This window comes from Sphingobium sp. TomTYG74 (genome assembly GCF_055393875.1).
This window is the reverse complement of record NZ_AP027341.1, coordinates 1,737,622-1,792,369: the sequence shown is the minus strand read 5'-3', so window position 1 is coordinate 1,792,369 and position 54,748 is coordinate 1,737,622. Positions and strand designations below refer to the sequence as shown.

The following is a 54,748-nucleotide window of genomic DNA, read 5'->3' as shown; positions in this document are numbered from 1 at the left end:
GACACGACGGCAGGCGATATTGAGGAACTGCTGAACGGCGACCTTGTGCGAGCCTACGAAGTGACGGTTCGCCCTGATTGGAAGAATCGCGTCGGCGATTTCCGTAAGAAGATGGATGGCGTGGGCCTTCGCAAATACACAATCATTGCGTCGAATGTGAACCGTGACGAAGACCTTGCCGAACCTGCCGACATGATCCGCTTCCTTGCGCCCTATGGTCGCGACATCGCGGTCGTGGACATTCAAGATTTTGTAAATGTTTTCGCGATGGAATTGCACGCCGACGAACTGCGCCGTGCCGTGACGCAAACCTATAGCTATCTGACTACACCCAGCCTCTGCGGGCGCGCCGATATTGTTGATAAATTCAACGCGGTGGTCGAAGGTTGGCTGGACGACGCGACCTAAAACCTACCAATGTCCCATCAAGGCCGACGGGGTTGGAAGGCCCCTCCAAAAATAGGAAAAATAGGAAACCCCCGAAAACGCGTTCAATTCGCCATTTCATTCATGACTTTGACCGGCGGCACGATCGTCACCGTCTCAAACCGCTCCTTCCGCCGCACTCCGTTCAGCGGCGGCGGAACATTAACCTGCTCCGTCGGCACCCGCTGCCGCATGCATTCTCCCTTGTTCTCCCGCGCCGTTTGCCCGCAATTCCACAAGGCCCGCTGCAATCCCGTCCCGCTACTGTGAATATAGGCAAAGCTCATGCTTTCCATCTGATCCCCCGACAGCGGAAACCCACTCGGAGCGCTCCCCGCCCGCCAGGCCATGATCCGACACTCCGGCCGCCCAGCACAGAAAGTCTGCGCCATCACCGGCCAGTTGTCGGGCACCGTCCCCTTGCCAAGTTCCACCAGAAAGCTACGCGCTCCCGGCGCGATCGCGATCAACCTTACGCCGCCCATTATCCGGCCCAGCGAGTCCGCGCCGATCGCTTCCTGCGGTTTGGCCGTCAAAGCCGCCAGACTGCTTCCACCCGGCGCCAGAACGCCCAACCCCTCGCTGTTCCCGTCCTGATGCGCCATCGACAGGCGGGCGATCCGCGCAATCACCGGCTCCACACTATCCCGCGCCAACCGGAAAGCGGGCGGCGTTCCCCACCATCCCCGCCAGCGGAAGAAAAGGTGCGTCCCCACCGCCGTGATCTTGTCCAGGCTCCCGCTCCAATAGGGGACAACCCAATCCGTATGATAATGGGTGGCATAGCCGACCGGCTTGAACACCTTGCCCGCCAGCGCAGCCTTCGCGATCTGTCGCGCTCTGTTCCAGGCATCTTCGCCCGGCGCCCGCGCCAGCGCGCCATCGCAGGTAAAAGTGAACTGACAACCGGTCGATCGTTCCTGCCCCTGAAACACGACGCCGCACACCGTCTTGGGAAAAGCGGGATGCCGAACCCGGTTCAGCACCACCTGCGCTACCGCGCGTTCGCCCACCGCGTCGTCGCCCGCCTCGTAAAGCTGCGCGGCCGCCAGGCAGTCCGTGGCCCGCGCCAGGTCGCTTTCCGATCCAGTGAATACAAATGGCCGCGCTGCCGGGTTGGGGAGCCGGGAGAAAGGCACGGCCCCGTTGAACGCCCGCGCCTGATCACGATCCAAGGTGTAAAGCTCCACCGGCTGCACAACGGGCGTCGCTGTGGTCGGCCGCTTCATTAGCGCGCGCTGCACCAGTGCCGACCGTGCCGCACCGGCAGCAGGCGCACGTGCATCCCACCGCGCCACCAGCGCAGGCAAACCGGCAAACAGCAGGAGCCAGATCAGCCACATCGCGCGATGTGGCTGGCTGCTGGTGGAAGCGTCGATCATCCCCGATCCTGCGCCGTCCTATTCGGGCAGGAAATCAGGCACCGACAGATAGCGTTCGCCAGTGTCATAGTTGAAGCCCAGAACGCGGCTGCCGGGTGGAAGGTCCTTCAGCTTCTGCGCGATTGCGGCCAGGGTTGCGCCGGACGAGATGCCCACAAGCATACCCTCCTCCCGTGCCGCACGGCGGGCATATTCCTTGGCATCGGCCGGATCGACCTGGATCACGCCGTCCAGCAACTGTGTGTGCAGGTTTGCGGGGATGAAGCCAGCGCCGATACCCTGGATCGGGTGGGGACCTGGTTGTCCACCGCTGATGACTGGCGAAAGGGTAGGCTCAACCGCATAGACCTTCAGGTTGGGCCACAGCTTTTTGAGTACCTCGGCAACACCCGTGATGTGACCGCCCGTGCCGACCCCGGTAATCAAAACGTCAAGCGGGCTGTCCGCGAAGTCAGTCGCGATCTCCTGCGCCGTCGTGCGAACATGCACGTCGATATTCGCGGCATTTTCAAACTGTTGCGGCATCCAGGAATTGGGCGTTTGCTCGATCAGCTCCAGCGCGCGTTCAATCGCGCCCTTCATGCCCTTTTCGCGCGGGGTCAGGTCAAAAGACGCGCCATAAGCCAGCATCAACCGGCGCCGCTCCACCGACATGCTCTCCGGCATGACGAGGATGAGCTTGTACCCCTTCACCGCCGCGACCATGGCCAGGCCAACGCCCGTATTGCCAGAAGTAGGCTCGATGATCGTTCCGCCGGGTTTCAGATCGCCCGACTCCTCAGCGGCCTCGATCATCGCAAGCGCGATACGGTCCTTGATCGATCCGCCCGGGTTGGCGCGTTCCGATTTGATCCAGACCTCGGTGCCCGCAGGCCCGTCTGCGAACAGACGGCTCACCTGAATATGCGGCGTGTTGCCGATGGTTTCGAGAATATTGGCAGCTTTCATTTGGCCTTCTCCTGGCTGATCTCGGCCTCCCTTAAGTCGGGTGGGTCAAAGGTACGTGCAAGGCGCAACTCGGGAAAGAGCCGCGCCCATAAAATTGTGATGACTATAGCGCCTATCCCGCCGCCAATCACGGCCGCAACGGGACCAACCAGCGCGGCGAGGAAGCCTGACTCCGCTTCACCCAATTCGTTCGAAGCCGAGATTGTGAGTTGTGAAAGGCTGGATACTCTGCCCCGCATCGCATCAGGTGTGTGAAGCTGGATCAGCGACTGGCGCACGTAAACAGAGACCATGTCCGCAGCGCCTAACATCACCAGCGCGCCGATGCCGATCTCCATCGCAATATTGCGGGGAATGAAGGCTGTGGCGCCGAACAGGATCGTGGACAGCCCGAAAATCATGACGGCGCCCAGCATCTTCAATCCCACCTCCGACCGCATCGGCCGGAAGGAGAAGAAAAGGGCAACGATGGCCGCTCCGATGGCGGGAGACGCGGCCAGATGCCCCAGTCCCGCCGATCCAACCTTCAATATGTCGCGTGCGTAGACTGGCAGAAGCGCCGTCGCTCCGGCCAGCAGCACCGCGAACAGGTCCAGAGTGATGGTGGCCAGCACGAGCCGGTTCGAGCGCACATAAGTCCACCCGTCAAGCATCTGCCGAACCGGGTGACGGCTTGTGTCGCGCGGTGGCTGTTTGACGGGACCGATCAGCAACATGCCCCAAAGGGCGATCGCGAACAGTAGCGATGTAAGAGCATAAGCGCCCCAAGGCGTCATGGCGTAGACATAACCACCCAAGGCGGGACCGATGATCATCCCTGCCTGCCATGCAACGCTGGACAGTGCGATCGCATTTGGCAGCACGTCGCGCGGCACCAGGTTGGGCGCCAATGCGCTGTAGGCAGGCCCATTGAATGCGCGCGTAATCCCCACCACGCCGGCGATGCCGAAAATCAGGGGCAGGCTCACCCACCCTTCATAGGTTGCAAAAGCCAGTAGCCCCGACGCCGCCATGAGCAGTGCCAAGGTCAGGCGCGCAATGGCGCGGCGGTCGAAATGATCGGCGACCCAACCCGTAAGCGGGGTCAGAAAGAACAGAGGCACGAACTGCGCTAACCCAATCAGGCCGAGCTGAGCGGCGGCGCCAGACGTGCTCATGCTTTCGCGTGCGATATTGTAGGCCTGCCACCCAAGAACGGTCATCATGCCATATTGGGCCAGTACGCCCGCCAGCCGCCCCAGCAGGTAGGCGCGGAAATCGCCGAAGCGTAGTGGGTGGCGGGAGTCGGCGGGAGCCTTCATGTGACTTCCTTATCGGCTGCGCCGTGATACGCAATTCCATTGGTAGAGAATGGCAAAGGCAGTTTTTGCAACAGAAAAACTCTCGCTTTCGTCCCCCCTCGATATTTTAGCGATCGGGGTTCAGCAGGATCCCACTCACCGATCCGTTGCGAACCGAGCAGACAAAGGGAACAGACCGCTGTGCGTCGGCCGGGCCAACCACTCCTTCGACCTCCCATCCGGTCGACATGGATCTCGCTTCCACGCGACCCAATATGCGTGCGCCCGGACCTGCTTCCTGACGGGCCTTGGCCGAGCACGCATTGCGCGCGGCGGCGGTGCTACGGATAGAGCCATATACAGGAGAGGCATAAGGCTGCCGCTTCGCGTCGCGTTCCTCCTGCCGGTCACGAACGATATCACTGACAATCGCCGCATCGGCCGCACGGTGCAGATCGCGATAATCCTGCGCATGGGCAGGCAAGGCACTTGCCAGGCTGATGGCGCAGATCGCCATGCTTCCGATATGCATATTATACCTCCTCTGCGACCGGCTCTTATTTGAACAGGCTGCCCAATATGCCGCGCACAAGTTGTCCCGCCAAGCCGCCTGACGAGGAACGGCGGCTGGTTCCTCCAAATACGGCCCGGCCGAGCTCATTGGCAACCTGCCGCCCAACCGAAGACGCGGCCGAACGGGTGGCTGACTGAACGGCTCGGTCGAGGGCGGAAGGCTTGGCCGCCTCACGCGCGGCGGCCGCGTCGCGTTTTGCCTGCTCCTTGAGTTCTGCTTCGCGCTGTTTAGCCTCCAATTTTGCCTGCGTAGCGGCGGCCTTGTCCGCTTCGGCCTGCGCCTTGGCCGCCTGCGAGGCAGCCGCCGCAGCTTGACCGCGGGCGGCCAATATCTCCTCGGCGGACTCGCGATCGATCACGTCATCATATTTGCCCGCACATGGGGAGATGGATTGGATAATCGCCCGCTCCTTTGCATCGACTGGTCCTAGACGTGATCTGGGCGGAGCGATCAGGGTGCGTTGGACGATGCCGGGCGAGCCATCCTCTTGAAGCAGCGAGACCAGCGCTTCGCCGACTTTCAATTCTGTGATCGCACTTTCAACGTTCAGGTCCGGATTGACGCGGAATGTCTCGGCTGCGGCCTTTATGGCCTTTTGATCACGCGGTGTGAACGCGCGCAGTGCATGCTGAACGCGGTTGCCGAGTTGTCCCGCCACGTCTTCCGGAATGTCGATCGGGTTCTGGGTCACGAAATAGACGCCCACGCCCTTGGAACGGATCAGCCGGACGACCTGCTCGATCTTGTCCGTCAGAGCCTTGGGGGCGTCGTCAAAAAGCAAATGCGCTTCGTCAAAGAAGAAGACCAGAACAGGCTTTTCCGGGTCTCCGACCTCGGGAAGCGTCTCGAAAAGTTCACTCAGGAGCCAGAGCAGGAAGGTCGCGTAGAGCTTGGGGCTCTGCATCAGTTTGTCGGCAGCCAGAATGTTGACATAGCCGCGCCCTTGATCATCCACTTTCAGGAAGTCGTGAATGTCGAATGCCGGTTCCCCAAAAAAATGCCCGCCGCCCTGGCTGTCCAGTTGCAGCAACTGGCGTTGGATGGTGCCGACGCTCGCCTTGGTCACATTGCCATAGCGGCTGGACAGTTCGTCGGCATTTTCCGCACAATAGGCCAGCATGGCCTGGAGATCGCCGAGATCAAGCAGCAGCAGTCCTTGGTCATCGGCATATCTGAAGGCAATGGAGAGTACGCCTTCCTGGGTTTCGTTCAGTCCCATGAGCCGGGCCAGCAACAGCGGACCCATTTCGCTGACGGTCGTGCGGATCGGATGGCCCTGCTCGCCATACAGGTCCCAGAAGATCGCTGGATTGTCGGCATAGCTGTAATTTTCGAGGCCAATCTCCTTGGCGCGAGCCACCAGCTTGTCGGCATTTTTCGCGGTCGGCGAACCGGCCATCGCGATACCCGACAGATCACCCTTCACGTCGGCAAGAAACACCGGGACACCCAGTGCGGAAAAGCTTTCGGCGATACCCTGCAGCGTTACCGTTTTGCCAGTTCCGGTAGCGCCTGCAATCAGTCCATGACGATTGGCACGACGCAGGTTGAGTGTCTGTGGAATGCCGCCATCCTTGTCCGCCGCGCCAAGGCCGATGAAAATGCCGTCGCTCATGCGTCATGCTCCCCAAAAGCGTCGGGCCGCGCCCGTCGGAAGTGCTGTCTTGCCACCTTAAGGGCGAGACAGGACTTCCGGCAAGCGCGACCCGCCATGATCCGTCCGATGCGCTATTGTCGGGTTATTTGTCCCGCAGGCGCACAGGCAAGAATACGGCAGGCTGGCCGCGACGTAGAACCTGCAACAGGATGGCATTGCGTCCTTGCGAAGACACCTGACGCACGGCTGCGTCCAGCTCTGCCTGGCTAGCCACCGGCCGGTTGTTGGCGGTGATGATCACATCGCCCCGGCGCAGGCCCTTTGCTCCTGCGTCAGTCGAAGAATCCACCGCCGTGATCACGATTCCACGCGTATCCGCCGCGATGCCCAACTGGCGAACGATGTTGGGCGTTAGGGGAATGGCCGAAATGCCCAGCGACTGCTGCGTGGCTTGCCCGCCGCTGGATTGGTCATCCTGCTGTTGATTGAAGTCATCATCCTGCTGCTGGGCAAAGCTGTTGAGTTCATCCTCTGACGGACGCTGGCCGACGATGGCGGTTACGGTCTGACGTTGACCATTGCGGAGCAGAACGATCGGGACGCGGGAGCCGATCGGTTGCGATGCAACGATGGACGACAGGTTCTGGTCCGGCGTCACTTCCTGACCGGCCACGCTAACGATGACGTCGCCCGCCTTGATACCGGCGCGGTCGGCGCCCTTGCCGGGCTCGACACCTTGGACGAATTCGCCGCGATTTTTCTTAAGGCCCAGGGAATCGGCGAGGTCTTCGCCCAGCGGACTGATCTGGATACCCAGATAGCCACGCTTGACGCTTTGCCCTCTCCGCAGCGTGTCAACAATCGGCGCGGCCTGTTCGGACGGAATGGCAAAGCCGATACCCACGTTGCCGCCAGAGGGCGAAAGGATCTGGCTGTTGATACCGATCACATTGCCACGCATGTCGAACATCGGGCCACCACTATTGCCCTGATTGATCGATGCATCGGTCTGGATGAACTTGTCATAGGTGCCGCCGGTGCCGCGATGGACCGCAGAGATGATCCCCGCAGTGACGGTGCCGGACAAGGCGAACGGGTTGCCGATGGCGATGACCCAATCACCGACGCGCGCTTTCGTACTGTCGCCGAACTTGACGAAGGGCAGGGCCTTTTTCGGCTCAATCTTCAGCACCGCGATGTCGGTTGCCGGGTCACGGCCGATCAGCTTCGCCGAATATTCCTCGCGATTGGTGAGGGTAACTGTGATCGCATCCACCGACGCGCCTTCGGCGCCCGCGGACACGACGTGATTGTTGGTGACGATATAGCCGTCGGCCGAGATGATGAAACCCGAACCGAGAGATTGGGCCTGACGGGTCTGCGGCTTGCCGCCCTGGCCCTGGCCGAACAGATCGCCAAAGGGGGTGCCAGCGAATGGGTTTTGAACCTGGACGCGCTGTCGGGTGGAAATATTGACCACGGCGGGCTGTAACTTTTCGACCATGTCGGCCAGGCTTGCAGGAGCACCTGCTGGCGCGGCGGCCTGCATGCCCTCATTTTGCGCGACTTGCGCGCCTACATTCGGGCTGGAAGTTACGGCGATGGCGGTGCCACCAAGCAGCAGGGCGCCGGTAAGGGCATAAGCGTAACGCACTCGTGACGGTCCTCTCGTGAACTTTGGCGAAGGAAGGGCGGGACTCTGCGAGAGTCGGATGCGCCGCCCAGCCTTAACCCTCATTGAATGAAGCTGGTTCCGAAATGATCTACAACCCTCTTCGGTATTTCACGGTTATCGATCCTTGCCTTGAAACTGTTTCAGGAACTCATTGTCGCGCGACAGCACCATCGTCGTCGAGCCCGGTCGATCGGGCGCAAAGGTCAGCCTGTAGGCCTGCATGGCGCGATAGAAATCATAGAATTGCGGGTCCTTGCCAAAGCTTTCCGAATAAATGCGCGCCGCGTTCGCATCGGCTTCGGCGCGGATGATCTGCGCCTGCTTCGCGCCCTGAGCCCTGATCGTCAGCGCTTCCTGCTCACGGGCGGTTCGCATCCGGGTGAAAGCACTTTCCAGCGGAGCGCCGTCGGGCAGGTCTGCGCGCTTGATCCGCACATCGACGATCTGCGCCCCATATTGACGTGCTACGCGATTGAGACCGGCCTCAATATTGTCCATGACCTGACCGCGCTCGGGCGACAGCAACGCAGCGAAGGGACGTTTGCCAAGCTCGTTCCGCAACGCAGAACCCAGGATCGGCCTCAGGGCATCGGAAACGCGCTCCTCATTCCCTGCCGCAATATACATGCGCAACGGATCGACAATTCGATAACGCGCGAAGGCGTCGACCTGCAAGCGCAGCTGATCGGTCGACAGCACCTGCTGCCTTTCCATTTCCACTGACAGCACGCGCTTGTCGATCCAGACGATCTGATCGATGAACGGCCAGCGCAATATGACGCCCGCACCGGTCTTGCCGAACTCTTCGTTGGCACGATAGCGGTTCACGATCTTCTTCGGATCGCCAAAGCGTACGATCACGCCCTGCTTTGTTTCGGGCACGATGGCAACGGTGCTGCCGATGAGCAGCAACAGAGCTATGACGGATAGCGCCAGGGCGACGGGATGGCGAATAAGCGTCGGCATTATTGGCCTCCCTCCGCAGCGGCGGAGCCGGAAGAAGCGGACGCTCCCTGCGCGCGCCGCTTCAATTCCGGTAGCGGCAGGAACGGGGTGACATTGCCGCTTTCGACGATCGTCTTATCGACGTTGGACAGGACGCCCTCCATGGTTTCGTAATACATGCGGCGGCGCGTCACGTCGGGTGACAGCTTATATTGCTCATACACCTTGTCGAATGCCGCAGCCTCACCTTGAGCCTTGGCGGTAACCTGCTGCGCGGCAGCACGGGCTTCGTTCAGATAGGTCTGGGCCGTCTGCTGCGCCGCAGAAACTGCCTTGAACGCGTCATTGACCGCAGTAGGCGGATCGGCTTGCTTGATCGCGACGCCCTGCACACGGATGCCGGACCTGTATCCGTCCAATATCGCCTGCATCCGCTGTTCGACCTGCTGCTCGATTTCAGTGCGCCCGGCACCCAACGCGTCGTCCAGGCTGGCGCTGGCGACAACTGATCGCATGGCGCTTTCGGCGACTTCCCTAACCGTTGCATCGGGGTCGGATAGCTGGAACAGATAAAGCTCAGGGCTGCGGATATTCCAACGAACCGAGTAAGCAAGGTCGATGATATTCTGGTCACCGGTCAGTACCAGATTTTCGCTCTGGGCACTGGGTGAACCGATATCGATGGCCCGGATTTCCTCCACATCGACCGTGGTCACATTCTCGAAGGGCGCAGGCAGCGTCAGGCTGATCCCCGGCGACAACGTCCGGCTATATTTGCCGAGCAGGGTCACGACGCCGCGCTCCTGCGGGCCGACCCGGTGAAAGCAAGTGAGTACGAGCCACAGCAAGATGAGTATGCCGACGGCAGCGGGCCAAAGCGTCTTCCCGGTTGGTCGAGGGGGGAGGTTGCCAAACCCGCCGCCACCGCCCTGGCCGAAGCTTTCCCGGCTGCGGCGCAGCAGTTCCTCAATCGCGGATGGCCCTTTGCCGCCCGAATTCCTCCCCGGTTGCGTCCAGGGATTCCGGGGGCCGCCATCGCTTCCCTTGCCCGGACCTTCATCGCCGCCCGTGCCGTCGCTTTTGCCGCCCCAAGGGCCTTGGACCATTGCGCTAGCGATGCCAGGCATCCACCCGAAAAATCTCTTCATTCCGTCTCTATAGGAAGGCTGGGTCGCGAAAAACAGTGCCCTTCGCAACGATTATTGCCTAGGAGGCGCTGTCATGACCGATCTTGAGAGTTTCGCCGCCCGCCTGAAGACCTTGACCGACGGCCGCGCCAGCACGCCCCGGATCAAGGATGGAGTCATGAGTCTCGCGCTGGATGTTGGCGGCCTTTCCCCGGAACGTCGGGATGCTGTCGCCGCGGCGATCAGGGAAGGGGGCCTGTCGGTGACAGGGGTGGAGGATGTTCGGATCGCCATGACTGCCGAACGAAAGCCTCTCCGCATCATTGCCGTTGCATCCGGCAAGGGCGGAGTGGGCAAATCCACCCTCTCGGCAAATCTTGCCGTGGGTCTCAAGCGGTTGGGCTTTGCCGTAGGTTTGGTGGATGCCGACATTTATGGGCCGTCGCAGGCGAGACTGATGGCCAGTGAAGATAAAAAACCCCAGGCACGCGACAAACATCTGATCCCGGTGGAAAGTCCTTTAGGCATTCCGATGCTGTCGATGGCGCATCTGGTCGATCCGGGCAAAGCGTTGGCTTGGCGCGGGCCTATGGCGGGTAATGCGCTTGCGCAGCTGATCGATGCCGATTGGGGTGAGACCGAGGTGCTGGTCGTGGACATGCCGCCTGGAACCGGGGATGTGCAACTTTCGATGGTGCAAAAGCATAAGCCTGCGGGCGCTGTGATCGTATCGACGCCTCAGGATCTGGCTTTGATCGATGCCACGCGCGCGGTCAGCCTTTTCGAGCAGACGCAGGTGCCGTTGATTGGGCTGGTGGAGAATATGGCCGGGTATAGCTGTCCGCATTGCGGAGAGATATCCGATCCTTTCGGCGCCGGTGGGGCGGAAGCGGCTGGCTCAGCCATGGGCATGCCTTTCCTCGGGCGTATTCCCTTGGCGATAGACATTCGGCGCCGGTCGGATGCGGGGGACCCTCCAGCAGCGGCGGATGATGCCTCTGGCGAGGCTTTCCTTGCCATTGCGAGCAAAGTGGCGGCCTGGTTGCGGGGCTAAAACGGCGTTTGGAACGGTTTCATCGCATCCCGCGTCTTTAGGATGGCCGGAAAGGAAACAAGGACATGCCGCTGACGCTGCCGCAGGAAATCGCCGACCTTTTAAGGGAGACGCGGACCATCGCTTTGATTGGCATTTCCGATCGGCCCGGCCGTCCGAGCTACGGCGTCATGAAATTCCTGCAGGACCATGGTTATCGCGTGTTGCCAGTCAATCCGCAGATTGCGGGAGAGCATGTGCATGGGGAGTTCGTCTGGGCACGCCTAGCCGACATCGGCGTTCCAATCGACATGGTGGATATCTTCCGTCGTAGTGAAGCAGCGGGGGAGGCTGTGGACGATGCGATCGCCGCAGGTGCCAAGGCGGTGTGGATGCAGTTGGGGGTAATCGATGAGGCGGCCGCTCGGCGCGCGGAGGCTGCCGGATTGAAGGTCGTCATGGATCGCTGCCCCGCCATCGACATTCCCCGTTTCAATATCCCGCAGGTCCACGCGTTTTAGCGCTTTCCAGCTGCCGCAAGCCTCTTTATCAACGTCCTCATGACGCGCGCACTGCGGAGGCAGGCAAATCATAAAGGCACGGCAAGGGGGCTTGATCGGCGTACGCTTTTGGTGGGCGCCGGGGCATCTGCTGGCCTCCTGCTGGCCTGGGGCGCATGGCCGCGCAGCTACCGCCCAAATCTGAATACAGCGCCCGGCGAAACCGTCTTCAATGCCTTTCTGAAGATCGATAGGGCGGGCAGGATCCTCGTCGTCGTGCCCCAAGCCGAGACGGGGCAGGGTGTGACCACACTGCTGCCACAGATACTAGCGGATGAACTGGGTGCGGACTGGCGCACCGTGGGTGTGCAAAGCGCGCCCATCAGTCCGCTCTATGCAAACACGTTGTTAGCCAGCGAGTGGCTTGCGAGCGACTGGTCGAGGCTGGCGGGTGGCGCCGGCAATTGGGCGATCGAGCAATATGCGACGCGGCGTGCTTTGATGCTGACTGGCGCGGGGACTTCCGTGCCAATGTTCCACAGGGCCTATAAGGAAGCGGGTGCCGCCGCGCGCGTGCTCTTGTGTCAGGCCGCCGCGGCGCGCTGGGACGTGTCATGGGAAAGTTGCGACATTCAGAATGGCATCATTTCTGATGGCGGCCAGCGCACGTTAAAGATCGGCGAGGTAGCGGCGGAAGCAGCAGAATTCGAGTTGCCCGAGATATTGCCGTTCCGCCAAGATCAGGTTGATCGGCTCTTCGGACAGGATTTGCCGCGCCTCGACACTCCTTCGAAGATGGACGGCAGCCATAACTTTGCTGCTGATGTCAGGCTTCCTGACATGGTTTTCGCTTCCATCCGGCAGGGGCCGATAGGCGATGCCGTACTCACACGGGTGAACGAGCAGGCCGCAAAGTCCGTCACCGGCTTTATCAAACTGGTGCGCACCGACCGATGGGTGGCCGCCGTCGCAACCAACTGGTGGGCCGCCAACAAGGCGCTTGATCTAAGCGATCCGGTTTTTGAGTTGTCGAGCGCGCCAGTCAGCAGCGCCAGCATTGATGCTTCGCTCGAAGACGCCTTTTCGGATTCGGATGGTCGGCGGCTGTATTCGCGCGGCGATCTCAAACCGCTTTTCGACAACGCCACCATCCTCGCCAGCGAGTTTACCGTTGCTCCGGGGCTGCATCTGGCGCTGGAGCCTCCGTGCGCGACCGCGCGTGTGACCGACGGCCACGCCGAGATATGGATGCCTGCGCAAGCACCTGAACTCGCGCGTAGCGCGATAGCGGATGCTCTCGATCTGGCTGAGCAACAGGTGGTGCTATACCCCCTGCATGCCGGGGGCTCTTTCGGCCGGAAGATGGATTTTGAGGTAGGCGTCCAGGCTGCGTCCATAGCTAAAGACGTGGGGCGGCCCGTCCAACTACTCTGGTCAAGACTGGAAGATGTGATCCAGGATCGTCCCAGTGCTCCCGCTCATGCCCGTATGGCGGCAAAGCTCGGCCGCAACGGCGCGATTGAAGGATGGCTGGCGAAAGTGGCGGCTCCTTGTGCCATGACCCAGACGTGGAAACGGATTGCCGATCGCAAATTACCGCATGAAGCGAGCCGTGATACTGCCAACGCTTCCAGCCGTCTCGCTGTGGCGGGGATGGAACTGCCATATGCGTTGCCGAATTGGGCGGTCGATCATTTCCCGGCCGATGTTGGATTGCCGCTGGGCTTTGCACGCGGCAATGCTCATCTTCATGGCGCCTTTTTTACGGAAAGCTTCATTGATGAACTGGCTCATCTGGCCGGGATGGAGGCGCTCTCTTTCCGCATTCAGATGCTGGGTGGCAACCCGCGACTGGCTCACTGCCTGACGACCGTCGGATCGATGGGGGGATGGCAGGGAGGGATCGAAGGTAGCGGTCAAGGTCTGGCGGCGCATGTCATAGATGGCGCTTATGTCGCCGTCATGGTTGAGGCAGCGATCGAGGGTGGTCGGCTCAAGGTCGGGCGGATCATTGCTGCGGTAGATGGCGGGGAGCAGGTCAATCCGGACATTGCACGTCAACAAGTGGAAAGCGGAATCATTTATGGCCTGGCTTCCGCAATGGGTGCTTCTGTGCCTTATGCGAAGGGAATGCCCACGCGCTCGATCATCTCCCGCATGGGCCTTCCTCAGTTGCAGGATATAGGTGAGGTCACGGTGGAACTGATCCGAAGCACCGCGCGCCCGGCCGGGCTCAGCGAGATTGGGGCGCCTGCGATTGCTCCGGCCATAGCGAACGCTCTCTTTACAGTTACAGGGCAGCGATTCCGCCAGCTGCCGATCTTGGCGCGGACATGACATTGAATATGAAAAATATCGGCGTCCTTATTATAAATCTGGGCACGCCCGACGCACCGGACGCGGCGTCCGTCCGGCGTTATCTGGGTGAGTTTCTGTCCGACCGGCGGGTGGTGGAAATCCCCCAACTTCTGTGGCAGCCGATATTGCGCGGCCCGATCCTTCTCACTCGCCCGGCCAAGTCCGCTAAGGCTTACCAGGAAGTGTGGATGGACAACGGTTCGCCGCTCGCCGTTTATACTTGTGAGACTGCTGCTGCACTCCAGCAAATCACCGGGCCGGAGGTTAGGGTGGATTGGGCCATGCGCTATGGATCGCCGTCCATCGCCGAACGGTTGAATGCGATGATCGCGGCCGGATGCGACCGAATCCTGCTGGCTCCGCTTTACCCGCAATATTGTGCGGCGACGACTGCCACTGCTCTGGACGCCTGCTATGCCACTTTGGCTGGCCTGCGAGCACAGCCAGCCATCCGCACATTGCCCCCATATTTTGCGGAAGCAGCCTATATCGAGGCGCTGCGCAGTTCGACCGAAAGCCAACTGGCCGAACTGGACTTCAAACCGGATCTGCTCGTGGCCAGCTTTCACGGAATGCCTGAGCGAACGCGCGATTTGGGTGATCCCTATTATGATCAGTGCCGTGCTACCGCTAAGCTGCTGCAGGAAGGGCTTGGCAGGGAAGTGAGGCTGTCGTTCCAATCACGATTCGGGCGAGCGAAATGGCTCGGTCCCGCAACCGATGAGACGTTGCGGGAGCTTCCCGGGCAGGGCGTTCGATCCGTTGCTGTGCTTACCCCCGGTTTTTCGGCCGATTGTCTGGAGACGTTGGAGGAAATCGCTATCCGGGGACAGGAAGAATTCCTGGCGGCTGGAGGCGAGGCGTTCGCTCATTTGCGCTGTTTGAATGCATCGCCGGAAGCTATGATACTGTACCGCGAACTGATCGGCCGAGAACTGGCCGGTTGGGTTCAGGAAGCGTTTCGTCCAGTTCAACATGGGAGGGGATTATGGACAGAGTTGCCATCGTAACGGGCGGAACACGCGGCATCGGGGAAGCGATTAGCCTCGCGCTCAAACAATTGGGCTGCAAAGTCGCGGCCAATTATGCCGGAAACGATGAAAAGGCGCGGGACTTCACGGAGAGGACAGGTATCGAAGCCTTCCGTTGGGATGTGGGAGATCATCAGGCTTGTCTGGACGGTTGTGCAGCGGTCGCCGAAAGACTGGGTCCCGTCGATATCGTCGTCAATAACGCGGGCATTACCCGCGACGGCGTGCTCGCCAAGATGAACTTCGACGACTGGAATGAGGTGATGCGTATCAACCTTGGCGGTTGTTTCAATATGGCCAAGGCGACCTTCGGGGGCATGCGTGAAAGAGCTTGGGGGCGGATCGTCAATATCGGCTCCATCAACGGTCAGGCTGGCCAATATGGGCAGGTAAACTATGCCGCCGCCAAGTCCGGCATCCATGGCTTTACCAAGGCGCTGGCGCAGGAAGGGGCGAAGTTCGGCGTTACCGTCAATGCCATCGCGCCGGGCTATATAGACACCGACATGGTGGCTGCGGTGCCTGCTCCGGTTCTGGAGAAGATCGTTGCCAAGATCCCGGTCGGCCGCCTCGGCCATGCCGAAGAGATCGCGCGCGGCGTGGCCTTTTTGTGTAGCGAAGAGGCGGGCTTCGTCACGGGGAGCACGATGTCGATCAACGGCGGGCAGCATATGTATTGATGGCGCAGGGCGACCACAGCGACGGCGCGGTGCCGCCAACGGGGTCGCCCTTCTCGCCTCCCGTCAAGCGGAGCGTGACGATCGCGGGGCACCAGACTGCCATCAGCCTTGAACCCATATTCTGGCAGGCTCTCCGCACGGTCGCTGCGCGAGAGAGTTTGCCTCTCAACGCCTTGATCGCGCAGATCGATCTTGCGCGATTGGCCGCTCCCAGCCCGCCTAATCTGGCCAGCGCCATACGGTGCTGGCTCTTCGCTCATGCGGCGACAGGCGATAATAATTATTCGCAATAGCGTTGACTCTGCGAACAATTCGCAATAGCTGACCCCTGACGATTAGTGAGAAAAGGGGTTTTCGTTTGATGTCCAGCAGTTCCAAATCGATCCCGTCCTTCCTGGCGCTTGGCTGCGTGAGCGCAATTGCCTTTGCTTCGGCCGCCCAGGCGCAAGACGGTACACCCGCTCCCAAGCTTGGCGGGATGACTGTGACGGACACCGCAATCGATGCCTCCGAGATCAAGGTCGAACGCGCGGAGTCGCCCAAATATGTGCGCCCGCTGCTGGACACGCCGCAGACGATCACAGTGATCAACAAGGAAACGATCCAGCAGCAGAATCTGCTCACACTGCGTGACGTGCTGTCGACCGTGCCAGGCATCACCTTCGGTGCTGGCGAGGGCGGTTTCGGTTATGGCGACCGCATCATCCTGCGCGGCCAGGACGCGAAGAACGACGTTACCGTCGATGGGGTACGGTCAGGGGCGTTCCTGAATCGCAACGAAGTCTATAATATCGAGCAGGTCGAAGTTACCAACGGCGCGAACTCCGTGATGAACGGTGGCGGTTCGGTTGCAGGGACGATTAACCTCGTGACCAAGCGACCGCTCGCGGATGATCAGACGATCCTGAACGCGGGGATCGGCACCGACAATTATTATCGCGCGACCGTGGATGCGAACAAGCGCATCAACGACCTCATCGCGGTGCGCATCAACGCGGTGTATCATGAAAATGACGTGCCCGGCCGCGACGTCGAATATTACAAGCGCTGGGGCATCGCGCCTGCGATCACGATCGGCATCGACAGCCCCACCAGCCTGACGTTGCAATATGAGCATCTGGATGACGATGCGATGCCGCAATATGGTATTCGGTATTTCCCGGCGCTGGGCGGCATAGCGGATGGCTTTGATCGTTCGGGCTATTACGGTTTCGCCAATCTGGACAAGCAGGATAGCAAGACCGACACGTTGCAGGCGATCTTCAGCCATCAATTCAGCGACACGGTCAAGTTCCGCAACCTGACGCGTTATGAGAATATTCGCCAGAACACCGTGACGAGCCAGCCCAACGGCGTATTCTGTCTGGATAACGGCACCGCCGGCGGCTTCAATCCGGATGCGGCCGACGGATCGTGCACAACCACCATCTATACTAGCCAAGTCGGCGAGACCTTGACGATCCCGGTAGGCTATTACCTGCCGACGGGCGGGCGGGGCAACCAACGCTTCATCCGCAATGAAACGGCCTACACCCAATTCGACCTCAGCGCGGATTTCGACACGGGCGGTGTCGAGCACAGTCTGGTCGTGGGCGCCTCAGCGTTGTGGGAGCGCTATAATCAGCGGCAGGGAAGCCTTGGGCGCACGGCCGATGGCTTTGACCCCTATGCCGCACCTTTCGCACTTCCTCGCGGTCAAACTACGGCCATCCCCAACACGCTGTACAACGCTGCAGCCAGCCTGGGCTTCTATAACCCGCTTGTGAGCATTGCCGATCCCAGCAGCACGATTGTTGGTCCTGCGGCGACATCCGGTCTGCAGCGTTTCTATGGCAGCAATGCCTATAGCGGTCCGACGAACTTCAGCCTGAGTGCCCTCAACATCGGTCAGCAGACCAGCTATGCTGCATATCTATTCGATGCCATGAAGGTCACGGACTGGTTCGAACTGAACGGTGGCCTTCGGTATGAAAACGTCAAGGGCTGGAACCGCACCTTCAGCTATGAGGTGAATGGGCCGAACAAGGGATTGTTGAGCGTTCCCACCACCGTGGGGGTCACGAATCCGACCTACACCTCGATTGACGACAATCTCTTTTCCTACCGTATCGGCGCAGTGTTCAAGCCGACTCCTAACAGCAGCTTCTATCTCGCATATGGCAACTCCAAGCTGCCATCCAAAGCGTCCGTCGATGGTTCCTGCTCTGCGGCCAATGCAAATGGTGGTAGCGGCACCTGCAATGTGAAGCCCGAAACGACGAAGAACTACGAGATTGGCGCGAAGGTAGATTTGTTCGATGCGAAACTGCTGCTGACGGCTGCCCTTTTCCGCAATGATCGCAATCAGATCAAGGTGCTCTCCGGCGACCCGCTGCTTCCCGATCAGGCATCCGATGGACATCAACGGGTTGAAGGGATCTCGCTCGGTGCGTCCGGCAACATCACGAGCAACTGGACGATCTCGGCGAATTACATGTATCTGAAGAGCAAGATCAAACAGGGCGTATCCGATTACTGCCTTGCCGATCCGGGCGCGAACGATCCGGCTGCCGGTAACTGCGGTAATAGCGCCGCCTTCCCTGATCCTACTCGTGGCTATGCGCTGACCAACACGCCCAAGCATTCGGGCAGCCTGTTCACCACCTATCGCTTCGGGTTCGGCCTGGAACTGGGTTATGGCATAACCTACCAAGGTAAGTTCCTGCTGAACCAGCCGACGCTGGCGCAACTCGTGGCAGGCAACTATGTCGGCTATCATGTACCGAGCTACACCATCCATCGGTTCATGGCGAACTACCCGATCACCGAAAACCTGAAGGCGCAGCTCAACGTCCAGAACTTCACCAACGAAAAGTATGTGACGACTGTGCGCAACAACGTGAACGGCAGCTGGGCACAGCCGGCGCCGACCCGTTCCGCAGTGCTGAGCCTGAACTACACCTTCTAATAGCCACCAGCCCCCGGCATCGTCCCTTGCCGGGGGAAAAGGCGGATGGCGATGCACTCCTCCTCGGATCGCCATCCGCCCATTTCTGAAGAAATAAAGAGGTGTGCGATTGATTCGCATTAGAACCGGCGTTATGTGCCTGGTTCGCAGGGAATCGCTGTGAAAGGGAAAGTGGCATGTTCGATGCAGCGGAGCGGTTCATTGCAGATGATGCTGCATCTTCCGTTTCTCCGCTATATAGCCCGCCACCTTCTCCCAGCATCAAGGTGCCGGAGGTCCCGGCGGCCAATGCTTCACGCTATGGTGAACGGCGCCAGATCAATTTACCCACGATCCTGCTCATCATCCTTATTCACGGCGTCTTGATCTTCGCGCTCATTCACGCGCGACAACATGTTCAGCACGTCCGCCAAACCCGCTTGTCGGTCGTCAACTTGATGCCGCCCCCGCCGCCCCCCGCTGCGGAAACGCCTCCACCTCCGCCATCCGCCCCGCCGTTGGTAGCGCCTCCGCCGTTGGTTCACGTGCCCGTTCCGCCGGTGCCGATTGCTACCACGCCTGATCCTTCTCCGGTCCCGGTCCCCCCAACGCCTGTTGTGAGCCGGGCGCCTGTGCTTGCCGCGCCGATGGCTCCGGCTTCGCCGAGCACCGTGCAGGGGGGCGATCTGGCTACACAAATGGTGGCGGGCAAGCCGCCGCGCTACCCGATCGAAAGCCGTCGCAAGCGTGAGCAGGGAACAGTCATTCTATCCCTGACGCTGGGTGTCGACGGCGCTGTTGAAAGCCTGACTATTGCGCAAAGCAGCGGCTTTTCCCGTCTGGACGCCGCAGCGCGCGAAGCGGTGCGAACCTGGCGGTGGAAGCCGATGATCCGGGACGGTCAGCCGGTGCGGGTTAAGGGCGTCGTTGAAATCCCCTTCGTCCTGCGCGGCGCAGATACGTGAACAATAGGCGCTGATAGAGTTTCCGACATGCTGACCGTTATCCCCGACTTGCTCGATCTCGCCACAGTGCAGCGCGTCCGGACGCTCATCGACGCCGCGCAATGGATCGACGGCAATGTGACCTCAGGTCATCAGTCGGCACTTGCCAAGCGCAACATGCAACTGCCTGAGGAAGCTCCAGAATCTCAGCAAGCGGGGCAGATCATTTTGGAAGCATTGGGACGCTCGCCGTTATTTATCGCTGCTGCGTTGCCGCTCAAGATATTCCCGCCCCTGTTCAACAGCTATGAGGGCGGGCAAGCATTTGGGGTGCATGTGGATAATGCTGTCCGGGTGCAAACGGGCACCGGCTTCAGGGTACGATCCGACCTCTCGATCACCGTCTTCCTGGAGGACCCGCAAAGCTATGATGGCGGCGAATTGACCGTCGAGACCAATTTCGGCGTGCAGCAGGTGAAGCTACCGGCGGGCCATGCGGTTTTGTACCCTTCGTCGTCGCTTCATCGCGTTGAGCCGGTGACGCGCGGGCGGCGGATTGCCAGTTTTTTCTGGCTACAATCAATGGTGCGGGACGATGCTGCGCGTCAGATGATGTTCGACCTGGACAGCAGCATACAGGCTCTGGCCGTCGATCTTGGACATGACAATGTCCAGGTGATCCGCTTGACGGGCGTCTATCACAATCTGCTGCGGCGATGGGCAGACGCCTGAAGCGGCTGGCTCGCCTAATCGAGCATCGAGGCTAGAGCTGGCGTCATATATTCCTGGGCGCCGTCTTCGATGCGGAGAATGAGGCGTGCGGCAACATCATGACGCGTCGCCAATGCCATGCCGCGTTCATGTCCCAAGATCGTGATGGCGGTCGCCCAAGCATCTGCCAGCATCGCGCTTTCGTGCAGGACTGTGACCGACGCGACATCATTGGTGATGGGTCTGCCAGTTGCCGGATCGATGCTGTGGGACAGGTGCGCGCCGTCCTCGGTCTGGAAGTGCACATAATCGCCCGACGTGGCTACAGACAGGCCGCACAAGGCGATGCGGAGGGTGGGCACTGTGAGACCCGGCGGCGCCTCGACATCAACCCACCAGGGCTGATGATCGGGCTTGAGGCCATCGCCGCGCAATTCCCCGCCGATCTCGACCAGAAAATGGCGAGCGCCCAGATCGCGGAGCGCTTCTGAAACCGCATCGACAGCAAAACCCTTTGCGATGCCAGAAAAGTCCAGCTTCACGTCAGCAAGGCGGCGGGCGCTCTGATCCGCGATCTCGACCATGGTCCAGGGTGCAGGATGCGCAGGCACTATTTCCGGGCCTGTTATGCCCGATGGGCCGAAACCCCAGCGTTCGACCATCTGTCCGATTGCCGGATCAAATGCGCCGCCGGAAAGGCGAGCCATGTCCAACCCGGCTTTGAGCACCGTCATCATATCGGACGGAAGCGGTGCCCAAGTCCCGATCGGCAGTGCATTGAAACGGCTGATGTCGGAATCGGCTTCCCAGTTGCTCATCTGGGCGATGACGCGAGAAAGTGCGTCATCGATTGCGTTCGCGCAGCCGGGCGGAGCATCGACGATCCGGGCCGACCAGCTTGTGCCCATGGTCGGTCCGGAAAGCTCTGTAATGTAGCCCGCTCCGCCCCGCTGAGCCGATGGGATCTGCGGGGGGAGCGTGTCAGGAATGGCGATGCGAAAGCCGGTCAGGGGGCCAGTACTTCCAAGGTGGTGATATAGGATGCGCGGCGTGGCGTCGGAGCGGCAGGCGACGTCGCCTGAGCGCCTTCGCCACCTTCGCGATTTCCGCCGACTGTGGCGTTCAGCCAGTACATGCCAGGCTGCGGCCAGCTGATCGAAACTTTCCCGTCCTTGCCGGTAACCAGATCCTGCTGGCCCAACGTGTCGCGATAGCGAATACCGCCGGGGATCACCGTTACCTTCAGGTTCGCAGCGGGCTTTCCATCGAGGAGGAACTGGAAGGTCGCCGCTTCGCCTGCCACCAAATCGTTCGGATGGGTGACGGGAACTAATTCGATGCCAACGCCGGTTGGCTTGAATATGGTGGTGGTAGGCGCTCCCAACGTCAGGAAAATCTCGTTGCGGTTGGTGGCCTCGACCGTCTGGACGTTGGTGGCTCCGGCCGGGATCGCTTCGGTCAGCTTCTCCTTGGTCGTGCCGCGAGGCAGGCGCTTCACTTCGCCGTTGAGGGTGTAGCTGCCCATGACTCCGGTTGAGACGCTGGCGACGCGATATGTGCCGGGCTGCGTCAGGTGAACATCGAAGGTGGAGCGATATTTGCCGGTGGCGGCATTTTCGATTTGGCCAGCCGAGCCGTCCGGCTGCGTCACTGCGACCGCGTCGGTGCGCATGGGCATATGTTCGAAATAGAAGAGGTCGTTTGAGACCGCTGCGTCGACCGTGACCCAGCTATCCGCACCGGACAAGGTGGTCGAGGACGGCAGCATCCACTGGCGGTGGGCCTGGGCAGCGCTGGTGGTCATCAGCGTGGCGAAGGTCGCTGCGATCAGATATTTGGCTTTCATGACAGTCCCCTTATTTGCTGACGCTGAGGCTGACCTGCCCCAATTCATTGTTGCCCTTTGCGCGGACCACGGTTCCCGGCTTTGCGGGCCAGCTGAAAGGCAGGCGGAGCAGTTCGCGGCCGCCGACTTCGCGCGCGGCTTCCACCACTAACGTGTAGTTGCCGGGTGAGAGTTGGCCGAGTGGACCTTTGCCTGGCGTGAAGGCGACCTTCTGATCACCGGGAGCGCGGGTGGCGCCGGTGATGCCGTCGGCGGGGACTTTCAGGGATCGGCCGGAGACGCGCCACCACTGGCGCACGTCGCGGAGCCATTTGGTGCCTTCGCCCTTTGCCTTGTCGACATCATACCAGACTGACAGGGTGCGCGGGGTGGCGCCTTCCTTTTCCAGCCAGATGGCGACGTAGGGTCGGTGATATTCGGCGACGGAGAGGCGCGGGATCGCGACGTTGACGTTTAGCGTTTGGGCGGTGGCGGGGATTGCGGCGGCGCCGAAGGCGGCGCTGCTGCCGAGGATGAGTTTGTAGCGGCTTTGCATGTGCTGCTGGTCCCCTGAATTAGTGAAGGAAAAGGAGAATTAAAACGGTTGGGATGATGAGGCCTGCGCCGACGATGGGCCAGGTGCTAGGGCGCTTGGCGGCGTGGAGCTGCAGGAGGAGGAGGCCGGTCATTGCGAAAACGAAACAAGCGACGGCGAAGATGTCGATGAACCATTTCCAGACGGTGCCGGTGTTGCGGCCCTTGTGGAGGTCGTTCAAATAGCTGATCCAGCCGCGGCTGGTGCTTTCGCTGGTCACTGCGCCGCCCTGCCGGTCAATCGAGACCCAGCCGTCGCCGCCGGGGCGGGGGAGGGCGAGGTAGATTTCGTCGGCGGACCATTCCGCTTCGCCAGTCGCCCGCGCGCCGATTTCCTTTTCGACCCAGGCGGCGATGGGCGCGGGGAGCGGCTTCTTGCTGTCGGGGCGGTTGTCGGGGACGACTTGTTTCAGGAGCGGGGCGGGGAGGGTCGCGGACTTTTCGACGGTTTGCGGCGATCCTTCGACATCGGCGGCGTGATTGAGGGTGATGCCGGTGAAGGCGAAAAGCAGGAGGCCGATCAGGCTGATCGCGGAACTGATCCAGTGCCAGCTGTGCAGCTGCTTCAGCCAGAAGGTCTTCTTCTTTTTCTTGGGCTGGAGGCGGGCAGGGGCGTGCATTGGGATGGATCGGTCCTGATGATGAGGTGGACCGGATAACGCGAACGACTCGCAATTGCAAACGGGGAGAGGGGGGAAATTGTATTAAAGTGTATGGGTTGGGTGTGTTTCGGAGAGGGGCTTGATGGTGCGTGTTGAGGCCCAAGATCCCAGCTTTCGCTGGGATGACGGGTGAGGGAGAGGGATGATCGTAGAAGCGGAGGCTTCAGAGTTACCGCCCCAGCAGCCCCCTTGCTTGCCCCGCTATTTCCGCCAGCATGGCGACGTTGGGTGCCGCAGCCGCCTTGGCGCGGTGGACCAGGGCGCGGAATTGGATGATTCGGGGCTGTTTTTGGGCGAGCCATGCATCGACATGGGCGAGGATGTCCTTGCCGTTGGATTTGCCGCCCTGTTCCAGGAAGTCGAGCCGGACCTGCTGCATGTCGCGGGCGACGCCGGAGATGAGCAGCCTTTCCCATGGGTCGCTGGGGGCCATGCGGGCGGCGGTTGACTGAACCCAGTCGATGCCGACCGTTTCGCCCAGATGGGTGAAGGCGCGGGTGAGGGCGACTTCATCGACTTTCAGCCGCCCGGCCAGCGCGGCGATGCCGACGGCGCCGTCGAGCTTGAACAGACCGGCGGTGCGGCGCACCAGCTCCTCTGGCGCGCCCAGTGCGAGGAGGCGGTCGATGACGGCATTGGTGCGGCGCAAGGCTTCGCTGGTGAGGAGGTCATCGACCTTCCGCGCGAGCTTTTCCACGCCGCTGGCAAGCAGGGCGTGACCCGCGCCGGGCAGCGTTCCGGTCGGAAGGCTGCGCAAAATGTCCGCAATCTGTATCCGCACGCCATCGGCGACGTCAGCGAACAGGGCGAGGCGCGCCGCTTCCGACATGGCGGCGGCGTCGATGTCGGCCCAGAGGTCGCCGATGTCATAGAGACGTTCAGCGATCAGGAAGGCGCTGGCCAGATCGGCAAGCGAGCAGCCTTCCTCTTCGGCGAGTTCGAAGGGGTGGATGAGGCCGAGGCGATTGACGATGCGGTTGGCGACTTTGGTCGCGACGATTTCCTTTGCAAGAGCGTGGGCGGCAATGGCGTCCGCCTCCTTCTTTTGCATGGCGGGCGGGAAGGCCGCCGCGAGTTCCGGCCCCATGCTGGGGTCGAGGGCAAGTTGCCCCTGTTCGATGGCATCCTGTAGCGCGAGCTTGGCCGTGGAGAGCAGGACAGCCAGTTCGGGCCGGGTAAGGCCAAGGCCATCCTGTCCACGCCGCAGCAGCATGTCATTGGCGGCGAGGCCCTCCACCTGCCGGTCGAGCCGCCCGCTTTCCTCGAAGGTTTCGATCAGCCGGACATAGCTGGCGAGGTCCGCCGTTCCGCCGGATTCGGCGATGGACAGGCCCAGCACCTGAAGGCGGTTATCCTCCAGCACGATGTCGGCCACGGCATCGGTCATGCTTTCGAGCAGCTTGTTGCGTGCGTCGAAGGTCAGGCGGCCTTCCGCCATTTCCTGATTGAGCGCGATCTTGATGTTCACTTCATTATCCGAGCAATCGACGCCCGCCGAATTGTCGATGAAGTCCGTGTTTATCCGGCCCCCGCGCAGCGAAAAGGTGATGCGCGCGGCCTGGGTGACGCCGAGATTGGCGCCTTCACCGACGACCTTGACGCGCAAATCCTCCGCATTGACGCGCAGGCGGTCATTGGCGGGATCGCCCACATCGCCATGGCTTTGCGCAGCGGACTTCACATAGGTGCCGATGCCGCCGAACCACAACAGGTCGGCAGGGCTTTTGAGGATGGCGCTGATGAGCGCCGCCGGTTCCATTTCGGTTTCCGTGACGCCCAGCATCGCCTGAACCTGAGCGCTGAGGGGGATGCTTTTCAATGTGCGGGGAAATACGCCGCCGCCTTTTGAGATCAGCGACTTGTCATAATCGTCCCAGCTGGACCGGGGCAGCTGAAACAGGCGGTCGCGTTCCTTCCAGCTGTTCGCCGGGTCGGGGTCAGGATCGAGGAAGATGTGGCGGTGGTCGAAGGCGGCGAGCAGCCGGATCGATTTCGACAGCAGCATGCCGTTGCCGAACACGTCGCCCGACATGTCGCCGCAGCCGACGACACTGACCGGCTCGCTTTGCACATCAACGCCCATTTCGGCGAAGTGCCGCCGGACGCTGATCCATGCGCCGCGCGCGGTGATGCCCATCGCCTTGTGATCATAGCCATGCGAGCCGCCGCTGGCGAAGGCGTCGCCCAGCCAGAAGTCGTGATCCAGCGCGATGGCGTTGGCGACGTCGCTGAAGGTGGCCGTGCCCTTGTCCGCCGCGACCACGAAATAAGGATCGTCGCCGTCGTGAATCACGGTTTGCGCCGGATGGCGCACCTTGCCCTTCACGATATTGTCGGTGACCGACAGCAGCGCGCGGATGAAGATGCGATAGCTTTCGGTGCCCTCCGCCATCCATGCGTCGCGATCGACCTGGGGGCTCGGAAGCTGCTTGGGGTAGAATCCGCCCTTTGCGCCTGTTGGCACAATGACGGCGTTCTTGACCCGCTGCGCCTTCATCAGGCCGAGGATTTCCGTGCGGAAATCGTCGCGCCGGTCGGACCAGCGGAGGCCCCCGCGTGCGATTGGCCCCGCGCGCAGGTGAATGCCCTCGACACGGGGTGAGTAGACCCAGATTTCGCGCCATGGCAGCGGTGCAGGCAGGCCGGGCACCTGCGCGCTGTCGAGTTTGAAGGCGAGCGCTTCGGCGGCGGCGTTGCTGAAGAAATTGGTGCGCAGTGTGGCGGTGATGACGGCACGCAGCAGGCGCAGAACCCGGTCTTCGTCGATCGCGCTGACCTTTTCGAGGCCCGCATTGATGGCGGCCTGCGCCTGATCGGCGCGGGCCGGGCCATCCTTTGCGGCGGGGTCGTGCAGTGCCTCGAACAAGGTTATGAGCTGGCGCGCGATCTCCTGTTCCCGGCGCAGCGTTTCGGCGAAGGTCGCCATGCCATAGGCCACGCCGGTCTGACGCAGATAGCGGAAGAGCGCGCGGAATAGCACGACCGCGCGGGGCGCGAGCCCTGCCGTCACGATCAGTTCGTTGAACCGGTCATTTTCGGCGCGGCCTTCCAGCACCTGCGCGATCGCTTCGGTCACTATGGCGGCGCGAGCGACGACTGCATCACCGCTGCCGCCCGTGGGGAGTTCAAGGACGAAGCGCTGCACATGGCCCTGCGCGCCGCCATCGACCGCCGTCGTCATTTCATCGATGACGCGGAAACCGAAATTCTCGAACGCCGGGACGACTTCCGACAGGGCGATCACATCGTGGCTGTAGAGCTTCAGACGCAGCTGTTCGGGCGTGTCTTCACCATTGCGGTAGATGCGGATCGATTTGTCGCCGGGGCCGCCAAGGCTGTGGAGCAAGCGGATGTCGATGGCGGCTTCGGCTGGACCGGCGCCGTTGCGATAGGCCATGGGAAAGCCGGGCGCATAGCGCTGGGCGAGCGCGGCGGCGCGGCCGGGATCTTCGGTTTCGGCAAGCGCTTCCTCGACGGCGGGAAGCCAGCCGCGCACCATTTGCTTCAATTGGCGGTCGAGCGGCACCTCGTCAGGCACCACGCCACCATCGCGCAGGTCGAGCGTGATGCGCAGCAGGGCAAGGCCGCTTTCTTCAAGCGCGATCGACCAGCTGAGCACGGGGGCATGGGCCGCTTGCGAGAGCATGTCCTGCACGGCAAGACGGCGGGCGGTGGTCAGTTCGTCGCGCGGCAGCCAGGCGAAGGCGTAGAGATGGCGGGGGAGGGCGCTGGTGCCGAGCGCCAGCTTTGGACGCGGCCGGTCGGTCAGCGACATGAAGGTGAGCGCGAGCCGTTCCAGCGTTTCATGATCGAAGCCGATCAATATGTCATGCGGCAGGGCGGTGAGCGCGTGAACGAGCACTTTGCCCGCATGGCCGCCGGGATCGAAGCCGAACTTGTCCATCAGCGCGGAAAGAGCGGAACGGAGCAGCGGCACCTTGTCGGGACTGGCCGACAGCGCCGCACTGGTCCACATGCCCGTGTGGATCGAGAGGGCGACCAGCTTTTTCCCTTCCCGCACCGGCACGATGATGAGGTCGAGCAGGACGGCGCGATGGACGCGGGAGAGCTTGTTGGACTTGATGATGAGCGGGTTGCGCTTGCCTTCCTCGAACCAGGTGAAGGCCGCTTCGAGCGAGGCTGGCGCGAGCAGTGGTGTGTCATCCAGCGTGCAGATGCCCAGCTGATCTTCCGCCTTGCCATTGCGAAGGCGGCGTTCATGGCCCGTTTGCGTGAAGTGGCGCGCGAGGAACCAGCGCAGCAGCGCGGCCCCTTCACCGTCGGGGATGGTGTCCGCGTCCCGGCTCATGGCGTCGCGCATTTTCGGCCAGTCGGCAACGGCGGCGCGGACATCGGTCAGCGTCTGGCGCAGCGATTTTTCCAGCGCGCGGCGGCCCTTCGCATCGGCGCGGTCCGCCTCGATATAGATCATCGATTCGCGGCGGGCGCCGGGGGCTTCGTCGTCCAGAATGGCGGTCAGCTTGCCCGCGTCGCTGCGGTCGATCGAGAGGACGGGGTGAAGCAGGCGGTAGATGGTGACGTCATGCGATGCCAGCGCATTGGCGATCGAGTCCACCAGGAAGGGCATGTCGTCATTGACGATGGCGATCCGCATGTAGCGGCCGGTCGTGCCTTCGCCGAGCGTTTCGATGGAAATGGCGAGCTGGCCCGGCTTGCGGACATCGGCGGTGCGGCCGAGGAAGGCGGCTGCGGCTACCGCTGCCTCATGATCGAAATCCTCGCTTTCGCCCGGGAGTGCGCCCCTTTCCAGCGCGGCCTCAAGCGCCTTGCGGATGGATGCGTTTACTCGGCCGGTCTTCGGCTCGGACAATGCCGTCATGCGTAACCTCTTCCCGCTGCGGCTGTGTGCCGCTTTGCCTGAACGGAGACGACGCTGGAACGTTGCCACACGACTCCCCGGCTCGCCTTGTTATGCGCTAGCGCCGGAGGAGGCTCAATTGGAGAAATGGAATAAAGTTACTGGCCGTCGAAATAAAATGAGCGTTGTCGTTCGCTTAGGCGGCGGCCGCGACGATCACCCGCTGGCCAAGGTCCGATCCATCGGGAAGGGCGCCGACTATGGCCAGAGTGCCGTCCGCTTCCCGCCGGGCGATGACGATGGCCAGGCCGTCTCCGTCGGTCGAAATGGCGAAGGGATCGATGGGCGCGGCGGCCTTCATCGCGGCGCGCGCGGTCTGGCTCGGGTCGGCGCGAGGGGGCAGGAGCGAGCGGCGCTGGGCGCGCTCGTCGCGGATCAGGGCCTTGAGGCCGCCGGGATATTCGCCGAGATAATCGCCAAGCGCGCCGAGGCCGAGGCCCGCGCTCTTCGCATGTTCGAGGGCGGTCGCATATTCGGTGATGCGCGTCTTGTCATAGGTGGAGCCGAAGACCAGCTTCACCACGGCGGTAAGCGGGCTGCGCGCCTGGGGCTTGATACCGGCGTCGGCCAGCATCTCGGCATAATCTTCCGGCGACGCCTCGCTCATCAGGGCGAAGTCGTAGGCGAGGCCGATGGCGCGGTAGAGGGCGCCGTGGGTGCGGGCTTCGCTGGTGCGGGCCTGCTCCGCGCCGTCGCGGGCGAGGGCGAGCCAGTCGGCAAGCGGTGCGTCCTCGGCCGGGCTTTCCATGCCGGACAGGTCGAGCGTGTCGTCATCTTCGCCCGCCGCCGGACCATCGGCCCAGATCGGCGCGACCGCGTGCGGAGCGGCGTTGCTGCGCAGGGCGGCATCGACTTCGCGGCCTAGCTCGTCGGCGACGGCCTGGCTCGCCAGTTCCTTCCAGCTGATGACGCCGAACACGAAATCGATCGTCTCACCATCGGAGGAGAAGGGCATGAGGATGCCGCGATAGAGGATTTCCGCCCCGCGCTGGTTGAGGAAGCCTGCTTCGAAACCGATCGGCGCGGCGTTGGCGATGATCTGGAGATAATGGTCCGTCAGGCGCGACAGCAGCGAGCGGGACGGCACGTCGTTGATGAACTGGATGGCGCCGGTGACATCGCACTCACGGCGCAGCGCGGTGCCGAGATAGACGACCGCTGGGTTGTCGAGTCCGGTGCTGAAATCCAGAAGGACGCTGTTCGGGCCGAAATCCTCCAGATGATCGGGCGAGAGATCCTCGATGGACGGAAGCGTGCGGTCGCCCAGCAGCGACGCCCAATAATTATAGGCGCGCACCTGCATGCGTCGCTCGTCGGAGCCTACGCTGGACGGCGGCTCCATCGCGTCGTGATCGGCATAGTCGAAATCATCCTGTTCATTGGAGATTTCCTGCCCCCGCAGAGTGTCCATCCGGTCGGTCCTAATCCAGAAGAAAAGCTTTCCTGAGACTCGACACTGCCATGGGATGGTAAACATGCCGTGAAGAAGCGGCTCGCCTGACCCAGCGCTCCCCCCGCACCCCCGGAAGAGATGATGCACGAAGATGCATTGCCCGCTTGTCCTGCGCATCAACCGCTGTTATCTGGCCCACCCAACGCCGCTTTAGCTCAGTTGGTAGAGCACATCATTCGTAATGATGGGGTCACGTGTTCGAGTCACGTAAGCGGCACCAGTCCTCTTTTGAAACCTATTAGTCTTCGGACTTCTCCCCGGTGCGATCCGATCACAACCGGCAGTCGATCGTTGACTCGACCCCAGAAAATCTCCTGACTACCCGGTAGGTCCAGATTTTTATTCCATAGCTGTTCGTTAGCTATTGGTACGATTCGACGTGTCAGATATATTGGATGAACGGATTTTCTTTAATTTCTATCCGTCCCCCCTTCATCACATCCCTAAATACCACAAAACCAACTATCGGTTCTGCACGTCCCCATGAGAACAAATCAAGATCGAATTTTCTACCGTCAGTCCGTCCTGTCGTTCGTGAATCTCCAACGATTCGCGTCCCCCTTTGCTGTGACCCTGACACTGAAACAGGGGATCGCTGGTGTCGGTGGATTGGCTGGTCGGTATCAGAAGATCGACATGTACGAGGTTCGGAAGAATTTCCGTCACTTCATGAATCTCCTGAACCGTCAGGTCTATGGAAAGGCTGCGGTCAGGTATGGAAAACGGATCGACGTTCTCGCGGTGATCGAAGGTGGGAATCTCACCCGATCCCATTATCATCTCATTCTCGATTGTCCCCGACCGGAACTGGAACTGGAATTCCCTGCCATGATCCGTGACTGCTGGTCCCGGACCGAATGGGGGTACAAGCAGATCGACATCAAATCCCAATGTGACGAGGGATGGCTGTCCTACATTAGCAAGCTACAGAGTAAGGTCGAATACGATGAATCATTCGACTGGGAAAACTCTCATCTGAGTTGATCGCTGGGTCTAAGACCCCCTTCAACCACCTTCGCTATCATCCACAAATCCAACTTGGTTCGAAATCTGTATCGGACCTTGATTCTAAAATATTATCTAAAAACCTTCGAAAGCAGTTCTGAAACTCAGCTCTACAAGACAATTAAAAAACCACTTTCCACCTGTGCGAAGCACCATCCGAAGGATGTATTATAAAACTCACTAAGGAGAATATATGACAGACACTAAGACACTGGTAAATTTCAACGTGCCAACAACCATTCTACAGACGTTCGATAAACTATGCCGTTTGTACGGCAAGCCCAGATCGCAAATCCTTAATGAGCTGCTCTACAGCTATATTTTGGAATTCGGTCAGCAGGCATCTTCCAGGTTCGATCAGGTTCGAAAGATCGACGAGAGCCTGAATTTCGCGTTTGAAAATGGCGATGGAGCAGATTTGGACGATCAGCCGCCGAAGGCGGAAAACGACGTTCAGAGGGGTTTAAATCGGAAATTTTCAAGCTTTGGACGAAAGGCTGCCAACCACTCGGAGGATCGCTGACATGCGGGAGGCGATCCGTAGGAGGAATGCAAAGCGAGAAATGTTCGCCATGCTCCGTGAAGCGGAGCAGCGACGGGCTGCATTCTATGAGAAGGAGGTTATTCGAGCGCAGCAGTCATATCGAAACATGATATCCATGGAGGTGCCGAGCCGGTGAACCTCCATATAATGAATGCCCGTTGTCCATCCATTCTGATGGCGGGAGCCCGTCCACGACAAACCAAGGTTTATTTTGGACGGAGCCCGGTGATGAGCCGTTATGTTGCCTATTTTCGAGTATCGACAGCAGCCCAAGGGCGATCCGGTTTAGGATTGGCTGCGCAGAGATCGAAAATCGATACGTTCCTGAATGCCGATGATGAGGTGATTGCCGAATTTGTTGAGGTTCAGTCTGGCAAGGCTGATAATCGGGAAGAGCTATGGAAGGCGATTGCCCATGCCAAGAAGCATGGAGCGAAAATCCTGATAGCAAAACTGGATCGGTTTTCGCGGAAAGTCAGCTTTATCGCTGGGATCATGGAGCAGGGGATTGGCTTGGTAGTGGCCGACATGCCCCACGCCACGGATTTCCAACTGCATATATTTGCCGCGCTGGCTCAGGAGGAACGGCGGCTTATTTCCGACCGCACCCGTAATGCCTTGGCGGAAGCGAAGAAGCGGGGAGTGGCTTTGGGCAAGAATGCTCAGGCGCTGAAGGAACGGCATCGTAGCCAAGCATTGGATTATGCCCGATCCATCGAACCGATATTGAAACCCATGCTGGCGGGCGGTTGGTCGTTCACGGCTATGGCCGATCAGCTAAATGTCGCTGGAATCGATGCCGCCAAGGGTGGCCGGTTCACGGCACAGACGGTGAAAAACATCGTTGTCCGCCTTCGCATGGAGGAAGTTTGCCATGCACGTTGAGCGGATAGGTCCTGTTTCGCTGACCGGCGTTACAGGTTCGCCATTCTACTATGCTCGCTATCGCAAGGATGGTCGGCAAGTCACGAGATCGCTGAAGACGAAGGATGTCCATGACGCCCGTCAGCAGGCGGAGGCGATCGCGGCGAAGCTGGGCTATCGGAAAACCCCTGAGAAGATCGATTATAGCTTCAGTCGCTTCGCCGCTGATACGATCGAGGCAGACCGGAAGAAGGTTAAACGCGGTGAGCGCGCACCGACAGTCGTCAGCTTCAACGAATGGATTCTGAAGAAGCATCTTACCGACAGGATCGGCCACGTTGATATCCGCAAGTTGGATTATCAGCGAATGCAGGAGGTGGTGGACGAGCTGACCGACCTTGACCTGAAATCCACCTCCATCAAGCGGATTATGGCTATGGTCAGCAAGACATTGAAGACGGCGGTGCGAGCGGGCGTGCTGACGCATGTTCCCATGATGCCGGAAGTGAGCCTCAAGCAAGGAACACGCGGCTGGTTCTCGCAGCCTGAACTCGACCTGCTGCTACAATCCTGTGCAGATCATGCGGCTGCAAAAACCAAGGTCCGGTCGCAAGTTGTAGGCGAGGAATTGCGCCGGTTCATTCTGTTCATGGTCGACACATTTCTACGGCCCAGCGATGCCAAGCTGCTGCGCCATCGGCACATCGAGATCGTTCGGACGAACAGGACGAAATATCTTCGGATTTCCACGGATTTCAGCAAGACGGTTGCCACGCCGATCATCTCCATGCCCGGCGCCGTTGAGGTGTATGAGCAGATTTTGGAAGAGCAAAAGGCAAATGGCCTTGGCGCGCCGGACGATTTCCTGTTTCTGCCGAAATATAAGGCTCGGAATTTTGCCTATGAATTGCTGCGGCGGCAGTTTCGGGTGGTGACGGAATCCGCTGGATTGTCAGTTTCGCCAACGGGTGAGCCGAGGACCATCTATTCGCTGCGTCATACCGCCATCATGTCCCGCCTCATCAGCGGTGATGCTATTGACCTGCTGACATTGGCCCGGAACGCCCGGACCAGCGTCGAGATGATCGATCGTTTCTATGCCAAGCATCTAACGGCAGAGATGAATGTCGAACAGCTACATGGGGGCAAGCTGGCGTTTGTCGAGTAGCGGCTTCCGCCCGTCGGCTTCTCGATGCAATCTGAGGTAGCGGTCATTGCACAGGTGTTCGCATTCCGCTCAAATCCCAGGAGATGATACGGATAAGCGCACGACTTTTTAAAACGACCCTTGCAATACGCAAATATTCATGACAAAAATCCGTTGCCGCAAAGGGGGACGTTGCTCCATGGATATACGCCGTACCATTCTCGATACCATTCCCAAGGAACTATGGATCGACCTTGAAGATCGTCACCGCGCCGAGGCGTTTAAGGCCCACGACGTTGTGATCACGAACATTCCGCTAAACGCCAAACGTAGCCGCGAGGTTGAGGGGCAAATTCGGTTTCGCCTGCAGGAACAGGGGTATGAAGAGGTGGTGCAGCTTCACGGCGGCCATCTGGTCGAGGACGGCATCATGCCCGGCACCGATTTACGCGTTTATCAGCCCTTCGCCCGCTTCCAGGGTCCCAAGGTTGGCGTCATTCTAGGCTTCGCCGCGATGCCGGAGCCGCGCAAGATGCCTGCGAAGAACATGTCACGCGCCGCCGGTGTGTCGTTGAACTGGCATCTGCAGCCAAGCATGTTCGATGACCCGAAGAGTGTGCGCGCAAACGATATCTTCGTGCTCTTTCTTACTGCCCGCGATCGCAACAAGGCCGGGATGATCGAGGAAATTGCGGTCGGGGTCATTGGCGCTGACTACAAGGACTTTCTGTTCTACGAATCGCTTGAGGACTTCCTACGCGGTTACGGTGAAGGGAGCGAAGCGCCGAATAATCCCGATGATTCCGGCGACCGCGGCGCCGACGTCAAGCTTCGCAAAACTCGCAAGCTGTTCTTGCCTCCAGAGGATCGCCCGGATAGCGACGTCGAGGACGGCTTAAGCGAATAAGTCGGTAGCACCGACAGACGTTGATTTTTCTCCGCTTCGCATCCCAGAAGGGTGCGAAGCCGCAAGGATTCCGGCCATGAGAATTGGTACTCCAGGATTCGTCCCAGCGAGGCTAACCGAGATCCGCCATGCGCGGCGTATTCCTTCTCGCGCTGCGCTTGCACGGCGTCTCAATTCAAGCGCCAGCACGGTGTCGCGATGGGAAGATGAAGATTCAGACCAGACACCAGACCCGGCCACACTTCTTCAACTCGCCGGCGAAATGCACGTCCGTCCCGAATATTTCCTACGTGAGACTTGTGAGAGTGACCGGCCAACTTTCTTGCGTTCGCTGTCGAGCACCCTTGTCCGGGACCTTGCATATCAAAAAGCGCAGATGCAGTGGCTGCATGAAGCCAGCTATATCATCAGCCATTATGTCGATCTGCCCGAGGTGGATATTCCGGATGTTCTGGCAGGCGCTGACTACACCCAGCTGCGTGATGCGGACATCGAGCAGATCGCCCTCGACCTTCGCAAACACTGGAAGCTCGGCGAAGGGCCGAGCGGCGATATGGTCACCCTAATGGAGCGCGTCGGCATTGTTGTTGCCACCATCCCGATGAACACGACGAAGCTCGATGGGCTTTGCAGCTGGTCTCCCATCGATGGTCGACCGCATGTGCTTCTCGCGACCGACAAGATGTCGTTCCCTCGCAGACAGATGGACGCAGCTCACGAGCTGGCGCACGCCATTCTTCATAGAGCGGTTCCAGCCGATGAGTTCGAGGCAAATCTTCGCATGATTGAGCGTCAGGCTTTTCGGCTTGGCAGCGCTTTCCTCATGCCGTCAACAAGCTATCCACATGAGGTTCGCCGCTGCTCGCTTGCGGTGTTAGCCAGCCTTAAGGAGAGGTGGCGGGTATCAATCAAGGCGCAGATCAAGCGCCTTTCCGATCTCGACATCATCCCTGAAGATTTGTCGCGTCAGCTTTACAAACTTTATTCGGCGAAGGGTTGGTCAAAGGGTGAACCGCTGGATCAACATTGGCCCCTCCAGCAACCGCGAGCTCTTCGCGACAGCCTCAACCTGATCGTTGACAATGGTGTGCGCAGTAAAGCGGACTTGCTTGCGACCGAGTTTACGATCTCGGCTGCCGACGTAGAGATGCTTTGCGGTCTTTCGTCAGGGTGGTTCGAACGCGACACGGCTGAGGTCGTGACGCTGAAGCGCGCTGCCTCGAAAGGTGAGGCTTCGTCGGAAGGCGAAGGCCAAGTCATCGCCTTTCCCGACCGCTCTCTGCGCTGACGCAGAGGTACAAGCCCCGCAAGGCGGAAGGATTCTTATCGAATTGTCGACATCCGCCATTTTTGGAAGGAGGGATTGGCTCCGCATCTAGGAGCCGTCCATGGATCAGCGCGAATCTTCGCCTCTTGCCATCATACAGGAACTATTCGCCTTCATGACTGCCCTCTGCGAGGATGCCAGCGATCTCGCCATGCAGGGGCAAGCGGAGGATGATGTCGAGCAAATCACGTCACTTGCCAATCGGCTGCGCGAAATGGGCCATCGTCTGACAGTGCTGAGCGATGCGGTGAATGCTATCACCGCACGCGCTTGAATCTCACCCGCCTCGCGCCGGGGATAAAAAATGTTTCGAAGCCCGCAGCGGCGATAGCCTTCCGTTGGGGCTCAGGGTTTGTGATCGTGTTCTGCCAGAACCGCTTACTGCTTGCATATGGCGGCAGCGGTGATCCGATCACCATTTCTATTTCTGCGAATGTCATTTCAAATTCGGGATATTCGCTGGCCTTCAAGTGCGGGGTCAGGGGATCGTATCTGCTTGCCTTCATGTGCTTCACGCTTGATTGGAGAGCTGCAATAGCGCGGCCGGATCGACGTTCAACGCCTCGGCCAACCTGCCCAATGCCCGAACGCTGGGATTGCGCGTTCCGCGCTCGAGATCGCTAACATAGGTGCGCTTCATATCCGCCGAATGGGCAAGCTCCTCCTGCGTCATGCCGCGCAGCAGCCGGTAATGCCGCACATTTTTGCCGAGGAGTTCGACCAAATCCATGCAGGGACATGGCAACAGCCCGTCGCAAATGTCTGTCCACCAGTCGTGTCATTTTCTGTTGCCACTCGAGGGTGTGATCGGGAATAGGGTGTGACACGATTAGGCGACATGGGGTTGGGGCTATGGCTCGATACGCGCAGAAAGAATGTTATGACTGTCACGGCGTCTTCCCGGGCAACCGTATGGTGCGGATCAGTGAAGAGCGGCGTTCCTACAGCGTTCGAGAAGGTCGTATGCAAAGCACCCGGGAAGGTGGCTATGTTATGCACGGAGGTCGATCCCCTGCACGAACCACAACGCATACCAGCACACGGGAGCTACTGATCTGTCGAGGCTGTCTATGGCGCAGACGACGGAACTTCTTGTTGAAGGCTATTTTGCTTTGTGGAGCCGTTGGAGCGTTTGCCATCTACAGCTCGAGCCAAAAATCCGGTAAGCGGGCCAAGCATTCACAAGCTGAACAGTCGCAAGAATCGCAGCTCGATCTTGAGGCGGTGCAGGCCGACAACAATCCTAATGCCATTCTGGATGATCAGCCTGAGGAACCGACTTCGCTGACAGCTGGCGAGGCGGTCACAAAGCAGCCGGAACAGGTCTATCACGCTGTCGAAGAAGATACGCCAGCTAACGCCGCAGCTCCGCCCCTCTCTCAGAAAGATGACGAACATGGGCGGGTGTTCGAGAGCGATTTAACTGCCCTGAATGAAGAGAGGTAACGGCTAATTTGGGGGCTCGGGGATCATTCGAAGAATTCATCTAGCGTCGCTCCCGCACCCGGCAAGGGGATAACCCGAACGTCTGCTAGGGTCCGCTGAACGGCGAGTTGTGCTTCCGTTTTCCACCCCACGTTCGTCCGGCAATAGCTGCATCGCACCTTATATGCATGCATGGCGTATTCCGACACACGCCATTCCAGCGCCAGCTGCCCGCATTTTTGGCAATGGGTAGGCTGCACTTGATCAGCCATTTTCCACCAACCGCCAGACGAGCCCTTCACGGCTGATCTTTCCTTCGTTCTTGAGAATCGTCAGCTGAGGGCTGAGGCTGGTGCGCGGAACGTCGTTGCGGCCATAAGCTTCAGAAAAGTAATCCAGCAGCTCGACCGCCGTGGCTCCGGCCCGGAAATGAGTTTGCAACGCCTCCATCGCTAAGGCCTTGATGCTCATCCTCGCGTAGCTGTTCGTAGTCTCACGGGCGGGCTTGGCAATCTCAAGCGGCGTTTCATCCGCTGCGACATCATCTCCAAGGGCTTCTATCGCTTTCTTCGCTCTTGCGAGGTTTGCCTCCAATGCGGCCACTTGAGCCCTAGCCGCCACTAGCTGCTCTTCCACCCTCCGGATGTACGCTGCTGTGTATTGAGAGAAGTTTTCCATGGGCGAGCGTCTAGCACGGGCTCTGCGGTATATCAAGATTACTGCATATGAATTATTAATAGTAAGGATTATAAGGCTTGACATGTGCGTGCGCTCTGCTAGGTGGAGTTCGCGCTTCTAGCGCAGCAACAACAACCCACCCCCACCACTTCATCCATCGGGGGCCATCTTGAGGAACATATTTTGACTACCGCAACCAACACCCCTGCCAATTATTCTTACTACATCGACGTCGAAGGGTACGGTGCGCCCCGTTACGGCACCTTGGACTTCCAAATGCTGTCCGAGATCGCTCCAAAGCATAGGGGTAGCTTCAAATCGGCTATCTTCGTGGATCGTATTGTCGGGATAAACCTGAGGCGCGAAACGCGTGCCGCCTTGTATAGCGAAAATGGGGAGTTAATCGCTCAACTGGAACTCAAAAGCACAGGAAAGCCCCGTAAGACCAAGCCGTCAAAATGGGTCGATCTGCAGGAGGATCTGACCTACCGATTTGAGTTCGAAAGCGAAGATCCAATCGATCTTGACACATTCGAGGTTCAAGCGATCGCGCATGAGCGGCACGGGGGCTCCTTTATGACCGCCATCGAAATCGGCGGTTGCCGGATTAATCCCGCTCGCTTCCACGACTTCAACTAATATATATTTTAAGGATTATTAAAAATAACATGACTCAGATTATCTATTCGAAGTACGACGCGATCATTCCTACGGCCCCTCACGTATCATATGTTTATCACATCGACGTCGAAGGTACCGGCGGTGAAACCTGCTTTGCTCCTGTTCCAGATCGCTTGGTGCCGCGCCTCAAGGCGAGGACGCCTGAGCAATTGGCTGATATGGTGCTGGAGGCAGATCACTGCCAGCGTCTTTGCGGGGGGCTGCTATTCCAGATGCCTAGGGGCTTAGATCACGAACTCGCCACTACCCATTGGGGCGTGGATGCGGCGTGTGACCATAGCGTAACAGTTCGCGATCGAGATAATCAGGTGTTGGCGGTAGCGAGGTTTTCGGCCGACCCTCAGTTGGATTTCGGATTCAGAAGGCCCGTGAGCGAAGCTGAGTTCGAGTTGGAATCCTACCAGGAGTTAGCGGTAAGATATACGCTGGAACTCGACGAGCCGTTGTGTCTCATGGAAATGAGACCAAATTTCAGCCACTTAAACGGGCGCAGCCTAATCGATGGCTTGATGTACCGTGGTAAGCGCCACTCTGGGGTTTACAGAGGTGTGGAAGATATGCGTGCTCCCTCAGCAAGGCTGCTGATCCATCACTGACTGCCGTGGCCCCCTCTCATCGAGGGGGCTCTGCCGCTCACTTACCGAACCGCTTCTTAAAAGTACTGACAGCGTTGGTGATGTGCGTGTCGAATTCACCGGCACGAACAGCGTCCCGCACGGTCTCGAAGGTTTTGACCAGCTCTTGCCGGTCCTTGACCCGGATGGCGGTTTTCCCCTTGGCGAGCTCCAGCGTCTGATTTCCATATTTGATCCAGACGATGATTGTCCCATCCTTGTCCTCCAGCCACCACGGACGAACGCGGGTACGGACAGGCGTTTCCGTAACTTCATCGCTTGCTTCGTCACGGACGCGGCGGAATTTGATCCGCTGGTAGCCTTTCCCAGATTCTGACGCCTGTGCGAGAGCGATCTGATCGCCGAGCCGGTCAATCAGCTTTTGGCGCATGGTGTTGATGCCACGGGTCCGCATTTCGGTGGCATTGGACTGGACGAGATTCAGCGAAGATAGCAGTGACATGGACAACCTCCTGTTTGTTGGTCGCCGCGCCGTCCGCAAGGTCGGCCCTTGGGACAACCGCTAATCTCTAACCTTGCAAGGCATTTCCCAACTCCCTGCCATACTCGGGGGTGGATGCGGAATGGCAAATGGCTGGCACGAAGTCACAGTGTAGCCAGCATTTAGGCCCGATTCCGGTCGCTCTAGGCAGCGGGGCTTTCCGGGGTTTCTCGTTTTGCCGCGTCATACCGGCTTCGGATGAGTCACTCATAGCTCGCAGTGGGAAAGGCCGGGCGCGAAAAAGCCCGGCACCTCGAAAGATGTCGGGCTAGGTTAGGGTCGCAATGCGAGCTGAAAGCCTGCTCAGCAGCCGAGCGCGTAATTCCGATGGATAGCAATAGCACCTATCCGAAAGAGCTAGTGTTGGCGCTTATGGGCAGACGAAGCCAGCGGCGTGGGAAGCGGACCGGAGAGAACTAGAAAAGACTCGCTGCTACAAAGATGGTATTATGCAGCCATCGCTGGCCCACCTGAGCCTGCCAGTGACAGAGAGATAGCTGCTCCCGCTCGCTGGGAGTCTTTATGCGCATCGAAACGCAATTCGAGTATCATGTCCGCCGCTCTTCTGAAGAGCACGCAGACTCCATCATATATGCTGGCTGGGTCACGGCACCACGACACCGATGGTCCGCACGAATGCACTTCGAACTGGCGCAAGCGGTCCAGTCCTCGTGGCGGCCTTTCCAATGATAGCGCATCAACGGCAACCTGCCACTCTTCCGGTGGAGCCGTAATCATCCCACGGGCGAACTTTGTTCCGCTCCTGCGTCCCTCGACTTCGATCTCAAGCTCGTCATCGTCGGCATCATCGCCGTCATGGTCGGCAGGCAACCACCTGTTTGATGGCTTCCATGCGGTCCATCCGGCGAAGTGGACGGATAACAGCGAATCTGCCGTCCGTCAGTATGTCTTATTTGGGTGGAGAGCCGATGGTCCGGCTTTTGCCTCAGTAGGAGCCAAACAGACTCTCGCACGCTAAGTCACCTGTCCAAGGAGCAGTTGCTACGGAGTTGCCTGCCGCGCGAAAAATGCAGCCGATTGGCTCGTTATATGATAAGATGATTCATCACCGGATTTTTTTGCAAGCGTTCCGTGACTGAGAGACTTGGGCGCTCCCGCTTGCATGACGGGAGTTTCTCCCATGATCACGATTACGAAACCCAAGCCGCGAGAGGCGGATCGGGCGGATGATTTCGTCAGCGCTGTGGCGCGGATCGCCTATGCTGGATCGGTCCACGGCTATGAAAAAATTGTGGCGGCGAGGCTTTGGCTAGCCACCCATATTCGGCGAGAGGCGAAGCTCACGGAAGGAGCAAATGCTTCACAATGGTGGAGCACTGCGCGGAATAATGAACTCACCAGCGCTCTCGACGACTGGGAAAATGAGGGCGGTCGCTGCTAGGCGAACGGTCAGCGGCGCTGCGCACCCCTGCGGCGCCAGTATGCACGGAATTCAGAATGATCAGATCGCAACCTTACTCGGAAACATTTAGACCTGGCCCCTGCGAAAGCCGCCATCCGTTGAAGGGCTTATTTTTTGTTTTTTTTCCTTTGCTCTGGTTGGCGGGATGCGAAGGCCCCGCTGAGCAGGCGGGAAAAAAGCAAGATGAGGCTGCTGCAAACGCATCGGGTATAGCTTATGAGGGCTCCGGTCCTGCAGAGAGAGCGGGTAAAGTGCAGGATCGAGCAAATAATGCCGCTCGAAAAGCTAGGCAGGCTTCTGCGGAAGCGCTGGAGGCCGAGGGAGAAAATTACCAGCGGCAAGCCGATGTTGAGGCCGAGGACCTCGAGGCGAAGGCAGCACAGTTACGCGATGCGGCGCGTGACCGGGCCAAGGCTCTTGATAAAGAAGCTGCCGCGATTGACCCATGAGCGAAGTTCGCAGTTCAAGCACGAACAACCACGTGCCGACATTCGCGGCAACCATGGCCGATGAGAGCAGCAGCCACGATTACCGTTCTGACAGCTCATCAAAGGCTTTATTGAGATGACGTATGTCAGTGCGGGTCAAAAGATCACCGCAAGCCACCTGATCTCGTGCAGTGGTTAGCAAATTCTCAAGATTTCTCAATTTTATCTGTGTTTTGTTCGGAACCAGCGGCAGCCTTGACTGACCTCTGATCATTACGGCTGCGAGATCCAAATGACTCATGGTAGGGTTCATCGTTCTCTCCATTTTAGGTTTATTCGTTTCAGAAAAGTCTCATCAACTGAAGAAAACAACGATAATAGTTGCAGCCATCAATACCAGAACTGCATTAAGAATGACTGCCCGCCCCAACGTGTCATCGCGAAATAGATCAGCGGACAACTGAAGGGTGGTGGCTTTCCGTCGAATGGTGAGCTTCGGTGTTTGCGGAACGCCGGTGGCAGTGCCGCCTTCGTTCTCCCAACAGTCCATAGCGGCTTGTAGATTGCGTTCGTTCTGTTGCGATAGGGCACGGGCGCGGAACGTTCGTTCCTGTGAAGCGCCAAGTGCGAGCCCCAGCCGCTCGACCCGGTCATGGAGAACAGTCTGCCGTAGTGGTAGCGGGAATGGGATATTTGGTGAGGTGGACATGTCACTCTCCTCGTCGAGCGGGAGCGCGATTGTCTCTCAGTCACGGCACGCACGCACAGGGTCGGAGCCGGGATGGGTCAGTATAACACGCTTGACCCGGACCACCTAACGTCGTTGTGGCGCATATCAGGGTGCCACCTGAATCATTCGTCTTCTTCGCCCCGCTCTTCCTTGTCGGCATCTGCACAGGCCTCGGGGCCTTGATCCCGTTGCCAAGCCGTGTCCCAGTACCCCCAAACCGCATCGTCGGCGTATTCCGCGACATTCCTGCCATCGGCAAACCTTTCCCCATTGATAGCGATCATCCTAGCCTTAAACCGCCGGCAGAATTCTTCCTTCGTGATGCCACTCACAGTGACTTCCTTTCAGGTCCACGTTCTTCGCAAGGGGCAAACCTTATATCAGCAAGACTATGCTAGACGTGATCTGTTCCTGTCACCCGTGCCTGGGGAGGAGGTGGGGCTGGCCTCTATCCGAGATGATCGCGATCAGTCGGGGTCATTCGCGCGGTATGGGCGGGGGAGGAATGGTTTGGGCCACCCCATCCGCGCATGGTATAATGTTAGTACGGAGGGCCGCGAAGTCAGGAGGGCAGTATGACGATCTCGAGCACTATGCGGAGTTGGAGCGACGTTGTGACCGTCACGCCCGGGGAGACGGTGTGGCATGTCCTTGAGCTGCTTGCCGATGAGCGCATCGGTGCGGTCCCGGTGTTGGACGGGGAGCGGATCGTCGGGGTCATGTCTGAACGTGATCTGATCTACGCACTTCGAACCAACGGCGCAGCGGTGATGGAATGGACCGTCGATCGGGTGATGACCTCACCCGTGCTCACTGTCGCCCCCGATACGGCGGTCATTGCCGCCCTGGCTCTGATGACAGGGCAGCGCGTCCGTCATCTCCCGGTGGTGGAGGGCGATCGGGTAGTTGGGTTCGTGTCGATTGGCGATCTTGTAAAATCACGGCTCGACCAGATCGAGCAAGAAGCTGGAGCGATGCGCGCCTACATCCAGGGCGACTATGAACGGCACATCTAATCCCCTAGGCCGAACGACTTGTGAGCGGACTGCCTGCTATTGGTCGATTTCGCTCAGGCCGCTTTCCGGACCGGGGATAGGCCGTCGTCTGGCAGGCGAAGCCGATAACGCCGGAAGATCTGTCAGTTCAGCCCGCAGCATTTCTTATATTTCTTGCCTGATCCGCATGGGCACGGATCGTTGCGTCCAACCTTGTCTCCCTTTGCGGAGACTGGTCGATGCTGATCGTTTTCCAACCGCCATTCATGTAGCAGTTGAACCCAGATAGGGATGAAATCAGGAGCTTCCCTGTCCCATCGATCTTCCTCGGCTTCCTCTAGCGTGACTCTGCCACTTGAAAAAGCGGCCAGTTCCGAAATTCCCGCTACTGCCGCCTTTGGACCTTCATCGTCACTGGCCTTAATACGGTTCCACCCTCTGGGGGCCAGCTTCATGGCTTTGGAAAAACCCTCGATCCAAAGCTCCCACAGCGTCTCGTTTGTTCGGGTGTCGACTTCGAAGATGGGTTCGTACTCGCCGGGATGATCGAGGGAGGACAGGATTCCATTATAGTGCCGCATCACCAGATCGAAAAAATGTTGAAGGCTCTTTTCATTATAGAATTTGGGTGCGTCGCGGCCCCATATGGATTTAAACCAAGCGGAAGGGTTGATGAGATCGGGACTGACGATGATGCCGGTGAGAAAGCCGTCCAGTTCCGAGAGCAACATGCCGTCATCGGATTGATTGAGCAGTAGGTCGTCGAGTTCATCAAGATAGCTATCCATGGCGGCGATCCTAACCCGCGATATGGTGACCGGCCATCTACATTCGGCCTATTCGTCCGCGAAATGGCCTCTGTTCCGCCGTGACCGTACTGTGGTCAAAATAGGATGCCCTTTTCTCCCTTAACATTTTGATTTTTATAGGAAAAACTTGGATCAGTTTGTTTGTCAAACAGGGGTGAAAACAAATAAAGATGGTGTAAAATCAAGGCATTAAATGAAGAAATGTTCTTCGTAATGATGGGGTCACGTGTTCGAGTCACGTAAGCGGCACCAGTCCTTCAGTAGGAAATCCCTGAAAACCCTAGCGAAGTGCCTTTCGGCTTATGGCCGGAGATTGCCTAGTTTATTGGGCTTTTGGCTTGATCCAGTGGGTTCCCAGTGGGTGAAGCGTGGGGCGGACATAGGAGGCGATTTTTGTGATGATCATTTTCTCTACCATCAATATTCGGGTAATTAACTGAATTTGATTCAGGGGTAGGCAGTGTTGACGACGATGGCTTACGGAGAGCGAGTCTTCTTTACGTATGTTTGGGGAGCGCCTGGTGAACCCGCATCACCATTGACGTTCGCCTCAAAGGCCAGCCGAACCCAGGCACGGAATGTGCTGACTGAAGGCGATCTGGTATTCACGGTATGTACCCGGCGCGAGCCGACGCCCAGTGATCTCTGGGGGCGCGTAGTAGGTTTGTTCTGTGTGTCGGACTTAGAGGTCAACACTCAGGATTATGAACTGCCACGACGGCTCGACCGCCCAGAATTTGACGCGATAACGCGCTTTCCCTTTGCGCTTCACCCGCTAAACGTATGGGAAATCACGAGTCCGGATAATATGTTTTCCGAACTTGTAGGACCACTGACGTCCACGCATCATTTGCAGGCACAATCCAACCTTGTTGAGCTAGACGCTGCGACCGCTGCTCCGCTGATGGCGCTGTCCCGGCGGGAGGTCGAACCTGAGTGGCCCAAGTCGGAGTTCGGAAGGGGCTTGGTTGCCCGAAAGAACAGCAAGCTCGCCCCCAAACATCAGGGGACTTTTACAGGAGCCTTCGCGGACCATTCTATCTGGTTTGTTTACACCCTCGTCCTTCGGAATGCCTCCGGCAAGGCCTTGGCTGTTAAGGTGGGTTATTCCAATGATCCCCGTGCGCGGGCGGAAGTGCATAACGTACCGCTTGCGACCGAGGTTACAGGCCTTGAATGGAGCGTCGATCTACAACAGCCTGCATCGTCAGAGGATATGGCAAGGACTGTAGAACAGGCAGTTCTTCGAAAATACGATCGACATCGCTTGGCTAGCAATGGCGAAATTCTGAATATCAATGATCCAATGGCGGTCGCATCGTCCGTTGCCCAAGAAATGCGGCTGCTACGCGAATAGCCGAAAGTCCCTCTTACCAATCGGTCAATTCACTGGCCTCCGGATCAATTGTCACGGCCTTGCTGAAGGCGGCTCAAACGCGATGCCAGCTGCATGCAGGCGCGCAAAAATGTCTCCTGTTCCGAAGTCCCAGCCGATTGGCATAGTGTCCTTCAATCCCAACCCCCCAAAGTTAGGGCCGGTGTCAAGGCGTCTACATTCTTCCTCAGTGATCATGATGATGGCTAGGAACGGTCTGATCGTTCGCGCTACCTCTTCAACTGAAATGCCCTTTTCAAGTTTGGCGAGGCACCGGTTACGTAGGAAGGCGCATGGCACAACGTGCTCGGGGTGGTTTCCACCATTCTTGCCGTAGCCCGTCGGCACAAACTCTGCAGCCACGAAGAATTCGAAGCATCGCGAGTGCGCGCCCTCTTTGGCGAGGCGGGTTTGCTGCAGGTATCGCACGAGGCGGACGAAGCAACGCTGAATGATCTTCTCAGTGTCGCTCACCGGCTGGAAAGGTCTTACCGCGCTCTGGCAGAGATTGGCTAAATTCGCTTCCATCTCTGCATCGAAGGCGGATGCAGCATGTTGCAATTCCAACCATTGCGCCATTTCGACCGCGGCCTCGGACAACGAAAGTCCACGATGCCGAAAGAAGTCATGGAGCACCAGATTTCGGATCAGTACGTTCCCTATGTTTGCGGGACTGAGCAATTTAATGGCACCCGTGTTTCCGTCGGACCCTTCCTCCCACATTTCCCAAAAGTATCGGACTGTTTCAAATATCTTCTGGACATAGGCGGTGCGCTCTGCGGATGTGGCTTGGACGATCATGTCTCGCGTCCTGAACGAATTGGGTAAGTTGCACCAGTACCTTGGCTTTATCGGCCGGGTTTTCCCTACTGAAAGCGCTTTGAGATGGGGCCGTTGCGGATTCCCAATGGGAAACGCTTTGGGCTTGTGATGCGGCGGGTCGGAGGGATTTTTGGTTCGTCTCCCCCTGATCACACGTTTCAAGACCTTATTGCGCGTTAGCGATCCATATGGTTTTGCGGTGTATGACCATTCACATGCCGCCGCATGTTGTCGCACGACGTTTGTTGCGGACAGCTCACCAAAATGCTCTTACTTTCAGTCGTTTGACGCGCCAATTGTTCGAGATGATTGGTATCGCCGCCCAAGGAGCCAAAGACCAGGATACTTGGTTTCGTCAAATCGTGCGTCGGCATGGAAATTTTCTTTGCGAAGCTGGGGGAGGTGGCCACGACCTGTCGCTAAGCAGCATGGGGGCAACATCCTGCGGATATCTAGTTCGCCCGTTTGCTCTTGGACAAGGTGCGTCTGAGTCCGAAGGGGTATACTTGGAACAAGCAATGATGTTGCTGCGTGCCGAGGCCTTGGCGCGACGCAAAAGGCTTAGAATATCAGAGGCATGTTTGCCTATCGCCTTCACGCGCCACGCTATTGAACGCATTTTAGAACGAGCACAGGTCGAGGAGGAGGCTATGATCCCTCGGCTGTTAGGGGAAGCGCCGAATTTGACGGCAGCGCTCGCCTTGACGCTGGCCTTCGACATTGACGTTTTCATGCAGAATGATCGCCATTCGACACGAATGGTGGCAATTCCGGCGTTTGATGGCTTGTTGTTGGCGCGAGTGCGGTTGGTCAGTGCTCTGAAATCTGCCCCTCAGATCGGCTATTCTGTTTCAGTATCCCCTCGGGACACTCGGCAGCCGTACTTGAACCGCGATTTGTTCTTGTCCAGCGCTATTACGGGTCTATCTGAAGATGACGATACAGGCGTTTTTTATGTCTGGTGCTTGACCAGCTACCTTCATTCATCCGACCTGCGCCCGGAGCAGTCGGATTATCGACTAGCCTTCCTCGACCTGATGCAGAGAGTTGGTCTGAAAGAAATGACGAGACTTGCCGGGCTCTATTTTGACCCCGAAAACGTCGATCCTGAACGATGGGAGCGGCTAAATCTGGGGGAGCAGATACGATCGCTTACTGGTCAACTGCAGGCATCGGTCCGTTCGGGATGGCTGAAGGCGGAACCCCGTTATCCGGTATCTTACCTCTATCCTTTTAAAATGAAGGCGTCTCACTTTAAAGCGGACTTCTTGGCAGAGGTCGCGGCCAGTGGCTTTGAACTCTGAATTGGGGCGTGTAAAACTCAAAAATTCATTTCGTTTCGTATACGCAACTAACGGTATCTTATATGAACGTGCGGACTCAAACGCCTGCTGCGAAGCTGCTCTAATCCCGCCAGAAAAGCACTGCCTTCCGTGAAAGCCGGAGGGCTGTTCCATTCAATCGAGCAAGCATCCCAGTGGGCAGTTCAATGCCAAGGCGATGCGCTCAATCACCGTAATGGTTGGGTTTCGCACCACTCGTTCAATCCCGCTGATGTAGGTTCGATCGAGGCCGCACTCATCTGCCAGCACCTCCTGCGACCAGCCGCGTTCCTTGCGCAGCCTTTTCATATTCACAGCCAATCTTCGCCGGACATCCATCGGCCAGACTGAACCGAAACGTGGTTGATGGTACCACGGACTATGAATCTCATTTTTGCTAGCCTTGGCAGCATGTTCCGATAAATCAGATCGGGACGTGGATGCCTCACCGCGCCGTCATTTGGACGGTCAACTCCACGAAAGAAGGAAATGCCATGAAGAAAATTATACTCGTACTGTGTCTGGCGGTCCTGTCCGCCTGCACCACGCCCGCCGATGTGTCGAAGCCCCTGACGGCTGGCAGTGATAAGAACGCCAAGTTCGACATTCAGGATACGGCCAACGGCTTCACGGTCGATGTCCGTTATTCCCGCTATCAGTTCATCCCCGAAGCTGACGCGCTGTTGGTGGCCTGCCGATCCATCGCAACGTCGCGAGCCTATGAAGAGGCCAAACAGCGTGGCCGAGAAATCCAGCCCATCAATGAACAGACCATCCGGGTTTCGGTGGGGCGCAATGCTTTCAACGGCCGGACGGCTTGCCGGGCCTTTGTCGAAGCCGTTTGGAAGGACGCGTGAGATGGAATACGAATATAAGGTCATCGACGTTGCCGATGGCTCGATCAGTTCTGCATTGTTGGGCGAGGGCCGGATCGAAACCAACGTTCTGGAAGCCTATATCAATGCGATGGCGGCGCAGGGCTGGCGCATGGTGTTCATGACGAAGGTGATGCAGCGGCATCTTGTCGTCAGCGATCGGGAAACCTTGATGATCACCTTCGAGCGTCGCGTTCCCGAAGCGGAAAGGGAAGCTCGTGCCGCCCGGTGCATTGATGACGTGATTGCCGCCGAAGATCAGGCCAAGCGGGTTGGTGGCAAGGCTGCGGCTGGCGCGGTCGCTCTCGCCATGGCTCCCGCCGTGATCGGAACCGTCCTCAGCAACTTGGGGAATGAATGATGGATATTCAGGAACAGGTTGCCGCTCGCCGTGTCCAGTTGGCGCAGCGGGAGGAAGATCAAAAGGCGGCGGATGCAGCGGAAGCGGCCGCGCGAGAGGCTGAACGGCGGCAACAGGAAAGGGACGCTCTCGATACCATCGCCAGCGACATAGGGCTCACGGTCGAGGGTAGCGAATTGGCGCTTCCCCGACAGCCCATTCCACTGCTTGATACGGAAGGGCTCAAACAGTCCAAGATCGATGCCCTACTCAAACGGGAAGCTCGTAAACGCTGGACGGCTGGTGAGAACTGGCAGGTGATCGGCTCTATCGTCGGGGGCATTTGCCTTATTCACCTCGGCGGGCTTGGGTTTGTCCCGTTGCTGTTCGGCCTGTGGCGTCGATCAGCCATCAACCGAAAACATCGATCCGCCGTCAGGGCCGATTATCCCGCCATATTCGTCTAACCAACGAGCCTCCGGATGACCTCCGGGGGCTTTATTTTTAGGAGCTTGGCATGAGCTACTGGCCAACCTTCATTGCCGATTAATGGAGCGGATCATAACGGGCCTGCTGCTGTTCGGGGCCATAGTGGTAGCGGCAAAGCTCGCTATCCTTCTCCTGATCCTGGCTGGCCTGATCTTCCGAACTAAGGAAACGCTGGGTCTGCTGCTGGTGCTGGGCGGATGGCATCTGCTCCTGCACTATCCGCTGGTAGCGGGCGTTCCCATCGGCATCCTCGTGCTCATCGGTATCTACAAGGCGATGACCAAGCCTGATCCGTCCGGCTGATCCGCCATACTATCTCTCAAACAACGCGCCGTCGGGATGATTCCGGCGGCGTTTTTTATTGAAAGTCACCACATGCATATCATCCATACATGGTCTGAACTGGCTGCCTATCTACGAGACTCGATCGCCCCCGACCTGAAAACCCTTCTGCAAACACGCCGTGACCAGCTGATTGAATATGGGGATCTCTCAGAGCTGGGCATTTTCGCCATCATCCAGCCGGGCGACAACATGGCGACAATCGAAGCTGCAGTCGGCTGGCCGATACTGATCGACGGCACCCCGTCATGGGAATGGTTGCAGCGGCATGGCTCCGTCTGGGAGATGCCGTTTGTGCTATCCGATTCAGGGGCAGGGCACGTGCTGATCGTACCTGACGCAGACGGAATTGATCCGGCCTTGCGTGATCTCTGTCGGGCATACGCCGATGAGCCGGAAGCCGACCCTGAACAGGGCGCAGAGACGGTCTGACTTATAGCCTTTCGCTGCCTCTCTCGCAGCATCAACCCAAGCAAACCAACGCAGCGTCCTCCGGGGCGCTTTTTTCATGTCCAAAAAGGAATCCGCCCATGCTGTCACTTCACGACCTGCCCTCCATGCTGGCCGCGCTCGATCGGCCACTGGACCGAACCCTTCACCGGCTGCTGGCTGATCGCATTCATGACGCCATAGCTTGCGGGCTGGGGAACATGACGCACATCATTGTTGTCCAACCCGGTGACGGGGAAGCTGATTTCATCAGAGAGGCGGCCTTCTCTCCCTTCTGGAACTCACTCTCTGAAACCCGGTACGGCGATCCAGATCACACATCGCCATGGGATTGGATCGGCCGCCTGGATGACTGGGGCTGGGAGCTGATCCGAACGGTCGGCAATGACGGGTTTGCCTTTATCGTCCTGGTGCCGGACGGTGAGGGGATCGATCCGATGCTGCGCTCCATGTGTGCGAGCTACATATCACCCGCCTTTTGAAGAGCAGAAAGTCCAGGCCCGCAGATTTGCAGCCCAGCGGGAGAGTTCGGTCGGTGCGAGGCTGCAAATCTGGCGATCTTCACTAAACAATATACGCGGCGATCGAGTTCGACATGCCATGTTTTCGCTGCAAGCACCTAGGATCGGCGATTGGCATCTCTTCCGCTAAGCCTTTGAGGCGAGAAAATTGGAGATGGCATTTGATAAATCGTCTAGATTTTTCAAAGTTTTCTTACCTTCTGTAATCTCGAACTGATCTATTTTTGACATTTTCCTCTTTTGCTCAAATTGGGACAATATGGGTGATAGCTTCATGCTATAGATGTCCACGGTATTGGCACTCTTCCTCAATTGTTCCCTGACGGGATCGTAACCATCGGGAATGATCGCCTGACTGTGCAAAAGCGTTTCTAAGATAAACTTTGCAGTCTCCAAAAATCGAATTCCATCATCGGTCGGTCTTAGAATTGACCTTCCTTCTAGGAGAGTTTTCCCTAATGCTCCTGACAAACTCCGAATATTTCGGCGAGCTTGATCATGAGAGCAGCCGATCTCATACGCTGTTTCCTTAAAGCTTCCATGCTCAACGATTTTTATGAAAGTCTGCAGGTCAGCCAAGCGAATGTCGGATGTTTTCGATTTTCGGAGCATTAACTTTGATGGCGGGTCGTTTGGTGATGCTTTAGCGTCCGAGAACAGCTCCAGGCAGTTTGTTGCGATGGGTAAAAACCACTCGCCGTCTTCTTCGTTCAGTTCGAGCGGTGCATCCAGAACCAACACCCTATGGAGCCAGCGTTCAAGCTGCAGGACGTGCCGCTTCGTTTCTCCCGGCTTTTCCCCGAGCTCTATTGCAGCAAGCTTGTAACTGAGATGGCGGGCCGTGGCGACAAATGCCTCCAGCCAACCGAGCTGCAGGTCCATCGTCTTCATTACCATGGTAGTCGCCCCTTTCGATCACACTCTTTCTGATCAAGCCGTTGGCTCGTTCTGCGCAACGCTTCAAGTCCCCTGCCGCTTTAACGCTTCATCGCTGAAAAAGGGCAGTTCGTCGTGCAGGCATTTTGGTCTCATTTCCTGCAAATTTGCGGGGGTTCCGGGACCTTCACCGGCCCTTCACAAGCCAATTCGACAGCCAATCCGCGCTGTTTCGATAACCGATGAAGGACCACAAGATAATGTTTGTGAATATCTATGCCGCGACCAGGCATGTGGAGATGGTCGAGGCATTTGGACTGCCGAAGGCCACAGATCCCCATTACGAAGAGATATTTGGTTGGTATCACGTGACCGACGATACCTGCTATTGGTCCTACCACCCGGCGACACGAGTGTGGGACGTCAAGGTCTGTGGTGAATATGACGAGCGCGACAGCGACGTCATCCTCGGCCCTTCGCCGCTATGGACAGAGGCGGACCGGTCGCTGCTCCAAGAGAAGATGCGCGCATTAGCCTTTCTTCCCAGGCCGAAAAAGCCAAAGAAGGGCGATAAGGCCCGCAAACATGTGCCGTTCCTTTACGAAGGTTGGCTCTTCAGCTGGAACTTCGACCGAGACGCGAAACGATGGGAAATCGCACCCTTGGGTCGCAGGTGATTTCGGCATTCCCGTCGCTTCCATAACTTATCTAGGATATTCCCATATGAACATCACACTGCCCGCACACCGGGACAGGCTTTTTGCCATCGGGCGAGCATATGTAAGCGAATTTAATGCGGCGCGTGAGCCGAGCGAGTTGGCCCGGCTACATAAAACGCGCGGGTCGGTCGAGGCAGCAACCTTAATGAACTGCATCGCTCACGGCGTCACCGATTATTCTCAGCTGTTAGCGGCGGCCGGACGAATTAGTGGCTCAAGTCAGCGGATGCTTTGGAATATTCTGCTTGAAAACAGCGGCAAAGATCCTGAGCGTCATCTCTGGTATGAAACACGGACCTTGGCATACGCTCGTAAGCTCGTGCTGCACGACGAGGCCTCGTTGTTGAGAGGTGCCCAGTAAAGTCAGCATAGAGGCGCCCGGTCAGAGCGGGCGTTTAATCCAGGTGCGCGGTTAGCCTGGACGCATGAGCCGCCCGCAAAACTGTGGGCCTGTCACATCAAAAAATGAATGAAAGGAACTGATCGTGGACCATCCTCCACTTTCTGACGCTACCCCTTTGCCTGCTGAAATCGAGCGGGCGGACATCGCATTCTGGCGCGATTTCGGCTTCACGCCCACGCTGGGCCATACAAACAGCCCCTTTTGCCCCGACGGGCACGATCTAACGGCCGTCTTGCCCGCTGGCGTGATCGCCTTCACCGTGCTGCAGGAAAATGCAGGACAGATAGGCCCCGTGCTGGATGGTTTTCCGATTACCGAGATGTTGGTCATCTCCATTGGACCGCGCAGATTCCGGCTGGCACGCATCGGGTTGGACTGCCCGCGTCTCGATACCACGGGCCTGCCGGGAACAGTGCAATGCCTCCAAGCCGGTGACGTGATACCCTTGCCGACTGATCCTGGCACCTATGTCGTCAGATCGGTGTCTGAATTGCCACTGCTACCAACGGCACAGGTCCGGCAAGCGGTTGGGCCGAAACCGGAACCGGAAATCGCGAACAGCCCGCTTTCCAGCTATAGCCTTCGTGGCAGGGCTGCTGAGTTTGAGGCGAGGGCGACCGAAGAAAAGCCGCTGCTGGGGGATATCTGTCGAACCGGGCAGGTAACATTCCTGTTCGCGCCGCCCAATGCGGGAAAGACGCTTATTTCCCTCAACCTTCTGGCTGAAGCGATCGATGCCGGTCGCATCAACCCCGGCAACGTGTGGTACATCAACGCGGATGACAGCAGCTCGGGCTTTGCGGCCAAGATGCGGTTGATGGACGATATGGGGGTTCATACCCTCGCGCCGGGGCAACGCGGTTTCAAATCGCAAAACCTTCTCGATATTTTCCAGGAGGTGGTCGAGATGGACAAGGCGAAGGGCAGCCTGATCATTATCGATACCGTCAAGAAGTTCGTGTCACTGATGGACAAGGGCAGGGCCAGCGCCTTCACCAATGCCTGTCGCCAGATTGCCATGGCGGGCGGTGCGGTGCTTGGGCTGGCGCACACCAACAAGAATCCGGATGGCAATGGCAAGGCGCGTTATGCTGGCACGTCTGATACCGTCGATGATTGCGACGCTGCCTATATCGCCACGCCGATGGAAGGGGAGGGCCAGGCGGGCGAGAAGGTGGTGCTGTTCACCAATATCAAGCGGCGGGGAAATAACGCCCCCAAGGTAGCCTACGCTTACGCTGACGAGGGCGATATCAGCTATGATGAACGTCTCGCGTCGGTCCGGCTGGTTGACCCGGATCAGCTTGGGGACTTCGAGCGGATCGAAGCGGAGCGGTCCGTTGCGGAGGTGATTGAGGTCATCAAAGCCTGCATCACCGAAGGCATAGCGGCGAAGATGGTGTTGGCCAAAGAAGTGGCTCGTAGGGCCAAAGTCAGTCAGCGAGCCGCCATCCGCACGATCGAAGGCTTCACCGGCGATGACCCGTCCTCCCATCATTGGCACTTCAGCATCCAGCATCGGGGCGAGAAGCGATATGCCCTGCTGCCTCCAGCCGAACCGGCCGACATCCCCCTCGCCGCCTAAGGCCAGGATTTAGGTTTTCACCCTCGCGGCCCCCACGGCCGGGGTGCGGAACCGCGAACCTGAAATCGTAGCTGCCGGGGGGACGGGGCGGGGGTGTCCTCTCCCCCTCCGGCTACCTCCAACCGCCACCACCGAAGCACGCCGGACGCCGATCCGGCTGCGTCTGGTGCTGTCCCCTTGCGCGCCGTTGCCGCCTCCCAGCGGACCCAATCCCAACTCATTCAGACAAGGAAGATATAATGCCAAAACAGAAACTTGATGCGTCATTCTGCCTAATCGCCCAGTGCAATCCCGGCAGTAAACGGACCGACTATTATGACACGGCCATCACTGGTTTTGTGCTCGAATGCCGTGCGTCCGGTGGCAAGACCTACTATCTTCGTTACCCCGATCAGCACGGGGATCAGCGTCAGCACAAGATTGCCCGATATGGGGATGTATCTTTCGATAAGGTCAAGAAAGAGGCTCAGCGATTGCTTTCAGAGGTGACGTTAGGCGGCGATCCAGGGGCGACGAAAAAGGAGAAGCGGGCTATCCCGACCTACGCAACCCTTGCCGACCAGCATCTCGATTACGCCAAGACCTATCAGAAATCCCCGGCCAATACCGAACGGATCATCCGTCTACATCTGCTCCCGCGCTGGGGTAAGCTGCGGCTGGACGAAATCACGCAACCCGCCGTCGCGAAGTGGCTGGCGCAGAAACAAGAGGAGGGGCTCGCTCCCGCGACGGTCGAGAAGATTAGGGTGCTGTTCAATCGGTCGTTCGAACTGGCTCTGCGCTGGAACATGCCCGGCGTCGTCAAAAATCCCGTGAAGGGCATTCCCCGCAAGCCGATCAATAATGCGCGGGACCGTTACCTGAATGCCGCCGAGGCAAAGCGGCTGATGGCAGCGGTGGAAGCGTCGCTGAACCCCCAGCTCAAGCATATTGTTGGCCTGCTGCTCCTGACAGGGGCGCGGGTGTCGGAACTGCTTCATGCGGAATGGCGGCATATCGA

General features: G+C 58.8%; 59 protein-coding genes and 1 tRNA gene (2 of these 60 running past the window's edge). 36 read left to right on the top strand and 24 right to left on the bottom strand.

Going from position 1 to position 54,748, the window contains the following annotated elements; translation table 11 throughout:
- Positions 1-408, top strand: partial view of a hypothetical protein gene (locus ACZ5TB_RS08980; RefSeq protein ID WP_464790983.1) — the end only. The gene continues 660 nt to the left of window position 1, outside the view; the window shows 408 of its 1,068 coding nt (coding positions 661-1,068); the start codon falls outside the window, past its left edge; its stop codon occupies positions 406-408.
- 83 nt (positions 409-491) lie between these two features.
- Here the strand turns inward: ACZ5TB_RS08980 and ACZ5TB_RS08975 are convergent, their stop codons facing one another.
- From ACZ5TB_RS08975 to hflK, 8 genes are all read right to left on the bottom strand, one after another.
- The gene (locus tag ACZ5TB_RS08975) at positions 492-1,808 is read right to left on the bottom strand and encodes a cell wall hydrolase (protein WP_464790982.1); all 1,317 of its coding nucleotides are present in this window, start codon (positions 1,806-1,808) and stop codon (positions 492-494) included.
- 18 nt (positions 1,809-1,826) lie between these two features.
- Positions 1,827-2,756, bottom strand: a complete 930-nt coding sequence (gene cysK, locus ACZ5TB_RS08970; RefSeq protein ID WP_464790981.1) for a cysteine synthase A — start codon at positions 2,754-2,756, stop codon at positions 1,827-1,829.
- Positions 2,753-4,057, bottom strand: a complete 1,305-nt coding sequence (locus ACZ5TB_RS08965) for an MFS transporter (protein ID WP_464790980.1) — start codon at positions 4,055-4,057, stop codon at positions 2,753-2,755. The genes cysK and ACZ5TB_RS08965 overlap by 4 nt, the downstream gene beginning before the upstream one ends.
- 106 nt (positions 4,058-4,163) lie before the next feature.
- Positions 4,164-4,568, bottom strand: coding sequence for a hypothetical protein (locus ACZ5TB_RS08960; protein ID WP_464790979.1), 405 nt, complete (start codon positions 4,566-4,568; stop codon positions 4,164-4,166).
- Positions 4,569-4,593: 25 nt separating this feature from the next.
- On the bottom strand, positions 4,594-6,225 hold the full coding sequence (locus tag ACZ5TB_RS08955) for a helicase HerA-like domain-containing protein (RefSeq protein WP_464790978.1): 1,632 nt from the start codon (positions 6,223-6,225) through the stop codon (positions 4,594-4,596).
- Positions 6,226-6,349: 124 nt separating this feature from the next.
- Positions 6,350-7,861 carry a Do family serine endopeptidase gene (locus ACZ5TB_RS08950; protein ID WP_464790977.1) on the bottom strand — a complete coding sequence of 504 codons (1,512 nt, stop codon included), beginning with the start codon at positions 7,859-7,861 and terminating at the stop codon, positions 6,350-6,352.
- Between the two features lie 135 nt (positions 7,862-7,996).
- The gene (gene hflC / locus ACZ5TB_RS08945) at positions 7,997-8,848 is read right to left on the bottom strand and encodes a protease modulator HflC (protein ID WP_196224459.1); all 852 of its coding nucleotides are present in this window, start codon (positions 8,846-8,848) and stop codon (positions 7,997-7,999) included.
- Positions 8,848-9,975, bottom strand: coding sequence for an FtsH protease activity modulator HflK (hflK, locus tag ACZ5TB_RS08940; RefSeq protein ID WP_464790976.1), 1,128 nt, complete (start codon positions 9,973-9,975; stop codon positions 8,848-8,850). Before hflK ends, hflC begins: the two co-directional genes overlap by 1 nt.
- A 73-nt stretch (positions 9,976-10,048) precedes the next feature.
- Between hflK and ACZ5TB_RS08935 the strand changes: the two genes are divergently transcribed.
- From ACZ5TB_RS08935 to ACZ5TB_RS08895, 9 genes are all read left to right on the top strand, one after another.
- Complete coding sequence (locus ACZ5TB_RS08935; RefSeq protein WP_464790975.1) at positions 10,049-11,008, top strand: Mrp/NBP35 family ATP-binding protein; 960 nt, start codon at positions 10,049-10,051, stop codon at positions 11,006-11,008.
- A 65-nt stretch (positions 11,009-11,073) separates the two neighbouring features.
- Positions 11,074-11,508, top strand: a complete 435-nt coding sequence (locus ACZ5TB_RS08930; protein WP_464790974.1) for a CoA-binding protein — start codon at positions 11,074-11,076, stop codon at positions 11,506-11,508.
- Between the two features lie 39 nt (positions 11,509-11,547).
- The gene (locus tag ACZ5TB_RS08925) at positions 11,548-13,824 is read left to right on the top strand and encodes a molybdopterin cofactor-binding domain-containing protein (RefSeq protein ID WP_464790973.1); all 2,277 of its coding nucleotides are present in this window, start codon (positions 11,548-11,550) and stop codon (positions 13,822-13,824) included.
- On the top strand, positions 13,821-14,855 hold the full coding sequence (hemH, locus tag ACZ5TB_RS08920) for a ferrochelatase (RefSeq protein WP_464790972.1): 1,035 nt from the start codon (positions 13,821-13,823) through the stop codon (positions 14,853-14,855). The genes ACZ5TB_RS08925 and hemH overlap by 4 nt, the downstream gene beginning before the upstream one ends.
- Entirely contained in the window at positions 14,834-15,556 is a 723-nt protein-coding gene (phbB, locus tag ACZ5TB_RS08915) for an acetoacetyl-CoA reductase (RefSeq protein ID WP_464790971.1), read from the top strand. The genes hemH and phbB overlap by 22 nt, the downstream gene beginning before the upstream one ends.
- A complete protein-coding gene (locus ACZ5TB_RS08910) occupies positions 15,556-15,849 on the top strand; it encodes a ribbon-helix-helix domain-containing protein (RefSeq protein WP_464790970.1) in 294 nt (97 codons plus the stop codon). The genes phbB and ACZ5TB_RS08910 overlap by 1 nt, the downstream gene beginning before the upstream one ends.
- 68 nt (positions 15,850-15,917) lie before the next feature.
- Positions 15,918-18,503 (top strand): TonB-dependent receptor, encoded by a 2,586-nt coding sequence (locus tag ACZ5TB_RS08905; protein WP_464790969.1) that lies wholly within the window; start codon positions 15,918-15,920, stop codon positions 18,501-18,503.
- A gap of 176 nt (positions 18,504-18,679) precedes the next feature.
- Positions 18,680-19,447: an energy transducer TonB gene (locus ACZ5TB_RS08900; RefSeq protein WP_464790968.1), complete on the top strand. Its 768-nt coding sequence runs from the start codon at positions 18,680-18,682 to the stop codon at positions 19,445-19,447.
- 27 nt (positions 19,448-19,474) lie between these two features.
- Complete coding sequence (locus ACZ5TB_RS08895; RefSeq protein ID WP_464790967.1) at positions 19,475-20,158, top strand: Fe2+-dependent dioxygenase; 684 nt, start codon at positions 19,475-19,477, stop codon at positions 20,156-20,158.
- A 14-nt stretch (positions 20,159-20,172) separates the two neighbouring features.
- Here the strand turns inward: ACZ5TB_RS08895 and ACZ5TB_RS08890 are convergent, their stop codons facing one another.
- The 6 genes from ACZ5TB_RS08890 to ACZ5TB_RS08865 all read right to left on the bottom strand — a co-directional run bounded on the left by ACZ5TB_RS08890 (position 20,173) and on the right by ACZ5TB_RS08865 (position 29,508).
- A complete protein-coding gene (locus ACZ5TB_RS08890; protein WP_464790966.1) occupies positions 20,173-21,045 on the bottom strand; it encodes an FAD:protein FMN transferase in 873 nt (290 codons plus the stop codon).
- A 98-nt stretch (positions 21,046-21,143) separates the two neighbouring features.
- Positions 21,144-21,983 carry a DUF4198 domain-containing protein gene (locus ACZ5TB_RS08885; protein ID WP_464790965.1) on the bottom strand — a complete coding sequence of 280 codons (840 nt, stop codon included), beginning with the start codon at positions 21,981-21,983 and terminating at the stop codon, positions 21,144-21,146.
- 10 nt (positions 21,984-21,993) lie between these two features.
- The gene (locus ACZ5TB_RS08880; RefSeq protein ID WP_464790964.1) at positions 21,994-22,518 is read right to left on the bottom strand and encodes a DUF2271 domain-containing protein; all 525 of its coding nucleotides are present in this window, start codon (positions 22,516-22,518) and stop codon (positions 21,994-21,996) included.
- Positions 22,519-22,537: 19 nt separating this feature from the next.
- A complete protein-coding gene (locus ACZ5TB_RS08875) occupies positions 22,538-23,176 on the bottom strand; it encodes a PepSY-associated TM helix domain-containing protein (protein WP_464790963.1) in 639 nt (212 codons plus the stop codon).
- 211 nt (positions 23,177-23,387) lie between these two features.
- Positions 23,388-28,058 (bottom strand): NAD-glutamate dehydrogenase, encoded by a 4,671-nt coding sequence (locus tag ACZ5TB_RS08870; protein ID WP_464790962.1) that lies wholly within the window; start codon positions 28,056-28,058, stop codon positions 23,388-23,390.
- 175 nt (positions 28,059-28,233) lie between these two features.
- Entirely contained in the window at positions 28,234-29,508 is a 1,275-nt protein-coding gene (locus tag ACZ5TB_RS08865) for a PAS domain-containing protein (protein ID WP_464790961.1), read from the bottom strand.
- A 186-nt stretch (positions 29,509-29,694) separates the two neighbouring features.
- Between ACZ5TB_RS08865 and ACZ5TB_RS08860 the strand changes: the two genes are divergently transcribed.
- The 8 genes from ACZ5TB_RS08860 (at position 29,695) to ACZ5TB_RS08825 (ending at position 35,618) form a co-directional block, all read left to right on the top strand.
- Positions 29,695-29,770 (top strand) — tRNA-Thr (locus ACZ5TB_RS08860).
- Positions 29,771-30,033: 263 nt separating this feature from the next.
- Positions 30,034-30,534, top strand: a complete 501-nt coding sequence (locus ACZ5TB_RS08855; RefSeq protein ID WP_464790960.1) for a rolling circle replication-associated protein — start codon at positions 30,034-30,036, stop codon at positions 30,532-30,534.
- Between the two features lie 214 nt (positions 30,535-30,748).
- A complete protein-coding gene (locus tag ACZ5TB_RS08850; protein WP_464790959.1) occupies positions 30,749-31,078 on the top strand; it encodes a hypothetical protein in 330 nt (109 codons plus the stop codon).
- A gap of 195 nt (positions 31,079-31,273) precedes the next feature.
- Positions 31,274-31,984, top strand: a complete 711-nt coding sequence (locus ACZ5TB_RS08845; protein WP_464790958.1) for a recombinase family protein — start codon at positions 31,274-31,276, stop codon at positions 31,982-31,984.
- Positions 31,974-33,131, top strand: a complete 1,158-nt coding sequence (locus tag ACZ5TB_RS08840) for a hypothetical protein (protein ID WP_464790957.1) — start codon at positions 31,974-31,976, stop codon at positions 33,129-33,131. The genes ACZ5TB_RS08845 and ACZ5TB_RS08840 overlap by 11 nt, the downstream gene beginning before the upstream one ends.
- A 178-nt stretch (positions 33,132-33,309) precedes the next feature.
- Positions 33,310-34,017 (top strand): hypothetical protein, encoded by a 708-nt coding sequence (locus ACZ5TB_RS08835; RefSeq protein WP_464790956.1) that lies wholly within the window; start codon positions 33,310-33,312, stop codon positions 34,015-34,017.
- A 76-nt stretch (positions 34,018-34,093) separates the two neighbouring features.
- Complete coding sequence (locus ACZ5TB_RS08830) at positions 34,094-35,305, top strand: helix-turn-helix domain-containing protein (protein ID WP_464790955.1); 1,212 nt, start codon at positions 34,094-34,096, stop codon at positions 35,303-35,305.
- Positions 35,306-35,405: 100 nt separating this feature from the next.
- Entirely contained in the window at positions 35,406-35,618 is a 213-nt protein-coding gene (locus ACZ5TB_RS08825) for a hypothetical protein (RefSeq protein WP_464790954.1), read from the top strand.
- Here ACZ5TB_RS08825 and ACZ5TB_RS08820 read toward each other — a convergent pair.
- Together ACZ5TB_RS08820 and ACZ5TB_RS08815 are read right to left on the bottom strand one after the other, a co-directional pair.
- A complete protein-coding gene (locus tag ACZ5TB_RS08820; protein WP_464790953.1) occupies positions 35,602-35,850 on the bottom strand; it encodes a DUF7662 domain-containing protein in 249 nt (82 codons plus the stop codon). The two genes, ACZ5TB_RS08825 and ACZ5TB_RS08820, sit on opposite strands and share 17 nt — an antisense overlap.
- A 5-nt stretch (positions 35,851-35,855) precedes the next feature.
- Positions 35,856-36,074 (bottom strand): helix-turn-helix domain-containing protein, encoded by a 219-nt coding sequence (locus tag ACZ5TB_RS08815; protein ID WP_464790952.1) that lies wholly within the window; start codon positions 36,072-36,074, stop codon positions 35,856-35,858.
- Positions 36,075-36,439: 365 nt separating this feature from the next.
- Between ACZ5TB_RS08815 and ACZ5TB_RS08810 the strand changes: the two genes are divergently transcribed.
- Entirely contained in the window at positions 36,440-36,790 is a 351-nt protein-coding gene (locus ACZ5TB_RS08810) for a hypothetical protein (protein ID WP_464790951.1), read from the top strand.
- A 243-nt stretch (positions 36,791-37,033) separates the two neighbouring features.
- On the opposite strand, the gene ACZ5TB_RS08805 is transcribed toward ACZ5TB_RS08810, so the two are convergent.
- Positions 37,034-37,447 carry a hypothetical protein gene (locus tag ACZ5TB_RS08805; protein ID WP_464790950.1) on the bottom strand — a complete coding sequence of 138 codons (414 nt, stop codon included), beginning with the start codon at positions 37,445-37,447 and terminating at the stop codon, positions 37,034-37,036.
- A gap of 102 nt (positions 37,448-37,549) precedes the next feature.
- Between ACZ5TB_RS08805 and ACZ5TB_RS08800 the strand changes: the two genes are divergently transcribed.
- On the top strand, positions 37,550-38,086 hold the full coding sequence (locus tag ACZ5TB_RS08800; protein WP_464790949.1) for a hypothetical protein: 537 nt from the start codon (positions 37,550-37,552) through the stop codon (positions 38,084-38,086).
- Positions 38,087-38,115: 29 nt separating this feature from the next.
- Complete coding sequence (locus ACZ5TB_RS08795) at positions 38,116-38,724, top strand: hypothetical protein (protein ID WP_464790948.1); 609 nt, start codon at positions 38,116-38,118, stop codon at positions 38,722-38,724.
- 37 nt (positions 38,725-38,761) lie between these two features.
- Here ACZ5TB_RS08795 and ACZ5TB_RS08790 read toward each other — a convergent pair whose 3' ends face one another.
- Entirely contained in the window at positions 38,762-39,205 is a 444-nt protein-coding gene (locus tag ACZ5TB_RS08790; RefSeq protein WP_464790947.1) for a DUF6641 family protein, read from the bottom strand.
- 1,180 nt (positions 39,206-40,385) lie between these two features.
- On the opposite strand from ACZ5TB_RS08790, the gene ACZ5TB_RS08785 reads away from it, so the two are divergent.
- Positions 40,386-40,646, top strand: coding sequence for a hypothetical protein (locus ACZ5TB_RS08785; RefSeq protein ID WP_464790946.1), 261 nt, complete (start codon positions 40,386-40,388; stop codon positions 40,644-40,646).
- Positions 40,647-40,702: 56 nt separating this feature from the next.
- On the top strand, positions 40,703-41,116 hold the full coding sequence (locus tag ACZ5TB_RS08780) for a hypothetical protein (protein ID WP_464790945.1): 414 nt from the start codon (positions 40,703-40,705) through the stop codon (positions 41,114-41,116).
- A gap of 334 nt (positions 41,117-41,450) precedes the next feature.
- Here the strand turns inward: ACZ5TB_RS08780 and ACZ5TB_RS08775 are convergent, their stop codons facing one another.
- Both ACZ5TB_RS08775 and ACZ5TB_RS08770 read right to left on the bottom strand, forming a co-directional pair.
- Entirely contained in the window at positions 41,451-41,804 is a 354-nt protein-coding gene (locus ACZ5TB_RS08775; protein WP_464790944.1) for a hypothetical protein, read from the bottom strand.
- Between the two features lie 143 nt (positions 41,805-41,947).
- The gene (locus tag ACZ5TB_RS08770; protein ID WP_464790943.1) at positions 41,948-42,157 is read right to left on the bottom strand and encodes a hypothetical protein; all 210 of its coding nucleotides are present in this window, start codon (positions 42,155-42,157) and stop codon (positions 41,948-41,950) included.
- Positions 42,158-42,400: 243 nt separating this feature from the next.
- On the opposite strand from ACZ5TB_RS08770, the gene ACZ5TB_RS08765 reads away from it, so the two are divergent.
- Positions 42,401-42,841 (top strand): CBS domain-containing protein, encoded by a 441-nt coding sequence (locus ACZ5TB_RS08765; protein ID WP_464790942.1) that lies wholly within the window; start codon positions 42,401-42,403, stop codon positions 42,839-42,841.
- 122 nt (positions 42,842-42,963) lie between these two features.
- Here the strand turns inward: ACZ5TB_RS08765 and ACZ5TB_RS08760 are convergent, their stop codons facing one another.
- Positions 42,964-43,608 carry a UPF0149 family protein gene (locus tag ACZ5TB_RS08760; protein WP_464790941.1) on the bottom strand — a complete coding sequence of 215 codons (645 nt, stop codon included), beginning with the start codon at positions 43,606-43,608 and terminating at the stop codon, positions 42,964-42,966.
- A 601-nt stretch (positions 43,609-44,209) separates the two neighbouring features.
- Between ACZ5TB_RS08760 and ACZ5TB_RS08755 the strand changes: the two genes are divergently transcribed.
- Positions 44,210-44,986 (top strand): GIY-YIG nuclease family protein, encoded by a 777-nt coding sequence (locus ACZ5TB_RS08755; protein ID WP_464790940.1) that lies wholly within the window; start codon positions 44,210-44,212, stop codon positions 44,984-44,986.
- Between the two features lie 51 nt (positions 44,987-45,037).
- On the opposite strand, the gene ACZ5TB_RS08750 is transcribed toward ACZ5TB_RS08755, so the two are convergent.
- Positions 45,038-45,805, bottom strand: coding sequence for a hypothetical protein (locus ACZ5TB_RS08750; RefSeq protein WP_464790939.1), 768 nt, complete (start codon positions 45,803-45,805; stop codon positions 45,038-45,040).
- A gap of 224 nt (positions 45,806-46,029) precedes the next feature.
- Here ACZ5TB_RS08750 and ACZ5TB_RS08745 point away from each other — a divergent pair, with 224 nt between their 5' ends.
- Positions 46,030-47,130, top strand: a complete 1,101-nt coding sequence (locus tag ACZ5TB_RS08745) for a hypothetical protein (protein WP_464790938.1) — start codon at positions 46,030-46,032, stop codon at positions 47,128-47,130.
- 153 nt (positions 47,131-47,283) lie between these two features.
- Here the strand turns inward: ACZ5TB_RS08745 and ACZ5TB_RS08740 are convergent, their stop codons facing one another.
- Positions 47,284-47,457, bottom strand: a complete 174-nt coding sequence (locus ACZ5TB_RS08740; RefSeq protein ID WP_464790937.1) for a helix-turn-helix domain-containing protein — start codon at positions 47,455-47,457, stop codon at positions 47,284-47,286.
- A gap of 185 nt (positions 47,458-47,642) precedes the next feature.
- On the opposite strand from ACZ5TB_RS08740, the gene ACZ5TB_RS08735 reads away from it, so the two are divergent.
- From ACZ5TB_RS08735 to ACZ5TB_RS08710, 6 genes are all read left to right on the top strand, one after another.
- Complete coding sequence (locus ACZ5TB_RS08735) at positions 47,643-48,005, top strand: hypothetical protein (protein WP_464790936.1); 363 nt, start codon at positions 47,643-47,645, stop codon at positions 48,003-48,005.
- A 1-nt stretch (position 48,006) separates the two neighbouring features.
- A complete protein-coding gene (locus tag ACZ5TB_RS08730) occupies positions 48,007-48,384 on the top strand; it encodes a DUF4177 domain-containing protein (RefSeq protein ID WP_464790935.1) in 378 nt (125 codons plus the stop codon).
- The gene (locus ACZ5TB_RS08725; RefSeq protein ID WP_464790934.1) at positions 48,381-48,830 is read left to right on the top strand and encodes a hypothetical protein; all 450 of its coding nucleotides are present in this window, start codon (positions 48,381-48,383) and stop codon (positions 48,828-48,830) included. The genes ACZ5TB_RS08730 and ACZ5TB_RS08725 overlap by 4 nt, the downstream gene beginning before the upstream one ends.
- An 82-nt stretch (positions 48,831-48,912) precedes the next feature.
- A complete protein-coding gene (locus ACZ5TB_RS08720) occupies positions 48,913-49,155 on the top strand; it encodes a hypothetical protein (RefSeq protein WP_464790933.1) in 243 nt (80 codons plus the stop codon).
- Between the two features lie 72 nt (positions 49,156-49,227).
- Complete coding sequence (locus tag ACZ5TB_RS08715) at positions 49,228-49,626, top strand: hypothetical protein (RefSeq protein ID WP_464790932.1); 399 nt, start codon at positions 49,228-49,230, stop codon at positions 49,624-49,626.
- Between the two features lie 98 nt (positions 49,627-49,724).
- On the top strand, positions 49,725-50,126 hold the full coding sequence (locus ACZ5TB_RS08710; protein ID WP_464790931.1) for a hypothetical protein: 402 nt from the start codon (positions 49,725-49,727) through the stop codon (positions 50,124-50,126).
- A 165-nt stretch (positions 50,127-50,291) separates the two neighbouring features.
- Here ACZ5TB_RS08710 and ACZ5TB_RS08705 read toward each other — a convergent pair whose 3' ends face one another.
- The gene (locus ACZ5TB_RS08705) at positions 50,292-51,062 is read right to left on the bottom strand and encodes a LysR family transcriptional regulator (protein WP_464790930.1); all 771 of its coding nucleotides are present in this window, start codon (positions 51,060-51,062) and stop codon (positions 50,292-50,294) included.
- 239 nt (positions 51,063-51,301) lie between these two features.
- Between ACZ5TB_RS08705 and ACZ5TB_RS08700 the strand changes: the two genes are divergently transcribed.
- From ACZ5TB_RS08700 to ACZ5TB_RS08685, 4 genes are all read left to right on the top strand, one after another.
- On the top strand, positions 51,302-51,718 hold the full coding sequence (locus ACZ5TB_RS08700; RefSeq protein WP_464790929.1) for a hypothetical protein: 417 nt from the start codon (positions 51,302-51,304) through the stop codon (positions 51,716-51,718).
- Positions 51,719-51,764: 46 nt separating this feature from the next.
- The gene (locus ACZ5TB_RS08695; protein ID WP_464790928.1) at positions 51,765-52,121 is read left to right on the top strand and encodes a hypothetical protein; all 357 of its coding nucleotides are present in this window, start codon (positions 51,765-51,767) and stop codon (positions 52,119-52,121) included.
- A 124-nt stretch (positions 52,122-52,245) separates the two neighbouring features.
- The gene (locus tag ACZ5TB_RS08690; RefSeq protein ID WP_464790927.1) at positions 52,246-53,748 is read left to right on the top strand and encodes an AAA family ATPase; all 1,503 of its coding nucleotides are present in this window, start codon (positions 52,246-52,248) and stop codon (positions 53,746-53,748) included.
- Between the two features lie 239 nt (positions 53,749-53,987).
- Positions 53,988-54,748 carry the 5' portion of a tyrosine-type recombinase/integrase gene (locus ACZ5TB_RS08685; protein WP_464790926.1) on the top strand. The gene runs 400 nt beyond the window's last position, so 761 of the gene's 1,161 nt are visible here — the first part of the coding sequence; its start codon is at positions 53,988-53,990; the stop codon falls past the right edge of the window.

Bases quoted from the DNA above. Each gene is read 5' to 3' on its own strand.
- ACZ5TB_RS08845 (WP_464790958.1), top strand. From the start codon at position 31,274: ATGGCGGGAGCCCGTCCACGACAAACCAAGGTTTATTTTGGACGGAGC.
- ACZ5TB_RS08805 (WP_464790950.1), bottom strand. From the start codon at position 37,447: ATGGAAAACTTCTCTCAATACACAGCAGCGTACATCCGGAGGGTGGAA.
- ACZ5TB_RS08735 (WP_464790936.1), top strand. From the start codon at position 47,643: ATGAAGAAAATTATACTCGTACTGTGTCTGGCGGTCCTGTCCGCCTGC.
- ACZ5TB_RS08925 (WP_464790973.1), top strand. From the start codon at position 11,548: ATGACGCGCGCACTGCGGAGGCAGGCAAATCATAAAGGCACGGCAAGG.
- ACZ5TB_RS08965 (WP_464790980.1), bottom strand. From the start codon at position 4,057: ATGAAGGCTCCCGCCGACTCCCGCCACCCACTACGCTTCGGCGATTTC.
- ACZ5TB_RS08935 (WP_464790975.1), top strand. From the start codon at position 10,049: ATGACCGATCTTGAGAGTTTCGCCGCCCGCCTGAAGACCTTGACCGAC.
- ACZ5TB_RS08775 (WP_464790944.1), bottom strand. From the start codon at position 41,804: ATGTCCACCTCACCAAATATCCCATTCCCGCTACCACTACGGCAGACT.
- ACZ5TB_RS08975 (WP_464790982.1), bottom strand. From the start codon at position 1,808: ATGATCGACGCTTCCACCAGCAGCCAGCCACATCGCGCGATGTGGCTG.
- ACZ5TB_RS08865 (WP_464790961.1), bottom strand. From the start codon at position 29,508: ATGGACACTCTGCGGGGGCAGGAAATCTCCAATGAACAGGATGATTTC.
- ACZ5TB_RS08730 (WP_464790935.1), top strand. From the start codon at position 48,007: ATGGAATACGAATATAAGGTCATCGACGTTGCCGATGGCTCGATCAGT.
- ACZ5TB_RS08765 (WP_464790942.1), top strand. From the start codon at position 42,401: ATGACGATCTCGAGCACTATGCGGAGTTGGAGCGACGTTGTGACCGTC.
- ACZ5TB_RS08830 (WP_464790955.1), top strand. From the start codon at position 34,094: ATGAGAATTGGTACTCCAGGATTCGTCCCAGCGAGGCTAACCGAGATC.
- ACZ5TB_RS08895 (WP_464790967.1), top strand. From the start codon at position 19,475: ATGCTGACCGTTATCCCCGACTTGCTCGATCTCGCCACAGTGCAGCGC.
- ACZ5TB_RS08840 (WP_464790957.1), top strand. From the start codon at position 31,974: ATGCACGTTGAGCGGATAGGTCCTGTTTCGCTGACCGGCGTTACAGGT.
- ACZ5TB_RS08785 (WP_464790946.1), top strand. From the start codon at position 40,386: ATGATCACGATTACGAAACCCAAGCCGCGAGAGGCGGATCGGGCGGAT.
- ACZ5TB_RS08850 (WP_464790959.1), top strand. From the start codon at position 30,749: ATGACAGACACTAAGACACTGGTAAATTTCAACGTGCCAACAACCATT.
- ACZ5TB_RS08960 (WP_464790979.1), bottom strand. From the start codon at position 4,568: ATGCATATCGGAAGCATGGCGATCTGCGCCATCAGCCTGGCAAGTGCC.
- ACZ5TB_RS08740 (WP_464790937.1), bottom strand. From the start codon at position 47,457: ATGAAAAGGCTGCGCAAGGAACGCGGCTGGTCGCAGGAGGTGCTGGCA.
- phbB (WP_464790971.1), top strand. From the start codon at position 14,834: ATGGACAGAGTTGCCATCGTAACGGGCGGAACACGCGGCATCGGGGAA.
- ACZ5TB_RS08890 (WP_464790966.1), bottom strand. From the start codon at position 21,045: ATGGGCACAAGCTGGTCGGCCCGGATCGTCGATGCTCCGCCCGGCTGC.
- ACZ5TB_RS08870 (WP_464790962.1), bottom strand. From the start codon at position 28,058: ATGACGGCATTGTCCGAGCCGAAGACCGGCCGAGTAAACGCATCCATC.
- ACZ5TB_RS08790 (WP_464790947.1), bottom strand. From the start codon at position 39,205: ATGTCACTGCTATCTTCGCTGAATCTCGTCCAGTCCAATGCCACCGAA.
- ACZ5TB_RS08725 (WP_464790934.1), top strand. From the start codon at position 48,381: ATGATGGATATTCAGGAACAGGTTGCCGCTCGCCGTGTCCAGTTGGCG.
- ACZ5TB_RS08855 (WP_464790960.1), top strand. From the start codon at position 30,034: ATGAGAACAAATCAAGATCGAATTTTCTACCGTCAGTCCGTCCTGTCG.
- ACZ5TB_RS08885 (WP_464790965.1), bottom strand. From the start codon at position 21,983: ATGAAAGCCAAATATCTGATCGCAGCGACCTTCGCCACGCTGATGACC.
- ACZ5TB_RS08715 (WP_464790932.1), top strand. From the start codon at position 49,228: ATGCATATCATCCATACATGGTCTGAACTGGCTGCCTATCTACGAGAC.
- ACZ5TB_RS08720 (WP_464790933.1), top strand. From the start codon at position 48,913: ATGGAGCGGATCATAACGGGCCTGCTGCTGTTCGGGGCCATAGTGGTA.
- ACZ5TB_RS08815 (WP_464790952.1), bottom strand. From the start codon at position 36,074: ATGGATTTGGTCGAACTCCTCGGCAAAAATGTGCGGCATTACCGGCTG.
- ACZ5TB_RS08910 (WP_464790970.1), top strand. From the start codon at position 15,556: ATGGCGCAGGGCGACCACAGCGACGGCGCGGTGCCGCCAACGGGGTCG.
- cysK (WP_464790981.1), bottom strand. From the start codon at position 2,756: ATGAAAGCTGCCAATATTCTCGAAACCATCGGCAACACGCCGCATATT.
- hemH (WP_464790972.1), top strand. From the start codon at position 13,821: ATGACATTGAATATGAAAAATATCGGCGTCCTTATTATAAATCTGGGC.
- hflC (WP_196224459.1), bottom strand. From the start codon at position 8,848: ATGCCGACGCTTATTCGCCATCCCGTCGCCCTGGCGCTATCCGTCATA.
- ACZ5TB_RS08700 (WP_464790929.1), top strand. From the start codon at position 51,302: ATGTTTGTGAATATCTATGCCGCGACCAGGCATGTGGAGATGGTCGAG.
- ACZ5TB_RS08930 (WP_464790974.1), top strand. From the start codon at position 11,074: ATGCCGCTGACGCTGCCGCAGGAAATCGCCGACCTTTTAAGGGAGACG.
- ACZ5TB_RS08835 (WP_464790956.1), top strand. From the start codon at position 33,310: ATGGATATACGCCGTACCATTCTCGATACCATTCCCAAGGAACTATGG.
- ACZ5TB_RS08745 (WP_464790938.1), top strand. From the start codon at position 46,030: ATGACCATTCACATGCCGCCGCATGTTGTCGCACGACGTTTGTTGCGG.
- ACZ5TB_RS08820 (WP_464790953.1), bottom strand. From the start codon at position 35,850: ATGAAGGCAAGCAGATACGATCCCCTGACCCCGCACTTGAAGGCCAGC.
- ACZ5TB_RS08795 (WP_464790948.1), top strand. From the start codon at position 38,116: ATGACTCAGATTATCTATTCGAAGTACGACGCGATCATTCCTACGGCC.
- ACZ5TB_RS08955 (WP_464790978.1), bottom strand. From the start codon at position 6,225: ATGAGCGACGGCATTTTCATCGGCCTTGGCGCGGCGGACAAGGATGGC.
- hflK (WP_464790976.1), bottom strand. From the start codon at position 9,975: ATGAAGAGATTTTTCGGGTGGATGCCTGGCATCGCTAGCGCAATGGTC.
- ACZ5TB_RS08880 (WP_464790964.1), bottom strand. From the start codon at position 22,518: ATGCAAAGCCGCTACAAACTCATCCTCGGCAGCAGCGCCGCCTTCGGC.
- ACZ5TB_RS08900 (WP_464790968.1), top strand. From the start codon at position 18,680: ATGTTCGATGCAGCGGAGCGGTTCATTGCAGATGATGCTGCATCTTCC.
- ACZ5TB_RS08905 (WP_464790969.1), top strand. From the start codon at position 15,918: ATGTCCAGCAGTTCCAAATCGATCCCGTCCTTCCTGGCGCTTGGCTGC.
- ACZ5TB_RS08695 (WP_464790928.1), top strand. From the start codon at position 51,765: ATGAACATCACACTGCCCGCACACCGGGACAGGCTTTTTGCCATCGGG.
- ACZ5TB_RS08875 (WP_464790963.1), bottom strand. From the start codon at position 23,176: ATGCACGCCCCTGCCCGCCTCCAGCCCAAGAAAAAGAAGAAGACCTTC.
- ACZ5TB_RS08710 (WP_464790931.1), top strand. From the start codon at position 49,725: ATGCTGTCACTTCACGACCTGCCCTCCATGCTGGCCGCGCTCGATCGG.
- ACZ5TB_RS08760 (WP_464790941.1), bottom strand. From the start codon at position 43,608: ATGGATAGCTATCTTGATGAACTCGACGACCTACTGCTCAATCAATCC.
- ACZ5TB_RS08825 (WP_464790954.1), top strand. From the start codon at position 35,406: ATGGATCAGCGCGAATCTTCGCCTCTTGCCATCATACAGGAACTATTC.
- ACZ5TB_RS08705 (WP_464790930.1), bottom strand. From the start codon at position 51,062: ATGGTAATGAAGACGATGGACCTGCAGCTCGGTTGGCTGGAGGCATTT.
- ACZ5TB_RS08750 (WP_464790939.1), bottom strand. From the start codon at position 45,805: ATGATCGTCCAAGCCACATCCGCAGAGCGCACCGCCTATGTCCAGAAG.
- ACZ5TB_RS08780 (WP_464790945.1), top strand. From the start codon at position 40,703: ATGATCAGATCGCAACCTTACTCGGAAACATTTAGACCTGGCCCCTGC.